The organism is Microbulbifer maximicatervae (SeqCode) (assembly GCF_052467305.1).
In genome coordinates this window covers 5,295,001-5,351,519 of record NZ_CP174306.1, presented here as the reverse complement: position 1 = coordinate 5,351,519, position 56,519 = coordinate 5,295,001, and the positions used below count along the sequence as shown (strand labels likewise).

The window sequence follows — 56,519 nt, the reverse complement described above, 5'->3', positions numbered from 1 at the left end:
CTCACTGGTAGCCAGGCTGATGTTGGTAACAGCACCGCCACTCGGCATATATTTGGTTTCCGGGTCATTCCCCAGATTACCGATCAGAATTACTTTATTAATACCCCTGGCCATGGCCCTCTCCTCTCGTCAACCCGGGCTCCACCCGGGGCAATAAACTATTTAAACAATCAATTAATCTATCAAGTGTTATGAAATACCGTCAGCGCTGCATTGCACCATCGGCAAATATTGTATTTTTATCCAGTAGGATACAATAGCGGCTCAGCGTTAGTAAGTGCTACCTTCACGCTCTCTCGCGCAACCCCCACCACAGCAACATCCATAGCAGCAGCACCGCCAAACCCAGAGCAGCAACTGCGGAAGCGCCCCCCAGACCGAACAGCAGGCCACCGAGGCTACCGCCGACAAAGGTGCCAAAGAACTGTAAAGTCGCATAGAGCCCCGTAGCTGCACCTCTCGCTTCCGCCGGAGCCTTCCTCGTTAGCTGCGCTGGCAACAGGGCTTCAAGCAGGTTGAAACCGGTGAAGAACACTGCCAGTAAGACTACCAGCACCCAGGTGCTTGCAGACAACAAGGCCGCACTGCCACCGATCAAAGCTAAACAAGCAAAATTAAGCGCGAAAGGCACCCGATCACTTTTCTCTGCCGCCCTCATCATTGGCAACATCACCAGGAAGGTGCCGAGCATTAGTGGCCCATACAGTTTCCAGTGTTCGCTCGCGGGCCAATCCAATCTATCGACTAGCACCAATGGCAAGGCGACGAACAATGCCGTGAGCAACAAGTGGGAGAAAAAGGCCCCAGAAACCAAGCGCCAAACAAGACCACTTTTAACTACCGAACGAAAACCACTGCCATAAACCGCGGGCCGCCGAGCCGCCTCCGGAGTCGGCACCAGGCGCCAAACCAATAATCCACCCAGCAGTGCTAATCCAGCAGTGACCCAGAAAATTGCCGGCAAGCCGCCCACACCGGCCAGCGCCGGCCCTAGGATCACCGCCAGCATAAATGCGACGCCAATAGACGCTCCGATAATCGCCATCGCAATACCGCGCTTTTCATCGCGGGTTAAGTCGGCGACCAGCGCCATCACAGCCGCGGCAATGGCACCACAACCCTGCAGTACCCGCCCCACAATAAGGCCGTAAACCGAATCCGTCAGTGCAGCGATGACACTGCCCAGAGCAAACAGTGCAAGGCCGGTATAAATAACCGGCTTGCGCCCCCAGCGATCGGACAGGAGCCCCAGAGGAATTTGGAGTATCGCCTGACTCAGGCCATAGGCACCCATTGCCAGCCCCAGCAGCATGGGCGTGCTATCGCGATAGCCCTCGCCGTACACAGTGAGAACCGGCAGGACCATAAACAGGCCCAGCATACGAAAGACATACAGGGAAGCCAGCCCACCCAGGGCGCGGCGCTCAATGGAATTCATGCAAATCCCGGAACAGCATCAAATAGGGCGCGCATTGTACAGTGAGCCGCCTCCCGGCTGTAGGGGAAACAGCACAACTTTTATCCACAACTAGTTACGACCGTACTCATCATCGAGGCGGACAATGTCATCCTCCCCGAGATAACTGCCGGATTGCACCTCGATCAGCTCCAAGGGAATCGTACCGGGATTCTCCAAACGGTGAACCACCCCCAGGGGGATATAAGTCGATTGGTTCTCGGTGATCAGGACCTCTTCTTCACCCCGGGTAACCTTCGCAGTTCCCTGCACCACAACCCAGTGTTCAGCGCGGTGGTGATGCATCTGCAGGGATAGCTGCTGACCCGGCTTCACCACAATACGCTTCACTTGAAAGCGTGGACCCGCATCAATCGAGTCGTAGTAGCCCCAGGGCCTATATACCTTGCGGTGCCTTTGGGCCTCACTGCGGCCAGTGCTCTTGAGGTTACTGACCAGTTTTTTGACTTCCTGGACCCGTTGCCGGTCAGCGATCAGAAGCGCATCGTCAGTATCGACAACCACCAGGTCGGATACACCGAGAAGGCTGACCAACCGGCTCTCACCACGCACCAGGCAGCGCTGGGAGTCTTCTAGCAACACATCACCCTGGAGCAAATTGTCATTGGCATCGCGTTTTGCCAACTCCCACAGCCCCTGCCAGGAGCCCACATCGCTCCAACCAGCATCCATCGGCACAACCGCAGCGGATTCAGTCGGCTCCATCACTGCATAATCTACAGACTCATCCGCGCAGGCTGCAAAAGCCTCTCTATCCACCCGGGTAAAATCCAGGTCCCTAGCAGCACTCTGATAGGCACTGCGGCAAGCTGCGAGAATATCTGCACGGTACCGCTCCAACTCCTCCAGATAGCGGGAGGCGCGGAACAGGAACATGCCACTGTTCCAGGAGTAATCCCCGGATGCCAGGTAAGATTCAGCGGTTTCAGTGTCCGGCTTTTCGACGAACTCCGCCACTTTCCAAGCAGTTTCCGCCAATTTATCCCCGCGCCGAATGTAGCCGTAGCCGGTCTCCGCCCGGGTCGGCACAATACCAAAGGTGACCAGATGCCCCTGCTCAGCCAGGGCTCGGGCCGACTCTACAGACTCCTGAAAATTTGCCTCGTCGGAAACGGCGTGGTCTGCCGGTAATACCAGCAGTAAAGGGTCAGCTCCTGACTCCAGTGCTGCCAGGGCAGCCAGGGCAATAGCCGGTGCAGTATTGCGCGCGCAGGGCTCCAGTAAAATGGACTGGGCTCCGTGGCCGATTTCCTGCAATTGCTCGGCGGCGGCAAAACGATGCTCTTCGTTGCATACCAGCATCGGCGCCTGTAATGGCTCAATGCCCTCCAGGCGCCTTACGGTTGCCTGTAACATCGTTTCACCACCGATAAGGGGTAGGAATTGTTTAGGGTAGGCCTCGCGAGAGAGTGGCCACAGGCGCGAGCCGGTGCCACCACAGAGAATCACAGGAATCATCGAATGCTATCTGCCTGAATGTCGGGTATTGCGAAAGACAATTTTCGCACATCAGGTGGCGAGTTTATACTTGACTGTTTTTCCGGCACCGCAGTTGTGATCGCCCCGCGCGGAGCAAGTCCGAGGCCCGGCCCAGTATTAGCAGCATATAGGTAGAGCGTGGACACGATTTATGTAAGGGGTGCTCGCACCCACAACCTGAAGAATATCGATCTGGACATTCCCCGCGATAAACTGATCGTTATCACCGGCCTGTCCGGTTCCGGCAAATCTTCCCTGGCCTTTGACACCCTCTACGCAGAGGGGCAGCGCCGCTACGTGGAATCACTCTCCACCTACGCCCGTCAATTCCTGTCGATGATGGAAAAGCCGGATGTGGATACCGTCGAGGGGCTATCACCGGCTATTTCAATCGAGCAGAAGTCCACCTCACACAACCCCCGCTCCACTGTGGGCACCATCACAGAGATCTATGACTACCTGCGGCTGCTATTTGCCCGGGTTGGAGAACCCCGCTGCCCCGAGCACGACGAACCCCTGCAAGCCCAGACGATCAGCCAGATGGTGGATCAGGTACTGGCTTTACCGGAAGGCAGCAAGATTATGTTGCTGGCGCCGGTAGTTCGCGATCGAAAGGGTGAGCACCAGCACGTATTTGAACAATTGCGCCGGGACGGATTTGTGCGGGCACGGATCGACGGAGTTATCTGTGACCTGGACGACACCCCCAAGCTGGATAAGCGCCGCAAGCACACCATTGAGGTGGTGGTAGACCGCTTTAAGGTGCGCGAGGACCTGCAACTGCGTTTGGCGGAGTCCTTCGAAACTGCCCTGAATCTCACCGACGGTATCGCCTCCATCAGTTTTATGGATGGAGACCAGGAAGATCGCCTCTTCTCTGCCCGCCACGCCTGCCCCGTCTGTGATTACTCACTGGATGAGCTGGAACCGCGCCTGTTCTCCTTCAACAACCCCGCGGGTGCCTGCCCCAGCTGTGACGGCCTGGGCGTCAAACAGTTCTTCGATGAAGACAAGGTAATTATCGATTCGGAAAGCAGTATTTCCGAGGGCGCCATTCGCGGTTGGGACAGACGCAATATTTACTATTACCACATGCTCGACTCCCTCGCCGAGCACTACGGTTTCGATCTGGATAAGCCCTGGAAAAAATTACGCAAAGCCCACCGCAAGGTTATCCTGCAGGGCAGTGGCGACGAAGAGATAGACTTCAGCTACGTCAATGATCGCGGCGATGTCACCGTGCGCCAGCACACCTTCGAGGGCATTATCCCCAACTTCCAACGCCGCTATCGGGATACCGAGTCCCAATCGGTACGGGAGGAGTTAGCCAAGTATCTGAGTACACAAAAATGCCCAGAGTGCCACGGTACCCGCCTGCGCCGCGAGGCCCGTCATGTCTTTGTGGATAACCGCACCCTGGCGCAAATTACTGAGCTGCCTGTAGGCGATGCGTTCGAGTATTTCGACCATGAGCTGGCTTTTAAAGGCGCCCAGAAAGAGATTGCCGATAAGATTCTCAAAGAGCTGCGCGATCGATTCCGCTTCCTCGTCGATGTCGGCCTGAATTACCTGACCCTAAACCGCAGTGCAGAAACCCTCTCCGGCGGCGAAGCACAGCGCATTCGCCTCGCCAGCCAGATCGGCGCCGGCCTCGTGGGCGTAATGTATATTCTCGACGAGCCCTCTATCGGCCTACACCAGCGGGACAACGAGCGCCTGCTCAACACCCTTACCCACCTGCGCGATATCGGCAACACGGTTATTGTGGTGGAGCACGATGAGGATGCCATTCGCAGTGCCGACTTTATCGTCGATATTGGCCCCGGTGCCGGAGTCCATGGTGGAGAAGTCGTGGCAGCGGGTACCGCCGATAAAATTGCCAAATGCAAGAAATCCCTAACCGGTCAGTACCTCTCCGGCAAAAAGAAAATTGCCGTACCGGAAGAGCGCTACGTACCCGACCCGGACTATTTGTTGCGTCTCGAAGGCGCCAGTGGAAATAATTTACAGGACGTCGATCTGGAAATCCCAGTAGGATTATTTACCTGTGTAACCGGTGTATCGGGCTCTGGTAAGTCCACCCTGATTAATACAACGCTCTATCCACTTGCCGCCACTGCACTTAACAAAGCAACAACCCTTAAGGCCTCCCCCTATAAAGAGGTGCACGGCCTGGAGCACTTCGACAAATGCGTGGATATTGATCAGAGTCCTATCGGGCGCACTCCTCGCTCAAACCCGGCAACTTATACCGGTATTTTTACCCCAATTCGCGACTTGTTTGCCGGCACCCAGGAAGCCCGCTCACGGGGCTATAAACCTGGACGCTTCAGCTTTAACGTCAAGGGTGGGCGCTGTGAAGCCTGCCAGGGCGACGGGGTGATTAAGGTAGAAATGCACTTTTTGCCGGATGTCTATGTACCCTGTGATACCTGTCACGGCAAGCGCTACAACCGCGAGACCCTGGAGGTACACTACAAGGGCAAGAATATCCACGAAGTATTGGAAATGACCGTGGAAGATGCACGGGAATTCTTTGACCCTGTGCCCGCAATCGCGAAGAAGTTGCAAACCCTAATGGATGTCGGCCTCTCATATATCAAGCTGGGCCAGGCTGCCACCACCCTCTCAGGCGGTGAAGCCCAACGGGTAAAACTCTCCCGCGAGCTATCCAAACGAGACACTGGGCAAACCCTGTACATCCTCGACGAACCGACTACCGGCCTGCACTTTGCCGATATCCAATTACTGCTGGATGTTCTGCATCGCCTGCGCGATCACGGCAATACCATCGTAGTGATCGAACACAATCTGGACGTGATCAAAACTGCAGACTGGATTGTAGACCTGGGCCCGGAGGGTGGCTCTGGTGGCGGACAAATTATTGCCACGGGGACACCTGAGGATGTTGCAGAAATGGACATTTCCCATACCGGGCGTTTTCTTAAAACCATGCTGAACTGATTGAACAAGAAAGGATGCCAACCTATAGATCGGCATCCTTTCTTACTCAGCTCACTTAAAAATAACCAGTAGATAGGTGCGACAAGATATGAAGTTATTCAATCGCGACCGCTTAAATTTAGTGATCGCGGTAAGTGCAATTATGATTTCTCTGGCATCCTTCTATGCCACCTACTTGCAAGCCAGAGCTGCCAATCAACAAGTCAAAATAATGACAATGCCGGTTATTCAGTTCAGCCATGAGAACTATGACGAGGAAAGTAATCGGAACCTAATTACCTTTAACTTCCACAATGCCGGGTCCGGACCTGCCATCCTAAAGTCCGTTAGCTTCAAATATAAAAATACAGATTACTCAAGTACCCATGCTTTTTTACAAGCCTGCTGTCAGAAAGAGTATGAAATGATGATGGGTAAATATAATAGGAACCTTAAAAATCATCACCCTCCCCTTGATGAGGGGTTTCAAATCTCATCAGAGATCAACGAAGTTATCATTCCCGCACAATCTGAGTATCCTTTCTATTCTTTAAGTCGTGGTGCTACGACTTCTGAACTGTGGGAAAAAGTTGATAAAGAGAGGTGGAACCTTTCTATTTCCGCCTGCTTCTGTTCTCCACTGGGAAATTGCTATGAATCAAATTCAAAGAAAATCTCTATGGAAGTAAATCAGTGCCCTGACAATTAACCACTTTAATAGGCAGATTCTTAGCGTTAAAACCCATTCAAAATATATTACAGGCAGGATGCCACAGTGAACATTGATATCAACTGCGATCTGGGTGAAGGTGCTGATTTACACAGCTGTGACAGGGACGCCCAAATCATGCCGTTTATTTCCCGTTGCAATATAGCTTGCGGCGGTCACGCTGGCACTCCCGAGATCATGGGTAGATCAATCGAAAACGCCCTAAAAAACGGCTTGAAAATCGGCGCGCACCCCAGCTACCCCGACAGGGAAAATTTTGGCCGCAAATCTCTAGTTATTCCTCAAAATAAATTGCTCGACTCTCTTTGCACACAAGTAAACCAACTAGAAAATATCGCGCGCAGCCTAGGAGCAACTTTAGACCATATTAAACTACACGGCGCTCTCTACAATGATACGGAGTCAAACAGAGAACTCGCTAAAAGTATTATTACCCTACTCGACAAAGAATATCCTTCACTGAAAATTATTGGGTTAGCCAACGCTGCCATGCAGTTCGCTGCTGCCAAAAAAAATAAAACATTTATTCGCGAAGGATTTATGGACAGGCAATACCTAAGCAAAAACCAACTAGCCCCACGCTCAATGGCGGGTGCTGTTATTGCTGAGACAGAACAGTGCTTAGAGCAGGCTATCTGCTTGGCAAAGGGCTTAGAATTTAACGATTATCATGGTGAAAAATTACAATTCTCTGTGGATACCATCTGCCTCCACGGCGATAATCCCCAAGCGCCCATTATCGCCAGACAACTTTACCAACATCTCAATGCAAACGGCGTGAGTATAGCTCGGTGACACACCCTGCCCCCCATATACCACTAGCTATTACCATTAACGGAGATTGTGCAGTAGATATCCGCTTTTCCGGCAAACCATGCAAAGCTCTTAGCCGGACAATTATCGGTTTGAGAGCGGCTCTATTAAATGAAGTGCATCCAGGTATCATTGATATCATTCCTGCATACCAGTGCTTAACTGTTATTTTCAATCCTTCCCTATGGGATCACAAAACCTTATACCAATTACTCACTAAAACTACCGAGGACTTTCTAAACAACCCTACCCCCTTCACCAGTAGAGCACGTATAGTGCGTATTCCCGTATGCTACGAAGAAGGCTTTTCTCCAGACCTTGAGGCATTATCAGAACATACCAAATTATCGTCACAGGAAATCATCAAACGACATACCGCACAACGTTACTTAGTGCATATGTTGGGCTTTACTCCAGGCTTCTTATACCTTGGCGGACTTGACCCAAAGCTATATTGCCCCAGAAAAGAAACTCCCCGAACCAGAATTCCCGCAGGCGCTGTCGGGATAGGTGGAGAACAAACAGGCATCTACCCACAAGCTACACCGGGGGGATGGCAAATTATTGGCCAGACACCCCTTAGTCTTTTTCAACCTGCGGAACCCTCCCCATTTATCGCTGCACCTTTAGATGAAATTGAGTTTTATGCAATAGATTCTCAGCAATTTCATATACTCTCGCAGAGTACTAAAAGTAGTTCACCCTAAAAAGGAGGGTCTATGGGTATTCACTTTCTTCGAGCAGGGCTACAGACAAGTATTCAGGACCTGGGTCGTCCAGGCATGATGCACTGTGGAATTCCATGGGGAGGTGCTGCCGACCCACTATCGATGAAAATAGCCAACCTGTTATTAGGAAACCCGTTAGGGCACCCAACCTTTGAGATCACCCTGCTCGGTCCTAGAATCGAATTCCTCTGCAATCTCACTATCGCTATAGCCGGAGGCCAATTCAGAGGTTCCTTAAATAACGAGTCAATTGATAATTTCCGCACCTATAGGGTTAAGCCTGGTGATATTTTGGATATGGCTCAAGCTATTTCCGGTGCAAGAACCTACCTTGCGATTTCTGCCAAGATAGACGCACCCAATATCTTAGGTAGCTCTGCAACTCACGTTATAAGTAAATTTGGCGCAAATAGTGGCAAACCGATCACATCTAACGAAGTCATCCACTTTAAAGAAGTCCACACCGCAAAAGAATCTGTACTAAATAAAAGGTTTCACCTTCACTACTCACATAATTCAAAGCTACGGCTAGTGGCTGGACCAGAGAGCAATTTATTTTCCAAGAAATTTATTGAACACTTTTACGGCTCAACCTATCTGGTTTCTACCCAAAGCAATCGTATGGGCATTCGTCTATCCACTAAAAACAATTCTACAGTTCATAAAATTACAAACGGAAAGACACAACTATCATCAGCAGGACTCTATCCCGGCAGCATTCAAGTACCACCCGATGCCAATCCTATTATTTCCTTTATTGAGGGACAGACTATTGGCGGGTACCCCCGAATAGGCCATATTATAAAATCGGAACTTCATCGCCTGGGTCAGCTAGCCCCAAAAAACAAAATCACATTTCAAGAAATAAGCATTGAAGAATCGCGTGAAATTTTCAAAAAGAAACAAGACCTAATTAAAAAACTCCAACAGAGTCTAAATCTTAATCACAGGGAGGCACTATCCCTTTAATACAAGCATAAACATTATCAGATACAGGACTATTTAATGCTCAAAAATAACAGCATAAAGTAGAGAATAAAAATTACGCCAAAATAGACAAAATAATTTTATTAAAAATTTAAATGGAATTTTTTTGGACAAAAAAAGAAAAAATATTACAGAAATTCTGTGACCGGCAAGTTTCCCCTCATATCTTTCTAGACCAAAACATCATTATTAACTAACCTCATTGGGTTTTACCCAAACAGCGATTTGGACTAGCGTGCAAGTTGATTATCTATAGGGAGCAAATAAATCTCCAAACAATTATTTCAGGATCAACAAAGCACATTCCAAAGAGAAAACACACAATACCTTAAGGGGATTAATAATGATAAAAATTCTCCGCGGTTTTATTTCAATACTCTTAGCGAGTTCTCTACTTATCACAGCGCATGCAAATGCAGAACCGGGTGATTACAACTTCTGGACTACCCTAAAGCATTTGTTTGATCCACCCAATGCCGATGCGCCAGTCACCTCGCAGCAAGCTGAGGGGATGTATCCACTAACTATGGATGATCCCAGTTTTAATGATGATTTTGATCCTGGCGACTACAACACCTGGCAAAAAATTGATGTACCTACCAGTACAGGTGCCATGTGTGGGAATGGATCACCCTATAAGTTCTTTGTTCACCGTGTTCCAGATACCAGTAACACCATTTTCTATTTCGAGGGTGGTGGGGCATGCTGGGACTATGAAAGCTGCTCAGGACAAGCTGGTATTCGCGGGGCTCGCAACCCCAATGGCATTCCCGATGATTACCTAAGCAATGTGCACTTGTTAGATTTTACAAATTTCGAGAATCTTACTACCGCTGGCGTATCCCCTTTGATTTATACACATCATCCCTACGACCAGTATAAAACTGGCGAGTGGAATATGGTTTACGTGCCATACTGCACTGGGGATATCTACGTAGGCGATAAAACTGAAATATACGAGGACACTACTGGCGAGAACCCCGACCTTATCTGGCACCACAATGGATTACGCAACGTTCAGGCAGTTACTTCCTGGGTGAAAAATAATTTGCAAAAACCGAAGCAGATGCTCGCTGCGGGTTGTAGTGCAGGCAGTATTGGTGCCCTGTTTAATTATTCAAAATTGCGCGAGGATATGAATGTCGATTATGGCTATCTCCTCGATGATTCAGGCCCTCTCTATCAGGCACCTTTAGACGGGAGTGACAGCACCCAATATCCCTCATTACCGCTACATAAAGAAGTGCTGCGCTCTTGGACTACCTATACCGCCGATAGCGATGAAAGCTCGGAAAATCCCATCACTATGTTAAAAGCCATAACACCGGGATTCGAAGCCAATCAGCTAGCCTCACTTTATGCTGCGCTTTCCAATAAATTCCCCTCAGATCGATTGGGTATTACGCACTTTCTTGCTGACGGGAATTTTTCATCGTACTCCTACGAGAGATTTTATGAGGATATTTATAATGATCCCGATGCAGACTCCCGTTTAAATAAATTGCGACAGCGCTGGCAGAAAGATACCCATGAAAATTTGATTCCACTGCTGGATCAAACTAGTAACTGGGGCTATTACTTCCCGATGTTCCGCAACTTGAACGAGAGCCACTGCACAACCATTATCGATTTAAACTATGGTGAGATTGCCGAGCACGGGCTTGAATTAAAAGATTTCCTCGACAACATCGTCAATCATAACGGTGGAGGAATGATTCGGGCATACGAAACCGATGAGGTTTCAGATTATGAGGACAATAGTAACTGGTTCTATGATCTGATCGGCTTGTTTATGTAATTAAAATGCCCCCAGCGCTGCCGGTAACTAGCTGGCAGCGCTGAATGATAGAAAGCCTAACTGCCATATACCGCCTCACGGGCGTCCTGAAGGCGTTTACGTAAGTATTCATGTCTACTCATACCATCGGGAAAGGACGTCATCTGCTGAACTTCCTCAACGATCGAGCGCTCAAGATCCTTATAGGTGGAAAAGCCCGGAACCTCGACATGAGGGTCGTAATCCCTGATCACCGTTTGGGCTTTATCCCGATAAATATTAAATAGCTCTTCAGCTCTTTGGGTGAACTCTGCCTGGTTAAGGCTATTTTTTTCCAGCCAAGCCAACTTCATTGAAAGCGCTTCATAGCCTGTAATACGCGATTCCCGCTCTATTTTTTCAATTGCATCCCAGGCCTCTTCACCAGAGAGATTGCCCAGGTCTGCAAAGTAGTCCTTGAGCGCCTGCTTAACATTCTCACGGTCCAGATAAGCCTGAACCCGAGGATGATTTAATAACTCTTCGACCTCCGCATGTTCCAGCTGGGACCAGGGTATGCTGTCAGAAATATTCTTTACTAATTCACTATCATCTTTTAGCGGCTCTATCATCTGGCGCACCTTGGCCACACTTGAGCGCACATCAATATCGTAGTGATCAACCCCTACAACGGCGAGCGTTACTGCTCCGGCAAGCAAAATCAGCTTTTTCATAATTAGTTACCGAGCAAATTAGAAATTATGTATTTGTCTGTCGGTAACTATCTAAGCAGAGAATTGGGAGAGCATGAAAGAAAATAACGCCCTCACCAATGAATAAAGTGCCAATATCTTACAGACTGATTAGCTAGCCAACCCAGTTAACAGCTTGCTCATCGTCTTTTTTTCCTACACAGGGCTCATCCTTGGTCTTCGGCGCCACATAGCCTACCTGTTGCTCCCGCGGAAGGTTTGCGGACTCCCAATTGGAAACCGCTTCTGCGCAGAGGCTGCGTTGCTCAGGGGATAGCGCAACACCATTAGGCCATTTTCCAAGTTCAATGGCCCGCTTTAAGCTGCCCACAATCTCGGGATTCAAACTCTTTAACAGTTGCTCAAAAGACATACAAAAATCTCCTTATGGCAAAAAAAAGGCCGGTCAAAGACCGGCCTTCCGTAGCGCTATGGCTAATAACGCTTAAGCTTCAGCAGCTTCGTCTTCTACTTGAGGACGGTCTACCAGCTCAACGTATGCCATCGGCGCCTTATCACCAGCGCGGAAACCACACTTCATGATACGGATGTAACCACCAGGACGGGCTTCGTAACGAGGACCCAGCTCGTCGAACAGCTTACGCACAGCATCCTTATCACGGATACGAGCGAAAGCCAGACGGCGGTTAGCAACACTGTCTTTCTTAGCCAGAGTGATCAGCGGCTCGGCAACGCGGCGCAGTTCTTTGGCTTTGGCCAGTGTGGTTTTGATCAGTTCGTGCTCCACCAGAGAGGCGCTCATGTTCTTGAACATGGCCTTGCGGTGAGCGCTCGTGCGGCTGAATTTACGGCCACTATAGCGATGACGCATGACTCAATTCCTTACGACCTAAGTTGCTGTCACAGCAGGTCGTTCTGGAGCGGTGTCGCGCTAAGCTGTAGCACCGCTCGGGTTCTTTCTACTAATCACGACACCGTCGCGACTACCAAATGCTTACAGGGGGCTTAACTTGCTGTCGCCTTTCAGGCTGGCCGGCGGCCAGTTTTCCAGGCGCATACCCAGGGACAAACCACGGGAAGCCAGTACGTCCTTGATTTCAGTCAGAGACTTCTTACCAAGATTCGGCGTCTTCAGCAGTTCTACTTCAGTGCGCTGAATCAGATCACCGATGTAGTAAATGTTCTCTGCCTTCAGACAGTTCGCCGAACGTACAGTCAACTCCAGGTCGTCTACCGGGCGCAGTAGTACCGGATCAACTTCAGGCTCTTCAGCCTTCGGCTGTGCATCCTTCTCGCCTTCCAGGTCCACAAATACTGCGAGCTGTTGCTGCAGAATAGTGGCGGCGCGACGAATAGCCTCTTCCGGGTCCAGGGTACCGTTGGTCTCCAGATCCAGAACCAGCTTATCCAGGTCAGTGCGCTGCTCTACACGCGCGCTTTCCACGCTGTAGGAAACACGACGCACTGGGCTGTATGAAGCATCCAGCTGCAGACGGCCAATTGCACGGCTTTCCTCTTCCTCGCCACGACGAGCATCGGCGGGCTGGTAGCCACGGCCGCGCGCTACAGTGAGACGCAGGTTGAGCTCGACATCACCAGTAATATTGGCGATCACGTGCTCAGGATTAACGATCTCGATGTCGTGATCTACCTGGATATCTCCAGCAGTCACCGCACCTGGGCCCTTTTTGCTCAGGCTCAATACCGCCTGATCCTTACCGTGCATAACAACGGCGATTTCTTTCAGGTTGAGCAGGATTTCAATTACATCTTCCTGCACACCTTCGATCGCGCTGTACTCGTGCTCGACACCTTCGATTTCCACCTCGGTGACGGCGCAGCCCGGCATGGAGGACAGCAGGATGCGACGCAGCGCATTGCCAAGAGTGTGGCCAAAGCCACGCTCCAGGGGCTCCAAAATCACTTTGGCGTGATTCGGATTGTACTCGGTGACGTCAATACGACGCGGTGTCAAAAACTCGTTGACAGCAGTCTGCATAGCCATACCTGTTTACAGTTGCATTCCTTAAAGTGGACTTATTGTTACTTGGAGTACAGTTCCACGATAAGGTTTTCGTTGATCTCTGCCGGCAGATCGACACGATCCGGAGTGCGCTTGAAAGTGCCTTCCAGTTTGCTCGCGTTTACGTCTACCCACTCGACATCGCCACGCTGGGCAGCGAGGGAAACGGAATTCTGGATACGCAGCTGCTTCTTGGCTTTCTCACGTACAGCGATAACGTCGCCTTCTTTAACCTGGAAAGAAGGGATGTTAACGGTAGTGCCGTTTACAAGAATCGCTTTGTGGGAAACCAGCTGACGCGCTTCAGAGCGAGTTGAGCCGAAGCCCATGCGGTAAACCACGTTGTCCAGACGCTGCTCGAGAAGTTGCAGCAGGTTTTCACCTGTAGCGCCCTTCAGACGTGCTGCTTCCTTATAGTAGTTACGGAACTGCTTTTCCAGTACGCCGTAGATACGACGAACTTTTTGCTTTTCACGCAGCTGAATACCGTAGTCGGACAGACGACCGCGACCAGCGCCGTGCTGACCGGGTTTGGATTCTGCGCGACACTTGGAGTCGTGCGGACGAACACCACTCTTCAGCTGCAGGTCAGTCCCTTCACGACGGGACAGTTTACATTTTGGTCCAATATAACGTGCCATTTCGTCAGCCCCCTCTTACACGCGACGCTTTTTAGGTGGACGACATCCGTTATGCGGGATAGGCGTCACGTCGGTGATGTTGGTGATCTTGTAGCCGCAGTTGTTCAGTGCACGAACGGCAGATTCGCGACCGGGGCCAGGGCCCTTAACTTCTACGTCGAGGTTTTTCAGGCCGTATTCCTGAGCTGCAGTACCTGCGCGCTCAGCGGCAACCTGGGCTGCAAACGGGGTGCTCTTACGCGAGCCACGGAAGCCAGATCCACCTGCGGTGGCCCAGCTGAGGGTATTACCCTGGCGATCAGTGATCGTCACGATCGTGTTGTTGAACGATGCGTGGATGTGGGCAATACCGTCGACAACGGTCTTTTTGACCTTTTTGCGAACAGTAGTTTTTGGCTTAGCCATACCAGTATCCTAAATCCTGTATCAAATCCCCTAGGCGATTAGCCGGACGGGGCATCTTGAACCGCGATTTCGCGCCTTAGTTAAGGCTTACTTGCGAATCGGCTTGCGCGGACCCTTACGGGTGCGAGCATTGGTCTTGGTGCGCTGACCACGCAGCGGCAAGCTGCGACGGTGACGCAGACCGCGATAACAACCCAGGTCCATCAAACGCTTGATGTTCATGGATATTTCACGGCGCAGGTCGCCTTCCACGGTCAGTTTTGCAACTTCACCACGGATGGTTTCGATCTGCTCTTCAGACAGTTCGCGGATTTTGGTGGATTCAGCGATACCAACCGCTGCCAAAATAGACTTAGCCGTAGTGCGACCAACCCCATAAATGTGGGTCAGGGAGATTACGGCGTGCTTGTGGTCTGGTACATTGACACCAGCAATACGTGCCATAGAGGCGTACTCCACGTATTGGAGTCACTGCTTTATATTAAGTATGTGACTCTACTTTGATTTCGGCGCTGACAGCGACTAAAAAACCGGCGGCGCCACCAAAAAGGCGCGCAAGAATAGCTTTTCAGACACTAATTTGCAATAGCCAACGTCCGCATCGGTCCCCCGAAGCGGATGAAGACGACAGTCAACGCCCCCAGTTGGAAGTTTGCTGTTGCTAACTTCCCACCCCAAAAAACTTCCCGGGGTGTTGCCATTCGATACGGGGCTGTATCGAGTAGCGAATTTTTCCAGCTTTTACAGAGGCGCCCTGAGGGCGCTCTCCGCAAGGGGCTGGCCCCTTCTTAGCCTTGACGCTGCTTGTGACGTGGCTCAGCGCTGCAGATTACCCGCAGAACACCCTTGCGACGCACGATTTTGCAGTTACGGCAGATCTTTTTTACAGAAGCGCGTACTTTCATGACCTTACCTCAATTCAATCAAACTGCGAGCAGGCGACGCCCTAGCGACGACCGTAGCTTTGCAGGTTAGATTTTTTCATCAAACCCTCGTACTGGTGCGACAGCAGATGCGATTGTACCTGTGCCATAAAGTCCATCACTACGACTACAACGATCAGCAGTGAGGTACCCCCCAGATAGAAGGGAACGTTAAACCCAACCACCAGGAACTGCGGCAGCAGGGATACCAGTGCGATGTATACAGCACCCACCAGAGTGAGGCGAGTCAGCACGCTATCGATATAGCGGGCCGTCTGCTCTCCAGGGCGAATACCTGGCACATAAGCACCGGACTTTTTCAGGTTATCCGCAACTTCATTCGGGTTGAACATCAACGCCGTGTAGAAGAAACAGAAGAAACCAATCAACAGTGCGAACAGAATAATGTTCAGCGGTTGCCCTGGTCCAAGCTGCAACGCCATCCACTGCAGGATCTCTGCACCGAGACCTTCCCCGCCCTGACCAAACCACTGTGCCAGTGTGGCCGGGAACAACAGGATACTGCTGGCAAAGATTACCGGAATTACACCGGCCATGTTTACCTTCAGCGGCAAGTGGCTCGCCTGTGCAGCTGGAGCTGCAGAGTAACGTCCCGCTTGGCGCCTGGCGTGGTTGATCGTAATGCGACGCTGGCCGCGTTCCATAACAACCACAAAGAACACTACAGCAAGAGCGATGACGCCAATCATCAACAGCATGAGTATGTGCAGCTCACCCTGTCTCGCCTGTTCAAATGCCTGGCCGATGGCACCGGGTAAACCGGCGACGATACCGGCAAAAATCAGCATGGAAATGCCGTTGCCAACACCGCGCTCAGTGATCTGCTCACCGAGCCACATCATAAATACAGCACCAGTCACCAGTGACGTTACCGCCACAAAGTAAAAACCAAACGCGGGCTCAGATGAGTAAGCCAGGTTCTGCCCTGCCAGGCCGAAAGTCATACCGATCCCCTGAATCAGGGCCAGTATTACCGTCAGATAGCGGGTGTACTGGTTGATCTTACGTCTTCCGGCCTCCCCTTCCTTCTTCAACGCTTCCAGAGAGGGAGTCACCGCGCTCATCAACTGCATGATGATGGACGCGGAGATGTAGGGCATGATGCCCAGCGCCAGAATACTCATCCTTTCCAGGGCGCCGCCTGAAAACATGTTAAACAGGCCAAGGATGGTTCCCTGGTTCTGGTTAAACAGGTTTGACAGCTTTTCCGGATCAATGCCGGGCACCGGAATATGTGTCCCCAGTCGATAAACAAGAATCGCTAGAAACAGAAAACGAAGGCGAGCCCAAAGCTCGCCCAATCCCTTGCTGTTGCCCAGGGGATTTCCACCGGATCCTGGTCGTGCCATTGGCGCCTCGATTAGTCTTCTATTTTACCGCCAGCAGCTTCAATCGCTGCCTTTGCACCTTTGGTAACTCCCAGACCCTTAACGGTAACAGCTTTGGTCAGCTCACCTGAGAGGAACACTTTGGCGCGTTTAATATGGCTGCCGATAATATCGGCATTCTTAAGCGCTGCCAAATCGATTACGTCATTTTCTACCTTCGCCAGCTCAGCCAGACGTACTTCTGCGGTAAAGCGAGAAACACGAGCGGTGAAACCGTACTTAGGAAGACGCTTCTGCAAAGGCATCTGACCGCCTTCGAAGCCCGGACGAACACTGCCGCCGGAACGCGCTTTCTGACCTTTGTGGCCGCGGCCACCGGTCTTACCAATTCCGCTACCAATACCGCGACCAACGCGCTTGGCGCTGTGCTTGTGGCCTGGTGCTGGAGACAAGTCGTTCAAACGCATGTTATTCCCCCTCAACCTTAACCAGGTAGTTTACTTTGTTGATCATACCGCGCACGGAGGGAGTATCCTCCACTTCCACTGTGTGGCCGATGCGGCGCAGGCCCAGACCCGCAACGCACGCCTGATGACTTTTCAGGCGTCCGTTGATGCTTTTGGTCTGGGTCACTTTTATGGTCTTCTTAGCCATGGTCTTAACCCACCAATAACCTTAAATCCGAGCTGTAATTAGCCCAGAATCTCTTCGACAGATTTACCGCGCTTGGCAGCTACATCTTCCGGGCTCTGCATTTGCTCCAGAGCTTTGAAAGTTGCACGTACTACGTTCACCGGGTTGGTGGAGCCGTAACACTTAGCCAATACGTTGTGTACACCAGCCATTTCCAGAACGGAGCGCATAGCACCGCCGGCAATTACACCGGTACCCTGGGAAGCGGGCTGCATGTAAATCTTGGAACCGCCGTGGCGACCATTGGTAGCGTACTGGATGGTGTCACCATTCAGGTCTACCTGGATCATGTTGCGGCGTGCAGATTCCATCGCCTTTTGAATCGCGACAGGCACTTCACGTGCCTTGCCACGACCAAAGCCAACACGGCCATTGCCATCACCAACTACGGTCAGTGCGGTAAAGGCGAAGATACGACCACCTTTAACAGTCTTGGCAACGCGGTTGACCTGGACCAGCTTCTCCTGCAGGCCTTCGTCGTTGCTTTTGTCTTTCTCTCTAGCCATAACTCAACCCTTAGAATTTCAGACCGGCTTCGCGGGCAGCGTCAGCCAGAGCCTTAACACGGCCATGGTATCTGAAGCCGCTACGATCGAAGGCAACTTGTTCAACGCCAGCGGCTTTCGCGCGCTCAGCGATCAGTTTGCCAACTGCGGCAGCAGCGTCAGCGTTGCCTGTTTTACCAGAGCGCAGGTCCTTGTCCAGGGTAGAGGCGGAAGCCAATACCGCGCTGCCTTCGGCAGACAGGATCTGTGCGTAAATGTGGCGCGGGGTGCGGTTCACGGTGAGGCGAACGGCGCCCAGCTCACGGATCTTGGCGCGGGCACGACGTGCACGACGCAAGCGAGATGCTTTCTTAACGTTCATATCTATGCCCTACTTACTTCTTCTTGGCCTCTTTGCGATACACGCGCTCGTCGGCATAACGGACACCCTTACCTTTGTAGGGCTCCGGCGGACGGAACGAGCGGATCTCAGCGGCCACTTGGCCCAGCAGCTGTTTATTGCTGCTCTTCAGTACGATTTCAGTCTGGGATGGAGTTTCCGCAGTCACACCTTCCGGCAACTGATAATCGATCGGATGGGAGAAGCCCAGGGTCAGGTTAACCGCTTTACCGGCTGCTTTCGCACGATAACCAACACCCAGCAACTGCAGCTTCTTCTCGAAGCCCTTGCTTACGCCTATCACCATGTTATTGACCAAAGCACGGGTGGTACCCGCCAAGGCTCTGGCCTGCTTGGAGTTATTGCGCGCGGCAAAAGTCAGCTGGCTTTCAGCCTCGCTCACTTCTACATCACCGTGAATAACCATATCCAGGTTACCGCTACCGCCTTTAACAGCGATATTTTGACCTTTCAGGTCTACGGTTACACCTGCGGGGATAACTACCGGACTATTTGCTACTCGAGACATTGCAACCCCCGCTTAGAATACGGTGCAAAGCACTTCGCCACCGATACCAGCCTGACGTGCAGCGCGGTCAGTCATCACACCATTAGAGGTGGAAACGATCGCGACACCCAGGCCACCACGTACGGTAGGCAGAGCTTTTTTACCAGTGTAAGCGCGCAGGCCCGGACGGGAAACGCGATTGAGCTCGGCAATAACCGGCTTGCCCTGGAAGTATTTCAGAGCAATGGTCAGTTCCGGCTTAGCGCCTTCGCTTACGTTTAAATCAGTAACGTAACCTTCGTCTTTCAGGACTTTGGCCACTGCTACTTTCAGTTTGGATGATGGCAGGGTGACTTCCGCCTTTCCGCGCGCCAGGGCATTGCGGATGCGAGTCAGCATATCTGCCAACGGATCTTGCATACTCATCTTATGAGACTCCTCAAATCTGCCTTAAACCAGCTGGTAATTACCAGCTGGACTTCACGAGGCCAGGAACATCACCACGCATCGCAGCTTCACGAAGCTTGTTACGGCACAGGCCGAACTTGCGGTATACAGCGTGGGGGCGACCAGTAATACGACAGCGGCGTTGCTGACGTACCGGGCTTGCATCGCGCGGCATTTTCTGCAGCTTGAGTTGAGCCTCCCACTGCTCCTCTTCGGAAGCAGTGGAACTGGCGATGATCGCCTTCAGCTCTTGACGCTTCTCGGCGTACTTAGCTGCGGTTCGAGCGCGCTTGTTTTCGCGCGCAATCATGGATTTCTTCGCCATGGAATCCTCTTAACCCTTGAAAGGGAAGTTGAACGCTTTCAGCAGCGCACGACCTTGATCGTCGTTTGCAGCTGTAGTGGTAATACAAATATCCAGACCGCGGAGCTTGTCTACTTTGTCGTAGTCAATTTCCGGGAAGATGATTTGCTCGGTCACGCCCATAGAGAAGTTACCGCGGCCGTCGAACTGCTTCGGGCTAATGCCACGGAAGTCGCGGATACGCGGAATCGCGATGTCAACCAAACGCTCCAGGAACTCATACATGCGCTCACCGCGCAGAGTTACCTTGCAGCCGATCGGCCAACCGTCACGAATCTTAAAGCCCGCAATAGACTTGCGCGCTTTAGTAACGATGGGCTTTTGACCAGTAATTGCTGTCATATCGTTGACAGCGTGCTCCAGCACCTTCTTATCACCAATCGCTTCACCAACACCCATGTTGATGGTGATCTTGGTGATGCGCGGCACTGCCATCACATTCTCGAGACCAAGCTCTTCTTTTAGCTTGGCCACGAGGTCCTTAGTGTAGAGCTCTTTAAGCTTTGCCATGATCTACCAACCTGCTTTTGCGTCAAGAGCCTTAGATGGCTTCGCCGCTGGATTTGAAGACGCGAATCTTAGTGCCGTCTTCCAGTACTTTAAAGCCCACCCGGTCAGCCTTCTGGGTGTTAGGGTTGAAGATGGCTACGTTGGAAGCTTGGATAGCAGCTTCTTTCTCAACGATGCCACCTGCAATACCCATCTGTGGGTTTGGCTTTTGGTGCTTTTTGATCATCTGTATGCCGGAGACAATCAGACGACCGTCGTTCAGTACTTTACGTACTGAACCACGCTTGCCCTTGTCACGACCGGCGATAACGATCACTTCGTCGTCACGCTTGATCTTGCGCATAACTCTTCTCCGCTCGAGGCCTAGATAACTTCGGGAGCGAGGGAGATGATCTTCATGAACTTCTCACCGCGCAATTCGCGAGTTACCGGACCAAAAATACGGGTGCCAACCGGCGCCAGTTGCTGGTTCAGCAGCACCGCTGCGTTATCGTCAAATTTAATCAGGGAACCGTCCGCGCGACGCACACCTTTTTTGGTGCGAACCACAACGGCGTTCATTACCTGACCTTTCTTCACTTTACCGCGGGGGATGGCTTCCTTAACGGTTACCTTGATAATGTCGCCCACGCCGGCATAACGACGATGGGAGCCGCCCAGCACCTTGATGCACATGACGCGGCGAGCCCCACTGTTGTCAGCTACTTCTAAGTAGGATTCCGCTTGAATCATTGTCTCTCTCCGAAACCTTTCAATTCGGCAGTCAATGCGCTAGGGGTTATACCTTCGCCGCACGCTCTACAATTTTCTGCAAAGCCCAAGATTTGCTCTTGGACAGAGGACGAGATTCTTCGATGGTTACAACATCACCGATGCTGCAATCATTGTTCTCATCATGTGCCTTGAGCTTTGTGGACTTGTTTACAATTTTGCCGTAGATCGGGTGCTTAACACGGCGCTCGATCAAAACGGTGATGGTTTTATCCATCTTGTCACTCACAACCTTGCCGGTCAGAGTACGCTTCAGTTTTGCTTCAGCCATGATTAATTACCTGCCTTCTCGGTCAACACAGTCTTTATGCGAGCAATGTCGCGACGAGTCTGCTTCAGCAGATGAGTCTGAGCCAGTTGACCGGTGGATTTTTGCATACGAAGCTTAAATTGAGCTTCGAGCTGGTTCAGCAGTTCCTGGTTCAGCTCTTCAACTGACTTTTCGCGTAGATCTGCAGTCTTCATTACATCACCGAACGCTTAACGAAAGTTGTTTTTACAGGCAGCTTGGCCGCAGCTAGTGCGAAAGCCTCACGAGCCAGCTCCTCGGACACACCCTCCATCTCATAGAGGACCTTGCCCGGCTGGATCTGAGCTACCCAGTATTCAACGCCACCTTTACCTTTACCCATTCGAACTTCGAGGGGCTTATTGGTAATTGGCTTGTCTGGAAACACACGAATCCAGATTTTACCGCCACGTTTAATGTGACGAGTCATTGCGCGACGAGCCGCTTCGATCTGGCGCGCAGTAATGCGACCACGACCGGTAGCCTTAAGGCCAAACTCGCCAAAGCTCACTTTAGAGCCGCGCTGAGCAAGACCGCGGTTGCGACCCTTCTGTACCTTGCGGAATTTTGTACGCTTTGGTTGCAGCATTTGCGTACCCCTTATTTAGCAGCTTTTTTGCGGCTCTTTACCGGCTTCTCATCGGGCACTTCGTCACCGATTACCTCACCTTTAAAGATCCACACCTTGATACCGATGATGCCGTAAGTAGTCTTCGCTTCAACATTGGCGTAGTCAATGTTGGCGCGCAGGGTGTGCAGGGGCACACGGCCTTCGCGATACCATTCGGTACGCGCGATTTCTGCACCGCCAAGACGGCCACTTACTTGAATCTTGATACCTTCGGCACCCTGACGCATAGCGTTCTGTACGGCACGCTTCATAGCGCGACGGAACATAACACGGCGTTCCAGCTGCTGGGCAACGTTCTGGCCAACCAGAGCCGCGTCCATATCAGGCTTGCGCACTTCTTCAATGTCGATGTGCACAGGTACGCCCATCTGCGCGCTTACTTCTTTGCGCAGACGTTCTACGTCTTCACCTTTTTTACCGATCACGATGCCCGGACGTGCAGTGTGAATCTTCACACGTGCAGTGTTTGCCGGACGTTCGATCTCGATACGGCTCACAGAAGCGTGGGCCAGTTTTTTGCGAATGTATTCGCGAACTTTCAGATCCGTGTACAGCTTGTCTGCGTACTCGTCGCTGCCGGCATACCAAACAGAGGTATGCTTTTTAACGATACCCAGACGAATGCCGGTAGGATGTACTTTTTGTCCCATGGTTTTCTCGCCTGCTCTCTTATTTCTCGGCCACTTTCACAGTGATGTGACAAGTACGCTTAAGAATGCGATCAGCACGACCTTTAGCACGCGGCTTAATGCGCTTCATGGTCATACCTTCGTCCACAAAAATTGTGGAAACCTTCAGCTCGTCAACGTCAGCACCTTCGTTGTGCTCAGCGTTGGCAATGGCCGACTCCAGTACTTTCTTAATGATCGCCGCACCCTTTTTAGTACTGAAAGCCAGTATATCCAGGGCCTCTTCAACGCCTTTGCCGCGAACCTGATCAGCTACCAGTCGCGCCTTTTGCGCCGATAGACGTGCGCCGCGTAATTTTGCTGCTACTTCCATCTTTATAACCTCGGCTTAGCGCTTCTTCGCTTTCTTGTCCGCAGCATGACCGCGGTAAGTGCGGGTAGCAGCGAACTCGCCCAGTTTATGGCCAACCATTTCTTCGTTAACCAAAACGGGCACGTGTTGACGACCGTTGTGCACGGCAATCGTCAGTCCAACCATTTCCGGCATAATCATGGAACGGCGGGACCAGGTTTTAATCGGCCGGCGATCGTTTGCTGCAATCGCTGCCTCCACCTTCTTGATCAAATGCAGATCAATAAAGGGACCTTTCTTTAATGAGCGTGGCACTGTCGATTCCTCTCTAGCTGCTCAGACATCGCGCGGCTTACTTGCCGCGACGACGTACTATCATCTTATCGGTGCGCTTGTTCTTGCGCGTTTTCTTACCCTTGGTCGGAACGCCCCACGGAGTAACCGGATGACGACCACCAGAGGTACGGCCTTCACCACCACCGTGCGGGTGATCTACCGGGTTCATCGCCACACCGCGAACGGTAGGACGAACACCACGCCAGCGTGCAGCACCGGCTTTACCCAGCTTGCGCAGGCTGTGCTCGGAGTTGCTCACTTCACCCAGGGTTGCGCGGCACTCAGCGAGAACCTTGCGCATTTCGCCGGAACGCAGACGAATGGTCGCATACTGACCTTCACGAGCTACCAGCTGCACAGAGGCACCAGCAGAACGGGCCAGCTGAGCGCCTTTGCCTGGCTTCAGCTCGATCGCGTGGATTACAGAACCTACCGGAACGTTGCGCAGAGGCAGAGTGTTACCCACAACAATCGGTGCGGCATCGCCGGACTGAATGGTGGCACCTGCTTTCAGGCCTTTCGGTGCGATAATGTAACGACGCTCACCGTCGGCGTAACACACCAGAGCGATGTGTGCGCTGCGGTTGGGATCGTACTCCAGACGCTCAACTTTAGCCGGAATACCGTCTTTGTTGCGCTTGAAGTCGATTACACGGTAGTGCTGCTTGTGGCCACCACCGATGTGACGGGTAGTGATACGACCATTGTTGTTACGGCCACCACTTTTGCTCTTGCTCTCCAACAGAGGAGCGTAAGGAGCACCCTTGTGCAGGTCGGTGTTAACAACCTTAACCAGGTGACGACGGCCGGCGGAGGTCGGTTTTGTTTTTACAATTGCCATTGTAACGGTCCCCTTTACTCAGCAGCTTCAAAATTGATGTCGCTGCCCTCAGCCAGGCGAACGTAGGCTTTTTTCCAATCGCTGCGCTGGCCCATGCCATTGCGAGTGCGCTTGGTTTTGCCCTTTACGTTCACGGTGCGAACCTGCTCAACGGAAACGTTAAACAGCTTCTCAACCGCAGCCTTGATCTCAGCTTTTTCGGCGTCGGTGGTAACCTTGAAAACTACCTGATTGGCGCTATCCGCCAGTCCAGCAGCTTTTTCGGAAATTACCGGGCCCAGCAGTACTTTGTAGAGTCGCTCTTGGTTCATCCCAGCACCTCTTCAATTTTCTTGAGCGCAGAAACGGTAACCACGACCTTATCAAAGCGAATCAGGCTTACTGGATCGATCGCCTGTACATCGCGGACGTCGATCTTGTGCAAGTTGCGTGCGGCCAGGTAGAGGTTTTCGCTAACCTCTTCAGTCACGATCAGCGCATCGGACAGGTCAAACTGAGCCAGTTTGCTTACCAGCTGCTTGGTCTTGGGTGCGTCCACATCAAAGGACTCAACCACTACCAGGCGCTCCTGACGAGCCAGCTCAGACAGAATGCAACGCAGTGCAGCGCGGTACATTTTTTTGTTCAGCTTAACGCTGTGATCGCGCGGATCAGCGGCGAAGGTTACGCCACCGGAACGCCACAGCGGGCTGCGGATAGTACCGGCACGTGCGCGGCCAGTACCTTTTTGGCGCCATGGCTTCTTACCACCACCAGAAACATCGGAACGATTTTTCTGCGCCTTGGTACCCTGGCGAGCGCCGGCCATGTAGGCCACAACTGCCTGGTGTACCAGATCTTGGTTGAACTCACGTCCGAAAGTCACTTCAGAGACAGCTACTGTGCCTTTAGCGCCTTCGGGAGTAGCGATATTCAGTTCCATATCTATTTCCCCTCAGACTTAGGCTTTAACTGCCGGACGAACGATAACGTTGCCACCGGGTGCACCGGGTACAGCGCCTTTAACCAACAGCAGGTTGCGTTCGGCATCGACACGAACCACTTCCAGGTTTTGCACGGTTACGCGCTCAGCACCCATATGTCCGGCCATCTTCTTGCCTTTCCATACGCGGCCAGGAGTCTGACATTGACCGATAGAACCGGGTGCGCGGTGAGACAGGGAGTTACCGTGGGTTGCGTCCTGGGTGCGGAAATTCCAACGCTTAACGCCGCCCTGGAAGCCTTTACCTTTGGAAGTGCCGGTTACGTCGATCATCTGGCCAGCTTCGAAGCTGGAAACAGTAATTTCAGAACCGATTTCGAAAGTCTCTTCGGAACCGTCAGTGCGCAGTTCGAAAAGATTTGTGCCAGCCTCTACATTGGCTTTGGCGAAGTGGCCCGCTGCGGGCTTGGAGACACGGGAAGCTTTGCGGCTGCCTACTGCTACTTGAACAGCGCTGTAACCGTCAGTTTCCTGAGTTTTCACTTGGGTGACGCGATTCGGAGCAACCTCAACAACGGTTACCGGAATGGATACGCCATCTTCAGTGAAGATGCGAGTCATGCCGCTCTTGCGGCCGACAATACCTATAGTCATCTTTTTTAACCTCTCAGTGCACGGGGCTTTAACCCACTGCGGCCGCCCAATTTCAGAGCGTTACACTACCCGGACCGTTTTCGTCCGGGATTCGGTAGTTAGTAAAAGTGTTAGCCGAGACTAATTTGGACCTCAACACCGGCCGCCAGATCGAGCTTCATCAGCGCGTCGACGGTTTTCTCGGTAGGCTCAACGATGTCCAGCAAACGCTTGTGAGTACGGATCTCATACTGATCGCGAGCGTCTTTATTAACGTGCGGGGAAATCAGTACGGTGTACTTCTCTTTGCGAGTCGGCAGCGGGATAGGACCGCGAACTTGTGCGCCAGTGCGCTTAGCCGTCTCTACGATCTCCTGAGTGGACGCGTCGATCAGCTTGTGATCGAAGGCCTTCAGGCGAATACGGATACGTTGACCCTGCATGGAATCAAACTCCAATTATTAACTAAAGAACGTCCTCTTACGCAGCCCCGAGGGCGGGCGAAAAGGAGCGCGAATTCTACGGGGAGCGCAGCAGGCTGTCAACTGTACAGGCTGATCAAATTTCAATCTGCTGAAACTACAATTGAGTACCCCAAGCGGAACGAGGTATCCACAATGACTATCGCCGCAACACTGAGTCAATATTTAAATGACCAATCGGTCGATTATCATCTGATTCAGCATCCACACACTCGCACCAGCCGGGAAAGTGCCCGCGCCGCCCATGTGCGCGAGGATCAGGTGGCAAAAGCGATTTTGCTTCAGGATATAGAGGGTTACGTAATGGCTGTGATCCCAGCCAGCAGCAGCCTCGACATGCGCTCTCTTCACAATGAGACAGGGCGAAACTCACTGCAAATGGTCTCGGAAACCGAGCTCGGCGCCATATTCCCAGACTGTGAACTGGGCGCCCTGCCCGCCCTAGGCCAGGCTTACGGAATTACCACCCTGCTAGACACCAGTCTTGGACACCGTGAAACCATTTACTTTGAGGCCGGTGACCACGAAGAGCTGGTCGAGATGAGCGGCCCTCAATTCACCAAGCTGTTTGCGGGCAGCAGAAGCTGTGATTTAAGCCGGGATTGGCCATAAGCTCGCTAGATTAAAAGCAAATATTAGCGGCCGCAGATATGCCGGAAAGGATTCAATATTGAGCCCCTAACAGAGAGGGGTGATGCTCGCAGCACCAAACAACACCAGCTGGTGCAAGTAGGCAATTATCGGGCACAAAAAAAGCCGCAGCGCGTCCGCTGCGGCTTTTTATTTAGATCAGGAGTAACTATTACTCGATGATCTTGGCAACAACGCCCGCACCTACGGTACGACCACCTTCGCGGATAGCGAAGCGCAGGCCGTCTTCCATGGCGATCGGAGCGATCAGGGTAACAACCATTTGAATGTTGTCGCCCGGCATTACCATTTCAGTACCTTCCGGCAGCTCTACCGCACCAGTTACGTCGGTAGTACGGAAGTAGAACTGAGGACGGTAGCCTTTGAAGAAGGGGGTGTGACGACCACCTTCGTCCTTGGACAGTACATACACTTCCGCTTCGAACTTGGTGTGCGGAGTGATGGAGCCCGGCTTAGCCAGTACCTGACCACGCTCTACTTCGTCACGCTTGGTGCCGCGCAGCAGTGCGCCGATGTTCTCACCAGCACGACCTTCGTCGAGCAGCTTGCGGAACATTTCAACACCAGTACAGGTAGTAGTGGTGGTTTCTTTGATACCAACGATTTCGATCTCGTCGCCAGTGTTGATCACACCGCGCTCTACACGACCAGTTACAACGGTACCACGGCCAGAGATAGAGAATACGTCTTCGATCGGCATCAGGAACGGCTGATCTACAGCGCGCTCTGGCTCAGGGATGTACTCGTCCAGAGTCTCTACCAGCTTCTTAACAGCGGTAGTACCCATTTCGTTGTCGTCTTCGCCGTTCAGGGCCATCAGAGCGGAACCAACGATGATCGGAGTGTCGTCACCTGGGAACTCGTACTGGTCCAGAAGTTCGCGAACTTCCATTTCCACCAGCTCGAGCAGCTCTTCGTCGTCTACCATGTCCGCTTTGTTCAGGAATACAACGATGTAAGGTACACCTACCTGACGGGAAAGCAGGATGTGCTCACGAGTCTGCGGCATGGGGCCGTCAGCTGCGGAACATACCAGGATAGCGCCGTCCATCTGAGCAGCACCGGTGATCATGTTCTTAACGTAGTCGGCGTGTCCCGGGCAATCTACGTGCGCGTAGTGGCGAGTCGGGGACTCGTACTCAACGTGAGAAGTAGCGATGGTGATACCGCGCTCACGCTCTTCCGGTGCATTGTCAATACCGTCGAAAGCAACAGCGTCACCGCCCCAAACTTCCGCACATACGCGGGTCAGAGCAGCGGTCAGGGTGGTTTTACCGTGGTCAACGTGACCGATGGTGCCCACGTTCACGTGGGGCTTGGAACGTTCAAACTTTTCTTTTGCCATCTTTAGATGTCCTCTAGCTAAAAGTTTGCCAAAGGGGCCCCAGCTGTTGGCCCGGCCCCCTTTAAGCAGAAGTTAATTAGGCCTTAGTCTTGGCGATGATCTCATCGGCAACATTTTTCGGCGCTTCGGCGTACTTCAGGAATTCCATGGTGTAGGTAGCACGGCCCTGAGTAGCAGAACGCAGGTCGGTTGCGTAACCGAACATTTCTGCCAGAGGTACTTCCGCATTGACAACCTTACCGGAGGGGTTGTCTTCCATACCCTGGATGAGACCACGGCGACGGTTGAGGTCACCAACCACATCACCCATGTTCTCTTCCGGAGTTACCACTTCCACCTTCATCATCGGCTCGAGCAGCACCGCACCGCCCTGACTGGACAGCTTCTTGGTCGCCATAGAACCGGCGATCTTAAACGCCATTTCATTGGAGTCCACATCGTGGAAGGAACCGTCGTACAGAGTCGCCTTCAGGCCCAGCAGCGGATAGCCAGCCAGAACACCGTTCTTCATCTGCTCTTCGATACCTTTCTGTACCGCAGGAATGTATTCCTTCGGTACCGCACCGCCCACGATTTCGTTAACGAATTCCAGACCTTCCTGAGACTCGTCTTCGGCAGGCTCAAACTTCACCCATACGTGACCGTACTGACCGCGACCACCGGACTGACGAACGAACTTACCTTCGATCTCAGAGGTGTTGCGGATAGTTTCACGGTAGGCAACCTGAGGCTTACCGATGTTCGCTTCAACGTTGAACTCACGCTTCATGCGGTCAACGATGATATCCAGGTGCAATTCACCCATACCGGAGATAATGGTCTGACCGGTTTCCTCGTCAGTCTTCACGCGGAAGGACGGATCTTCCTGGGCCAGCTTGCCGAGGGCAATACCCATTTTTTCCTGGTCCGGCTTGGACTTGGGCTCAACCGCAACAGAAATTACTGGCTCGGGGAACTCCATACGCTCCAGAACAATCTTGTTGGCTTCGGAGCACAGGGTGTCACCAGTGGTTACGTCTTTCAGACCAATCGCAGCAGCGATGTCACCAGCCAGTACTTCTTTAATTTCCTGACGATCGTTGGAGTGCATTTGCACCATACGACCGACACGCTCTTTCTTCATTTTTACGGAGTTGTATACCGCAGTACCGCTCTCCAGCTTACCGGAGTAAACACGGAAGAAAGTCAGGGTACCAACGAAGGGGTCGGTAGCAATTTTGAACGCCAGTGCAGCGAACGGCGCATTGTCGTCAGCTTCGCGGCTCTCAACAGTTTCGCCATCTTCCAGAGTACCTTCGATCGCCTTAACTTCAGTCGGCGCCGGCAGGTATTCGATAACTGCGTCCAGTACAGCCTGTACACCCTTGTTCTTGAACGCAGAACCGCCCAGAACCGGTACAATTTCGTTGGCCAGGGTACGCTGACGGATAGCTGCCTTGATTTCTTCTTCGGACAGCTCACCTTCTTCCAGGTATTTTTCCATCAACTCTTCGCTGGCTTCAGCGGCCGCTTCTACCAGGTACTCGCGCATTTCGTCGCACTCGTCCTGCAGCTCAGCGGGGATGTCAGCGTAGTCGAAAGTCATGCCCTGGTCGGCTTCATTCCACAGAATGGCCTTCATCTTCACCAGGTCAACAACACCCTTGAACTCGTCCTCAGAGCCGATGGTCATCTGCAGAGGGACAGCATTCGCGTTCAAGCGGTCTTTCAGCTGGCTCACAACGTTGCGGTAGTTCGCACCGGCGCGGTCCATTTTGTTTACGAATACCATGCGCGGTACTTCGTATTTGTTTGCCTGGCGCCATACGGTTTCAGTCTGAGGCTGAACACCAGAGGAGCCACACAGCACAACAACAGCACCGTCGAGTACGCGCAAGGAGCGCTCAACTTCAATAGTGAAGTCAACGTGTCCTGGGGTATCGATGATGTTTACGCGGTGCTGGTCGAACTGCTGCTGCATGCCAGACCAGAAACAGGTAGTTGCAGCAGAAGTAATGGTGATACCACGCTCCTGCTCCTGCTCCATCCAGTCCATGGTGGCAGCACCTTCGTGTACTTCACCAATTTTGTGGGATAGACCAGTGTAGAAAAGTACGCGCTCGGTAGTAGTGGTTTTACCGGCGTCTACGTGGGCACAGATACCGATGTTACGGTAACGTGCGATGGGCGTTTTACGTGCCACAGTTGTATCCTCGATATAACGGCAAAAGGCAGCCTGGAATTTTCCGTGCTGCCTTTCGGTATTAATTTCCGATGTTGGTATTCATCAGACTTAGAAGCGGTAGTGAGAGAATGCCTTGTTGGCTTCTGCCATGCGGTGTACATCTTCACGCTTCTTGACCGCGCCACCCTTGTTTTGGGCTGCATCGATCATTTCGTTGGCCAGACGCTGAGCCATAGATTTCTCACCGCGCTTACGGGAGAACTCCACCAACCAACGCATTGCCAGAGCCGTACGACGCGAGGGGCGCACTTCTACAGGCACCTGATACGTCGCACCACCAACACGGCGGGACTTTACTTCCACCATAGGCGCGATATTTTCCAAAGACTCCTCGAATACTTCGATCGGATCTTTGTTCAATTTTTCAGAAATAGTTTCAAGTGCACCGTATACGATACGCTCTGCAACTGACTTCTTGCCGCTGATCATGACGTGGTTCATGAACTTGGCCAGGGTGACGTTCCCGAACTTGGGGTCCGGTAGCACTTCGCGCTTGGCGACTACTCGTCTTCTCGGCATGGGTATTGCCTCTCTTCAGGGTTATTCTGAGACGCCGCCGTAAAACATTACAATCCGGCGAGCTCAGCCTTACTCCGGTTGGAAACCGAAACGCAAATCGTTAAAGGTGATTAACCTTTAGGACGCTTGGCGCCGTACTTAGAACGGCCCTGCTTGCGATCGTTTACGCCGGCACAGTCAAGTGCACCGCGTACAGTGTGGTAGCGCACACCCGGCAGGTCTTTTACACGACCGCCGCGAATCAGTACCACGCTGTGCTCTTGCAGGTTGTGGCCTTCACCACCGATGTACGAAGTTACTTCGTAACCGCTGGTCAGACGCACACGGCAAACCTTACGCAGTGCAGAGTTCGGCTTCTTCGGTGTAGTGGTGTACACACGAGTGCAAACTCCGCGACGCTGCGGGCTAGCCTGCAGAGCAGGAACGTCGCTTTTTTCAACTTTGCGTTTTCTCGGCTTACGAACCAACTGGTTGATCGTTGCCATTAAAAATCACTCCAAAAATAAAATGCCCCCACCTCTAACAGTGAGGGCCTATCGTCTGTGTGTATCGTCCGATCCTGGGATCAAACGGAACACCCCACATAAGCGGGGGCCGCATTCTATAAGCGACAACCCGCCTAGTCAATCGGCGACGGAAGTAAGTGCTTACATCACAGACAGTCGCCAATATCAGATCGGGCACCTGAGTGCCCCAACCTACCCCACTCCACCAACAGATAGAGTGGGATACGCCTTATTCGCCTGAGGACTTCAGTGCCTCAGTCAGAGCTGCTTCAACCTCAGCTGCGGAAGGTCCTTCACCGAAGGCCTCTTCCAACTGCAGGCTGCGCTTGCGCTTGCGCTCGCTGTGGTAAGCCAGACCGGTACCAGCCGGGATCAAGCGACCCACAACCACGTTCTCTTTCAAGCCGCGCAGGTTGTCTTCCTTACCAGTTACCGCCGCTTCGGTCAGAACGCGAGTGGTTTCCTGGAACGAAGCCGCTGACAGGAAGGACTCAGTTGCCAGGGACGCTTTGGTAATACCCAGCAGCAGGCGTTCGAACTGAGCGGGCTGCTTGTTCTCGGCACGCAGCTGTTCGTTCTCTTCGATCACGCGCTGGTATTCAACCTGGTCGCCCTTAATCAAGCTGGAATCACCCATCTCGGTGACTTCAACTTTACGCAGCATCTGACGCACGATGGTTTCGATGTGCTTATCGTTAATGCCTACACCCTGGAGGCGGTAAACCTCCTGGATCTCGTTGGTGATGTAGCGAGCCAGCTCTTCAACACCTTTCAGGCGCAGAATATCGTGCGGGTTGGACGGGCCATCGGAGATAACCTCACCCTTCTCTACGGTTTCACCTTCGAACACGGTCAGCTGGCGGTGCTTTGGAATCAGAACCTCGTAGTGGTCCTTACCATTGGCCAGCGGCTTGCCGTCGCGCGGAGTAATCTGCAGACGAACCTTGCCTTTGGTCTCCTTACCGAAGGAAACGGTACCGGAGATTTCCGCCAGAATGGACGGCTCTTTCGGCTTACGCGCTTCAAACAGGTCGGCAACGCGGGGCAGACCACCGGTGATATCCTTGGTACCGCCGGATTCCTGCGGAATACGTGCAATTACGTCACCCACGTTCACCTGCTTGCCTTCAGCCAGGCTGAGGATCGCGCGCGGCGGCAAGGCGTAGTGCGCAGGCGCATTACTGTTCGCCAGAGTCAGCTCTTCACCATTCTCATCCAGCAGGGTTACCGCTGGGCGCAGGTCTTTACCCGCAGCCGGGCGCTCGGCCGGATCGATAATCTCGATAGAGGACAGGCCGGTGATATCGTCGGTCTGCTTGCGGATGGAGAGTCCTTCTTCCATACCGGACAGTTTCACCCAACCGGCAACCTCGGTGATGATCGGGTGGGTATGCGGGTCCCACTTGGCCACGATCTGGCCACCGTCTACCTCGGCACCTTCGTAGACGCTGATCACAGCACCGTAAGGCAGCTTGTAGCGCTCGCGTTCGCGACCGGCGCTGTCGGCAATCGCCAGCTCACCGGAACGGGACACGGCTACCAGAGTGCCAACTTCGGTCTTAACCGTCTTAACATTGTGCAGACGTACGGTACCGCCCTGCTTCACCTGGATGCTGTCCGCAGCGGAGGCACGGCTTGCAGCACCACCGATGTGGAAGGTACGCATGGTCAGCTGGGTGCCCGGCTCACCGATGGACTGTGCGGCAACAACGCCCACAGACTCACCCGGGTTGGCGCGGTGGCCACGGGCCAGGTCGCGGCCGTAACACTGGGCACAGATACCGTGTGCAGTCTCACAGGTGATCGGAGAGCGAACCAGAACCTCATCGATGCCCATGGCTTCGATGCGCTCTACCCACTTCTCGTCGATCATAGTGCCGGCAGAAACGGCGATTTCGTCACTGCCTGGCTTCAGTACATCGCGGGCCACTACACGACCGAGGATACGGTCACCGAGAGATTCGATAACATCACCGCCCTCGATTACCGGCGCCATGGTCAGACCGTCGTCGGTGCCACAATCCAGCTCGGTAATTACCACGTCCTGGGCCACGTCAACCAGACGGCGGGTCAGGTAACCGGAGTTAGCGGTTTTCAGTGCGGTATCCGCCAGACCTTTACGAGCACCGTGGGTCGAGATGAAGTACTGCTGTACAGTCAGGCCTTCACGGAAGTTTGCCGTAATGGCGTTCTCGATAATGGAGCCATCCGGACGGGCCATCAGACCACGCATACCAGCGAGCTGACGGATCTGAGCTTCAGAACCACGAGCACCGGAGTCTGCGTACATATATACAGAGTTGAAGGAGTCCTGCTTGGTCTCGTTGCCCTCGCGGTCGATCACCTTCTCTTTCTTGATACCGGCCATCATCGCCTGGGTTACCTTGTCGTTGGTGCGGGACCAAACGTCGATAACCTTGTTGTACTTCTCACCCTGGGTTACCAGGCCGGAAGCAAACTGGCTTTCAATCTCTTTCACTTCCGCTTCAGCGGCATCGATCAGTTCAGCTTTTTCCGCCGGAATCTCAAAGTCGTTCACACCAATGGAGGAACCGGACTTGGTAGAGAAGTCGAAACCGGTGTACATCAGCTGGTCGGCAAAAATAACCGTCGCCTTCAGGCCTACCTTGCGGTAGCACTCGTTCAGGGCGCGGGAGATCGCCTTTTTCTTCATCGGCTGGTTAACGTGCGCAAACGGCAGGCCTTCCGGCACGATGTTCCACAGCAGCGCGCGGCCTACAGTGGTGTCCTGAATGGAGATAGTCTCGTGCTTCTCACCGTCTTCGCCGACGATATTTTCGCGGATACGCACCTTGATCTTCGCTTGCAGGCCAACCTGCTTGGCGTAGAAAGCGCGGCTCACTTCTTTGATATCGGAGAAGAACATGCCTTCGCCTTTATCGTTAACGCGCTCGCGGGTCATCCAGTACAGACCCAGTACCACGTCCTGGGACGGTACGATGATCGGCTCACCGTTGGCAGGCGACAGGATGTTGTTGGTGGACATCATCAGCGCGCGGGATTCCAGCTGCGCTTCGATCGTCAGCGGTACGTGTACCGCCATCTGGTCACCGTCGAAGTCGGCGTTATAGGCCGCACAAACCAGCGGGTGCAGCTGGATTGCCTTACCTTCAATCAGTACCGGTTCAAACGCCTGGATACCCAGACGGTGAAGGGTCGGTGCACGGTTAAGCAGTACCGGGTGCTCGCGGATCACTTCGTCGAGGATATCCCAAACAACAGCTTCCTCGCGCTCAACCATCTTCTTGGCAGCTTTGATCGTAGTGGCCAGGCCACGGGATTCCAGCTTGCCAAAGATAAACGGCTTAAACAGTTCCAGTGCCATCTTCTTGGGCAGACCACACTGGTGCAGACGCAGGGTCGGACCTACCACGATCACGGAACGACCGGAGTAGTCAACACGCTTACCCAGCAGGTTCTGACGGAAACGACCCTGCTTACCTTTAATCATGTCAGCCAGGGACTTCAGCGGGCGCTTGTTGGAGCCGGTGATGGCGCGACCACGACGGCCGTTATCCAGCAGTGCGTCAACAGATTCCTGCAGCATGCGCTTTTCGTTGCGCACGATAATGTCCGGCGCGTTCAGCTCAAGTAGACGCTTCAGACGGTTGTTACGGTTGATCACACGACGGTAGAGGTCGTTCAGATCGGAGGTCGCGAAACGACCGCCATCCAGCGGTACCAGCGGGCGCAGATCCGGCGGCAGAACCGGCAGAGCCTTCATCACCATCCACTCCGGGTTGTTGCCGGACTTGTAGAAGGCTTCCAGCAGCTTCAGGCGCTTGGACAGTTTCTTGATCTTGGTTTCGGAGTTGGTCGCCGGGATCTCTTCGCGCAGGCGCTGGATTTCTGCGGGCAGCTCGATGTCCGCCATCAGCTCCTGGATCGCCTCGGCACCCATTTTCGCTTCAAACTCGTCGGCGAACTCTTCCATCGCCTCAAAGTACTGCTCGTCATTCAGCAGCTGGCCGCGCTCCAGGGTAGTCATACCCGGCTCGGTAACAACGTAAGATTCGAAGTACAGCACGCGCTCGATATCGCGCAGGGTCATGTCCAGCAGCAGGCCGATACGGGACGGCAGGGACTTCAGGAACCAGATGTGTGCAACCGGGCTGGCCAGCTCGATGTGACCCATGCGCTCACGGCGAACCTTGGCCTTGGTCACTTCAACGCCACACTTCTCACAGATAATGCCGCGGTGCTTCATGCGCTTGTACTTACCGCACAGGCACTCGTAGTCTTTTACCGGGCCAAAGATCTTGGCACAGAACAAGCCTTCACGCTCAGGCTTAAAGGTACGGTAGTTGATGGTCTCCGGCTTTTTCACTTCGCCGTAGGACCAGGAGCGAATCATGTCCGGTGATGCCAGACCGATACGAATCGCATCAAACTCTTCCAGCTGCTCCTGGGACTTCACCAGATTTAATAAATCTTTCAAGGCCTTTCCTCCACTAGGGGGTAGTCAACCCGGCACTCGCACTAGCCGCCGGGCTAGCCAGCTGCCCCACTGCTTCGAGGGGCGCTGGCACTTGTCTCATTTCACCTGCCAACAGGCTTCGGTACGGGTTCGGATTTACTCGTGCTCAAGCTCAAAGTTCATACCGAGAGAGCGGATTTCCTTAACCAGTACGTTGAAGGATTCCGGCATGCCCGGCTCCATGCGGTGGTCGGAGTCCACGATGTTCTTGTACATCTTGGTACGGCCTTCCACGTCATCGGATTTAACCGTGAGCATTTCCTGCAGGGTGTATGCAGCGCCGTAAGCTTCCAGCGCCCACACTTCCATCTCCCCGAAACGCTGACCACCGAACTGGGCTTTACCACCCAGCGGCTGCTGGGTAACCAGGCTGTAGGAACCGGTAGAACGCGCGTGCATCTTGTCGTCTACCAAGTGGTTCAGCTTCAGCATGTACATGTAGCCCACAGTTACCGGACGCTCGAAAGCATCGCCGGTGCGGCCGTCGTGCAGGGTGATCTGACCGGAATCCGGGATATCGGCAAGACGCAGCAGCTGCTTGATCTCACTTTCATCGGCACCGTCAAATACCGGGGTCGCCATAGGTACACCGCGACGCAGGTTTTGCGCCATGGTCATGACTTCCTCATCGGAGAACTCGTCGAGTTCTTCCTTGCGTCCGCCAGTGGAGTTGTAGACCTCTTCCAGGAATCCGCGCACCTTGGCGATTTCCTGCTGCTCCTTGATCATCTTGTCGACTTTAACGCCGAGGCCTTTAGCGGCCATGCCCAAGTGCATTTCCAGAACCTGACCAACGTTCATCCGCGAGGGAACGCCCAGCGGGTTCAGGACGATATCTACCGGCTCACCGTTTTGGTCATAAGGCATGTCCTCAACGGGCTTGATTACGGAGATAACACCTTTGTTACCGTGACGACCGGCCATCTTGTCGCCCGGCTGGATGCGGCGTTTGATCGCCAGGTAAACCTTGACGATTTTCAGCACGCCCGGAGCCAGGTCATCGCCGGACTCCAGTTTCTTCTTCTTGTCTTCGAAGGCTTCGTCGAGCAGCTTGCGACGCTCTTTCAGCTGAGCTTCCGCTTTTTCCAGCTGATCGTTCAGGCTGTCGTCTTCCATACGCAGCTTGAACCAGTCTTCGCGCGGCAGAGCGGCGAGGACTTCAGCGGTCATCTCATCGCCCTTCTTAACACTCTTACCACCGGCGGCCTTTTGGCCCAGCAGAGCCTGTTGCAGACGCTCGAAGGTCGCACCTTCAACGATGCGGTATTCTTCGTTCAGATCCTTGCGAACCTCGTCCAGCTGTGACTTCTCGATATCGAGGGAGCGCTGGTCTTTCTGCAGGCCGTCGCGGGTAAATACCTGAACGTCGATCACCGTACCGCGGGTGCCACTGGGCGCGCGCAGGGAGGTGTCCTTAACGTCGGAAGCTTTCTCTCCGAAGATTGCGCGCAGCAGTTTTTCTTCCGGAGTCAGCTGGGCTTCGCCCTTCGGAGTGACCTTACCGACCAGGATATCGCCAGCGCCTACTTCTGCGCCGATGTATACGATGCCGGACTCGTCCAGCTTATTCAGGGCAGATTCGCCAACATTGGGGATATCCGCAGTAATTTCCTCACTGCCCAGCTTGGTATCGCGGGCAATACAGGTCAGCTCCTGAATGTGGATGGTGGTGAAGCGGTCTTCCTGTACAACGCGCTCACTGATGAGGATGGAGTCCTCAAAGTTGTAACCATTCCAGGGCATAAATGCGATGCGCATATTCTGGCCCAGAGCCAGCTCACCCAGGTCTACAGAGGGACCATCGGCGAGAATATCGCCACGGACTACACGATCGCCAGTATTAACGATCGGGCGCTGGTTGATACAGGTATTCTGGTTGGAGCGGATGTATTTGGTCAGGTTGTAGATATCCACACCTGCATCACCGGCTTCCACCTCAGCGTCGGCCACGCGAACAACCACACGGCTGGAATCAACGCGCTCAATAATGCCGCCGCGCTTAGCAACCACACACACGCCGGAGTCGCGCGCTACAGTGCGCTCCATACCGGTGCCCACCAGCGGCTTTTCAGCGCGCAGGGTCGGTACCGCCTGACGTTGCATGTTCGATCCCATCAATGCACGGTTGGCGTCATCGTGCTCGAGGAATGGAATCATCGCCGCAGCTACGGAAACCACCTGTTTGGCGGAAACATCCATATACTGGATTTCGCCCGGTGCTTTCAGGGTAAATTCGCCCTGGTGACGCACGCTGATCAGGTCATCAACAAAGTTGCCGTTGTCATCTACTTCCGCAGACGCCTGGGCAATAATGAAGTTGGCTTCATTGATCGCGGACAGGTACGCAATTTCATCAGTTACCTTGCCATCGACCACTTTGCGGTAGGCGCTCTCGAGGAAACCGTAATGGTTGGCGCGGGCGTAAGTGGCCAGGGAGTTAATCAGACCGATGTTCGGTCCTTCCGGCGTCTCAATCGGACATACGCGGCCGTAGTGAGTCGGGTGCACGTCGCGCACCTCAAAGCCAGCGCGCTCACGGGTCAAACCACCCGGGCCGAGGGCGGAAACACGACGCTTGTGAGTCACTTCCGACAGCGGGTTGTTCTGGTCCATAAACTGGGACAGCTGCGAGGAACCGAAGAATTCCTTCACGGCAGCGGCAACCGGCTTGGCATTGATCAGGTCCTGAGGCATCAGGCCTTCGGACTCCGCCATGGACAGGCGCTCTTTAACAGCGCGCTCTACACGTACCAGGCCAACGCGGAACTGGTTTTCAGCCATTTCGCCTACGGAACGCACGCGACGGTTACCCAGGTGATCGATATCGTCGACCATGCCCTGACCGTTGCGGATATCGATCAGAGTCTTCAGAACTTCGACGATATCTTCTTTGCTCAGAGTGCCGGGGCCAGTTTCGTCTTCGCGACCCAGGCGTCGGTTGAACTTCATGCGGCCAACAGCGGACAGGTCGTAACGCTCGTCGGTAAAGAACAAGTTCTCGAACAGCGCTTCTGCGGACTCCTTGGTGGGCGGTTCGCCCGGGCGCATCATACGGTAGATCTCTACCAGCGCTTCCAACACAGTGCGAGAAGGCTCTGCACGCAGGGTGTCGGAGATAAACGGACCGCGATCCAGGTCGTTGGTGTACAGGGTTTGGAAACTCTTAACGTTCAGTACACGCAGCTTGGCGATTACTTCATCAGTAATCTCGGTGTTACAGTCGATCGCGATCTCACCGGTGGACTCATCGATGATGTCGTTCGCCAGTACACGGCCAAACAGGTACTCGAGCGGTGCTTCCAGCTTTTCTACGCCGGCCTTTTCCAACTGACGGATATGACGCGGGGTAATACGGCGACCCTCTTCGACAATCACCTTGCCCTGGCCGTCTTTGATGTCAAAAGAAGCAACATCACCGCGCAGGCGAGACGGAATCAGCTCCAGGCTGACACGGTCTTCCAACAGCTCAAAGGTGCTGGTCTCGAAGAACATTTCCAGCATTTCCTGGGAGGTGTAACCCAGGGCACGCAGCAGAATAGTCGCTGGCAATTTACGGCGACGATCGATACGCACAAACACCAGGTCTTTCGGATCGAACTCGAAGTCCAGCCATGAGCCACGGTAGGGGATGACACGCGCGGCGTACAACAGCTTACCGGAAGAGTGAGTCTTGCCTTTGTCGTGATCGAAGAATACACCCGGGGAACGGTGCAGCTGGGATACGATAACGCGCTCGGTACCATTGATTACGAAGGTACCGTTGTCGGTCATGAGCGGAATCTCGCCCATGTAAACTTCCTGCTCTTTAATGTCCTTAATGGACTTATTCGCAGATTCTTTATCGTAAATAATCAGACGCACGCGCACGCGCAGCGGACATGCATAGGTAACGCCGCGCAGGGTACATTCCTTAACGTCAAAAGCGGGCTTACCCAGCGTATAACTTACGTACTCCAGGGCGGCATTGCCGGAATAGCTGACAATCGGAAATACAGATTTAAACGCCGCTTGCAGGCCAACGTCCATACGGTCGTCGGGGCGCTTGTCGGCCTGTGTAAAGTTGCGATAAGAATCGAGCTGTATCGCAAGCAGAAAGGGCACATCCATGACCTTAGGCAGTTTGCCAAAATCCTTGCGGATACGTTTTTTCTCAGTATATGAGTAAGCCATTCAAATTCCCCAGCTTGATCAGTGACAAGACTTCGTGGGACTCCAGTCCAGAGCCCCTCCGGGCGAGAAGCCTCTGGTCAATGCAACTTGCCTGCACTGGCCAGAAACCTCTCCGCTTGCTTTTGGGTAGCGCTACTGCGCTATGGTTAAATGAGGTTTGCCACGGTTTTTAAATCCCGCCGGCACCGGTAAAAACCTCAGTACCGCAAACGGCAAAAAGGCCGGCGGACAAAAGTCCACCAGCCTTACCGCTACCCGCCGCTTTACGCGACAGCTAGCGGGAGACGCAAGAACCGAATTACTTCAGTTCTACAACTGCGCCAGCTTCTTCCAGCTCTTTCTTAGCTGCTTCAGCTTCGTCTTTGCTTACGCCTTCTTTCAGCGGGCTCGGAGCGCCGTCTACCAGACCTTTAGCTTCTTTCAAGCCCAGGCCAGTGATGCCGCGAACAACTTTGATCACGTTCACTTTCTTGTCGCCTGGGGAAGTCAGGATTACGTCGAAAGAGTCTTTCTCTTCAGCGGCAGCTTCGCCACCAGCTGGGCCAGCTACAACTGCTGCAGCAGCAGTTACGCCGAATTTCTCTTCCATTGCTTCGATCAGCTCAACAACATCCTTAACGGACATTTCGGCAACAGCATTGATGATATCTTCTTTAGTCAGAGACATGATTCAGTACCTGAATTGGTTTGAGCAGTAGCTGCTCGTATTTCGTTTTGAAACTGCGATTCGCTCTAGCGAAAAAATTACGCAGCTTCCTGCTCTTTTTGGTCGCGAACGGCCGCAATAGTGCGAACCAGCTTGCCAGCAGATGCTTCTTTCAACACGCTCATCAGCTTGGCGATCGCCTCGTCGTAAGTCGGCAGGCTTGCCAACAATGCGACGTCGGTGATCGCGCCTTCGAAGGCAGCACCTTTCAGTTCCAGCTTGTCATTGCCTTTAGCGAACTGGCTCAGGATGCGCGCGCCGGCACCTGGGTGTTCGTTAGAGAATGCAATGATGCTAGGACCTACGAATTTGTCAGTCAGACATTCGTATTCGGTACCTGCCAGAGCGCGACGCGCCAGAGTGTTGCGGACGACTTTCAACCAAACGCCGTTCTCGCGAGCCTCTTTGCGCAGAGTGGTCATGTCATTCACGGTTACGCCGCGGGAATCCGCAACAACCGCAGACAGAGCACCTTCAGCAGCTTGCTGGACATCTGCGACAATCGCTTTCTTGTCTTCGAGTCCAATAGCCATAGTGTCACTCCTGGATTTGAAAAAAACCGGACTTAAACGTCCGATCCGTTCCGGTGCATAAAGCTCAAATCCAGTAAAAATACTGGTTTGGGCGACACCGTCTGCGTAGGCTCGAACCTCGCAATGGCCAACCTGGCCGAAGTTCGGATTAAGCCAGGCACGTTAAACCTCAACGCACCTGACACCTACGGTCTTTGACGGCCCACCTTGTGCCGAAGCATTCAGGTGGACCCCAAAGTTCGATTTACTGAGAGGTGATCACACCCCGCAGTGATATTTAGATGTTCAGGGAAGACTGATCGATAACCAGACCCGGGCCCATAGTGGTGCTCAGGGTGATCTTCTTCAGATATACACCTTTTGCAGAAGCCGGCTTGGCTTTCTTCAGGTCGGCAACCAGAGCTTCCAGGTTCTCTTTCAGAGAGTTCGCATCGAAAGCAACTTTACCGATACCACCGTGGATAATGCCGCCCTTGTCAGCGCGGAAACGCACCTGACCCGCTTTGGCATTCTTAACCGCAGTAGCAACGTCTGGAGTTACGGTGCCAGTCTTCGGGTTCGGCATCAGGCCGCGCGGGCCGAGGATTTGACCCAGCTGACCTACAACGCGCATCGCATCGGGAGAAGCGATAACTACGTCGAAGTCCATTTTGCCTGCTTTAACGTCGGCAGCCAGCTCGTCCATACCGATCAGGTCAGCGCCCGCTTCTTTAGCGGCATCAGCGTTTGCACCCTGGGTGAAAACAGCTACGCGAACTTCTTTACCGGTACCGTGCGGCAGAGTAGTTGCACCGCGAACAGCCTGGTCGGATTTACGTGGGTCGATGCCCAGGTTTACAGAAGCGTCTACAGTTTCTGCAAACTTAACGTTGGACAGCTCTTTCAGCAGGGCTACGGCTTCTTCGATACCGTAAGCCTTACCAGCTTCAACCTTCTCAGCGATTACGCGCTGACGCTTGCTCAATTTAGCCACTTAGAGACCCTCCACTTCGATACCGGCGCTGCGAGCGGAACCGGCGATAGTGCGCACGGCCGCGTCCAAGTCGGATGCAGTCAGGTCTGCTTTCTTCATTTCTACGATCTCTTCCAGCTGAGCGCGGGTTACTTTACCCACTTTCTCAGTGTTCGGACGACCGGAACCGCTCTTGATCTTGGCAGCCTTGCGCAGCAGTACAGCGGCGGGCGGCGACTTCATGATGAAGGTGAAGGATCGGTCGTTGTATACAGAGATTACAACTGGAACTGGCAGACCTGGCTCGAGGCTCTGGGTCTGGGCGTTGAACGCCTTACAGAATTCCATGATGTTCACACCGTGCTGACCCAGTGCGGGACCAACGGGCGGACTCGGGTTGGCCTGACCGGCCTTAACTTGCAGCTTGATATAAGCTTCTACTTTCTTAGCCATTACAGCTCTCCTCTAGTTGGGTATTAACGCCCGCCACTCAGCCATAAGGTTTAAGGGCAAGCTCCCCGAACCCCGAAATAAAAACTCATTTTTCGGGGACGCGAAAACCCCCTTCCACCTCGCGGCGAAAGGGGGCAAAAAATTTATACTGGAATCAGGTCTTTTCTACCTGACTGAACTCCAGTTCAACCGGGGTGGAGCGACCGAAGATCAACACCGCCACTCGCAAGCGGCTCTTCTCGTAGTTGACCTCTTCGACCACACCGTTGAAGTCATTAAACGGCCCGTCGATGACCCGAACCATTTCACCGGGTTCGAACAGTGTCTTGGGCTTGGGCTTATCGGCGGAATCGTCGATGCGATTCAGGATAGCCTGTGCTTCGCGGTCAGTAATCGGGGCCGGCTTATCCGCCTTGCCGCCGATAAAACCCAGCACTCGGGGAGTTTCTTTCACCAAGTGCCAAGTATCGTCGTTCAATTCCATTTCTACCAGGACATAGCCCGGGAAAAATTTGCGCTCACTCTTACGCTTCTGCCCTGCGCGCATCTCGACCACTTCTTCCGTGGGAACCAGGACTTCACCAAACAGGTGGTCCATTTCGTTCAGCTCAATGCGCTCTTTCAGGGAGCTGGCGACACGCTTCTCATAGCCCGAGTAAGCCTGGACCACATACCAATTCTTTGACATGTATCAACCTTTAGCCGATAAATTTGGAAGCCGCCCAACCCAGAGCCGAATCAAGCGCCCACAAGATAAGCGCCATAATCAACACGAAAACAACCACAATCGCTGTGGTCTGGGTTGCTTCTTGGCGGGTCGGCCAAACCACACGCCTGACTTCAGTTTGCGCTTCGCGCAACAGTTGCCACAACGCATTGCCTTTGGCGGTATTTACAGCCACAACCAGAGCTACCAGACAGATGGCAGTTACTGCCAACACTCGGTAAAACAAAGGGAATTCGGCGTAATATGAATTGCCTGCAACAGCACCGCCCACCAGCAGCACTATTAACAACCACTTCAGACCGTCAAGACGAAAGGTTTTCGCTTCTGTTTTAGCATTCATATAAGAAGCCCTTAGCGCACTATAGATAATCTTTTAGCGCTCATAAACACAAAAGCCCCACTGACAAGTAGGGTTTTGCGACACCCCTAAGCTTATCTAAGCGGAGTGATTAAAAATGGCAGGCCAGGAGGGACTCGAACCCCCAACACCCGGTTTTGGAGACCGGTGCTCTACCAATTGAACTACTGGCCTGTACAGTGTGAGCACTTTCGCGCTCAAAGATGAGAGAGCTACAGGAACTCTCCCACCTGGTGCACCACATAGAATATTGTGATGCAGAAATCAAAGATTACTCAATGATCTTAGCAACAACGCCCGCACCTACGGTACGACCACCTTCGCGGATAGCGAAGCGCAGGCCGTCTTCCATGGCGATCGGAGCGATCAGGGTAACAACCATTTGAATGTTGTCGCCCGGCATTACCATTTCAGTACCTTCCGGCAGCTCTACCGCACCAGTTACGTCGGTAGTACGGAAGTAGAACTGAGGACGGTAGCCTTTGAAGAAGGGGGTGTGACGACCACCTTCGTCCTTGGACAGTACATACACTTCCGCTTCGAACTTGGTGTGCGGAGTGATGGAGCCCGGCTTAGCCAGTACCTGACCACGCTCTACTTCGTCACGCTTGGTGCCGCGCAGCAGTGCGCCGATGTTCTCACCAGCACGACCTTCGTCGAGCAGCTTGCGGAACATTTCAACACCAGTACAGGTAGTAGTGGTGGTTTCTTTGATACCAACGATTTCGATCTCGTCGCCAGTGTTGATCACACCGCGCTCTACACGACCAGTTACAACGGTACCACGGCCAGAGATAGAGAATACGTCTTCGATCGGCATCAGGAACGGCTGATCTACAGCGCGCTCTGGCTCAGGGATGTACTCGTCCAGAGTCTCTACCAGCTTCTTAACAGCGGTAGTACCCATTTCGTTGTCGTCTTCGCCGTTCAGGGCCATCAGAGCGGAACCAACGATGATCGGAGTGTCGTCACCTGGGAACTCGTACTGGTCCAGAAGTTCGCGAACTTCCATTTCCACCAGCTCGAGCAGCTCTTCGTCGTCTACCATGTCCGCTTTGTTCAGGAATACAACGATGTAAGGTACACCTACCTGACGGGAAAGCAGGATGTGCTCACGAGTCTGCGGCATGGGGCCGTCAGCTGCGGAACATACCAGGATAGCGCCGTCCATCTGAGCAGCACCGGTGATCATGTTCTTAACGTAGTCGGCGTGTCCCGGGCAATCTACGTGCGCGTAGTGGCGAGTCGGGGACTCGTACTCAACGTGAGAAGTAGCGATGGTGATACCGCGCTCACGCTCTTCCGGTGCATTGTCGATACCGTCGAAAGCAACAGCGTCACCGCCCCAAACTTCCGCACATACGCGGGTCAGAGCAGCGGTCAGGGTGGTTTTACCGTGGTCAACGTGACCGATGGTGCCCACGTTCACGTGGGGCTTGGAACGTTCAAACTTTTCTTTTGCCATTGCAGCCTCCTATATATAGGCGAGCCGATAACGGCACCACCCACGTCCAGAACATGCACATCCGACCCGGAAAATCCGACCCCGGACACAAACAACCGCAAGAGCTTTCACTCTTGCGGTCATATAAAATGGAGCTCATGGGCGGATTTGAACCGCCGACCTCACCCTTACCAAGGGTGTGCTCTACCCCTGAGCTACATGAGCTAAAATCTTGCCGATAACGGCATCTTAAAATGTTGCACCCTGGAGAGCATTCCAACCAACCCCAAAACTTGGAGCGGGCAGCGGGGATCGAACCCGCATCATCAGCTTGGAAGGCTGAGGTTCTACCATTGAACTATGCCCGCTTTCGGGACCTCCATGCGAAACCCTTAGATTTCGCGCAACACCCTAAGGTGTAATATGGTGCAGGGGGGTGGATTCGAACCACCGAAGCTTTCGCGTCAGATTTACAGTCTGATCCCTTTGGCCACTCGGGAACCCCTGCTCAAAGCGGTGTGCATTGTCTACACATCTCGCTGCGCTGTCAACAATTTTTCTTTAAATTTCACATACTTAGCAGCGAAACCTAATTTTGACAGCAACGGGATGAAAATGGAGCTGGCGAGAGGAGTCGAACCCCCGACCGGCTGATTACAAGTCAGCTGCTCTACCAACTGAGCTACGCCAGCCCTATCCCGTTCATTGCCGAAGTTGTTAAGTCACCCTCGTCAATGGAGGCGGGATTCTATGGGAACTTATCTCGACACGCAACACCCTTTTTGCAGATAAATCATATTTTTTATGTCGCCTATTCCAACTTGTTGAAAAAAACAGCGATTCGAGACGCCACCTGATGATTTTCTGATAAATCTGCTTTTTTGTTAGCCAAGCACTTCAGAACAAAGATTTGGGCGCCGATCCAGGTCCGGGTATTCACTTTGCAATTGTCGCCAAAATTCTTCTGCAAGACTTTCTGTGCTGCCGGGGGGCATAACTATCCACCGCTCCATATAGGTTTGCGGCTCCTCCTTGAACTGCGCGGTAACCCCCCTCTCCTTCAAAACGCTGGTATGGGACTCAGCTCGGGCTCGCTCACTGAAAATCCCAAATGAAATGCCATTTTCCAATGCGCCTTTGGGAATGACATAGCTGTCGATCCCCTGAGACTGTAGTTCACGCAAGCGGTTGTAGGCCTCCCGCCTCGAACTCAGTGGCGGCAGATATACCCAGTAGCGCATCTGCCCCTGCATTTCTATATCACGCAGCTCGGCTTTAACCTGAAGGGACCGGATTCGCTGCAAGAGATCCTCGCCCTGGTACTCCTCCGTGAAAGGCCCCAACAGCGTACAAAGCTGCTCAACCTCAAAGGACTCCTTACTCAGTGCCCCGGCCTTCTCTGGAGCAGGCAGCTCTTCAGGGGATATTTCGCTAACGAGGGTAATTTTCTTTCCCTCCGACTCGTGAGGGATCGGGCTCTTGCCGCTACTTAACTGCGGAGACGGCGCTACCAACATATACCAGGCAAAAAGCACAGCGTTCAGGGCGACTAAAGAAAGGGCTATCCAGCGCATAACAGAGTAAATTTTTATGGATTACTAAGGGCCAACCCATCCATCACCAAATCGGGAACCAGGCGATGTTCGTGCTGGTAAACTGCGGAGAGCAACTGCGCATCTCCACCGGTTAACCACAATAAAGGGGGGGAACCGGAGTGGACCTGCAATTCTTCCATTGCTCGATCAACCGCACCCAACACCATCAGCAAGAGGCCACGGTTTATCGCCTCATTGGTATTGCGTCCCGCGCCCAATGTTTTTGTCAGGGCCAGTGCCTCACGACTCTTTGCTGCATGAGTATCGACACTGAGAACGCGATTCATCAATCCGAAACCGGGAACGATATATCCCCCAATGTGGCGCCCGCTATTGTCCAGCAAATCTAAGGTGACCGCACTGCCGCAATCCACAATTAATGATGCTCGGGGAGATTGCTGGTAGGCCGCCAACATTGCCAGCCACCGATCCACCCCCAGGGCGGAGTGGTCTTCATACCCGCAGATAACGCCGGCACATTGGGGCGCTACTGCCGAGAATTCAGCCTCCAGTGTGAACAGGTCTCGGGCCACCCGACTCAAGAATTCAGCAACAACGGGACCGGCAACATTCACTACCCGAAAACGGTAGGGGGTTAGGTCTGCCCAACCCTCAGGCAAAACCTGCTGGCGCAACTGCCCAGTTTCGATATCACCACGGGCTATCACCTCGCCTTCGACCAGGTAGCGCCACTTACCCCGTGTATTGCCGACATCCAGCTCTAGAATCACACCTGCCCCCGCAACGAGATTTCCCCCCCATGAAATGACTTTTGCCCTTTATCAGTGTCGAGTAACAAGGCTCCTTTTTCATCGACACCGGCCGCAACACCTTCCCAGCTCAAATTACCTGACCGCAACTGAACTGGCTGCCCGGCAAACTGGTCTAGGGTTGACCACGATTCCCGGTAAGCGGCGAAGCCCCCTTCCGGGTAAGTTTCCAGCATCGGTAACAGCTCGCTGAGTATCGCCGCAGTTAATTCACTGCGGCCAATACCAGGACGGACTTGCTGGAGATCTGCCCATGGTTGATCAATCTCCTCTGCTGTCTTTGCGTTGAGACCATTATTCAACCCAATGCCGATAACCACTGAACAGCGGTCGGTTAAATCCCCTTTTAGCTCAAGTAATACACCGGCCAATTTACGGCCCTGGCACCACACATCATTTGGCCACTTCAGGCGCACGCCCGGTACAGAAAAACGCTCGAGCGCTTTTGCCACAGCAACACCGACGGCAAGACTCAACCCCTCCAGGCTTTGTACACCGCCATTAAACTCCCAGCCCACTGAGAGGCTGATACTTGTGGCATAGGGGCTGACCCAATTGCGACCACGGCGACCCCGACCGGCACTTTGCCGCTCGGCGAGAATCGCTACAGCGTGTCCCTTACCTTCTTCAAAACGTTCCAGTAACAGGGAGTTCGTTGAACTCAACTCATCAAAAACCTGCAACTCGCGCAGTAGTGCTCGGGCTGAACCATCCAGCTGAGCGGTAACAGTCTGCTCAGATAGCAGGTCGAGACCTCCCGGCAAGCGATAACCTCGCCCCTTAGCAGACTCAAGCGTCAGGCCGTAGCTCTCGAGCTTTTGTAGTTGTTTCCAAACAGCGGCTCGGCTGACACCAAGCGCATTCCCGAGGGATTCTCCCGAGTGTATTTCCCCATCCGCCAGAAGCTCCAGCACCGGGCGAAGCTGTTCTAATGGTGTTTTTGCGGCGACGTCCTGCAATTTGTTCAACCTTTTACATAATGGCGGCCATAGCGATGCCCGAGGCTCGTCAGGACTTCATAACCGATAGTCCCGGCATACCCAGCAACCTCATCCACCGTAAGCTGGTCATTGAGAATCTCGATCGACTGAAGGGAGTCCCGCTCCTCTTCACTGAGACCCGAAATATCGAAAGTGGTAGAGTCCATTGATATACGCCCGACAATTGGTAGAGGGCGGCCGTGCCCCCATCCGCGCCCCCGCCCCCCTTGGGCTCGTATAATGCCATCGGCATATCCACCCCGAGCTACCGCAAGCCAACTATCTCCGGGAACTTCCTGGGTCGCACCATACCCCACAGACCGGGACTGACTGACATAGCGCTTTTGGACAATTGGCAAGCCCAAAGTCACCGTTGGACGCATCGGGTTTTCAGCCTCAGGGACAGGGTTAAGGCCGTATAGTGCGGAGCCCGGTCGGGCAATATCAAAGTGATACTCCTCACCCAAAAAGATGCCGGATGAGTTCGCAAGGCTGAGCTGAATATCCGGGCACAGTTCCCGCATGCGATCGCCCGCGGTCTTAAACTCGTTCAACTGAAGCTTATTATGCGGATGCTGGGGCTGATCTGCACAGGCAAGATGACTGAAGAACATCCGAACATCGGCGGACTCCAAGAGAGGGCGGTCCTTGAGCAGCAATTCGAACTCATCCGGGGTCAATCCCAGCCGAGTCATGCCGGTATCAATTTTTACGGCGCAAGAGGCCTCCAACTGAGCTTTCTCGCAGATTTCAACCCAGCTCTTCAATTGATCCAGAGTAAACAATGTGGGGATCAAACCCGCGCGAGCGCACTCTAGTTCAGCACCAGGCCTGACACCGGTAAAAATGACTATATTCACATCGTTGCCGAGGTCACTGCGCAAGCGCTCCCCCTCGACTTGGGTGGCCACAAAGAAATCGCGGCATCCCTGAGCGTATAGCGCCGGTGCAACATGAGCCATTCCCAAGCCGTAAGCATCCGCTTTAACCACAGCACCGCACCGGGTGCCGGCTTTCAAGCGATTAGCCAGATCCTGATAGTTATCTGCTATAGACCTCAGGTTGATACTTAATAACCCTTCACGAAAGTCACTCATACCAGTACAACTCTCTAAATCAGTAAGCTAGGTAGCTCCGAGCAGACTCTCTCGCTGCAGAGCTCGGGCACCGCCTAATATACACCCAACAACCAACAAAAGGCTGACCAGTGAGCCAGCGATCATTAGTGATATGGAGACCGTATCCCCAACCAGTAGAGCCTTAAACCACTGCTGTTGCGCGACCAGCGGGACCAACTGCCAGGCAGGCTCCTCTAGCTCTATGGATGACATATCCAATATTAACAACATAGTGACAGGTAAAATCTGCAATATACTCAATTGAGTTTGGGCATCTTTAAATGACTGGGAACGCAACGCTAACAATATTTGCAGTACGGCAACCAATAGAGCCAGTGGGAGCAGGGCTAGCGCCATAGCAACCATGCCACTCAGCGTAGTTGCATGTTGTATCCCCATTTCAGCCAAGGGCAAAAATGGAAAAACAGCCATTAGCGAAACTAACGCGAGAATTGAAGATAACCAACTGATACTGGCTACAGCGAGAACCTTGGCCAGGACCACCTGCCAGGCGGCCAGAGGTTGTTGCAGTAATACCTCAAAACTCATTCTCTCCCGCTCACCGGCAGAGGCATCAATGGACGAGGACAGGCAACCTATAAACAGCGTCATTATCAAGAGTGTCGGTATTGAACCAACAATCCAGGCACTGCGGGTAGACGGGGTACTGACATCCCTGACCTGGACTTGCCAGGGTGCTATTGTTTTTAGTGGGACTCCCCTAGCGACCATTCTTTGTTGAACAATGAGCTGTTGTAGCTCACCCAGCTTTTGTTGAACATGACTCGCGCCTTGCCCGCTGAAACGATCGGAGCTATCAACATACAAATAAACCTTGGGGCTGCGGAAATTGCGATAATCGGTAGAAAAACCTTCATCAATTTTCACAACTGCATCGTAACCTTCATCAAGTAAAGCTATCGGGTCCCCTTCTGACAGGCTATCCAGTTCCACCCGCCCTTTACTCAGCTGCTGCTCTAATACTGGTAAATCCTGCCCGCCTAACAACGCTAGCTGAAATGTCCTCTCCCCTTGGGACTTAAACATAAACAGAGTCATCGATGCGATCATTCCGGGAAATGAAATGGCAAACAGCAAAGATAAATACAGTGCTCGCCGGTCACGCCAAACCTCTAAAGACTCCTTCTTCAGAAGAGCAGACATGGCGGGAGTAAATAATAGGTTTAAAAATTTCATGCCATCACCTCCCCTTTAACCCCGTAAGCCAGAGTGACGAAACTATCTTCCAGGTTTTTACAGCCTGTGCGTTCTACAAGCTCATCGGGGGTACCACTATCGACAATAGCACCGTTAGCCATCACCAATACTCTATCTGACAACTCAGTAACTTCAGCCATAATATGGCTGGAAAATAAAATGGCTACGCCCTCAGAGCGCAACCGCAGAAGTGTTTTCCGCAGCAGTCTCGCTGCAAGGACATCAAGCCCGCGAGTCGGTTCATCGAGTATCAAGTGCGTAGGCCGGTGAACTAGTGCCCGCGCCAGCGACACTTTCATTCTCTCCCCCTGGGAAAAGCCTTTTGTCCGACGTTGCCACAAATCTTCTAATTCCAGCTCTTCTCGAACAGAATTCAATGCGCGCTTAAGCTCTGCCCCAAATAATCCCTGCGCACTGGCAAAAAATGATAAGTACTCCGCTACAGTAAGTCGTTCATACAAGCCTTCACGATCGCCGACAACGCCCAATTGCCGCTTTATTTCTAATGGCTTTTCGGCCACATTAAGCCCACTAACAATTACTGTACCTTCATCCGGTTTTACCAACCCCGTTATAATTCTGAGGCATGTAGTTTTACCGGCTCCATTAGCCCCCAGCAAAGCGGTTATTTGGCCATCAGGTATATTGAAATTCAGGTCTTTGAGTACTTTCTTTCCAGAGAATTGCTTGTGAATAGATTTAACAGCAATCATTTGTTATCCCCTTGGCTCGATAGCAACTCACTGGATACCGCTTTATCAATTTCAGGTCCAAAAGCACCCGCCATAAAAGGTGGTCTTTGAATATCCGCAATACAATCACTATCTAAAGAAGCAAGTGGAGATTTTAGAAAATCATCTATTAGCTTTGGTATACAACCGCGCATACTATTGATATGTCCACCACCTGGAACCACTACCTGTTTTAATTCTGAAAGATACCCCAAGCTTTGTTCCGCATAATAATGTGGGGTAATAGGGTCAGCCTCCCCAGAAATAATTAACACAGGATGATTTCTTTCTTCCGGGACTTCGTAAGTGATAGGAGATACGGGCCACACCTTGCAACCCTCAGCAAAAATCTCAAAAAAAGCATCACCTAAAAAGCTATCGTGAATATCTGCAGCCAGCTCTTCCTCTGTAGTGCGATTTAATTCTTCAGCGCAAGCAACTGATAAGGTGAGCCCCATAGACATACTTCCATCATCAGATAAAAGTCCAACCAACCCCGATAGCGGTAAATAATTACCCTCCTCAGCCTGGCTAATAGCGTATGGTAACTGCGCTGCCGTTTCAGGTGTGTAGAGCGCGGTCCTTATCAGGTTTTGTATGAAGCTACGGGGAACACTTGTTTCCATTGTGCGACCAGAGTGGGGGTCCGGGAAGTTCGATGCTCTTCCATCCCAGTCCCTAAGCAAGCTATCCAGGTCAGATCTCCAATCGCCAAATTCGGAGCACACCGGATCCTGACTGCAGTCTTTCTCCAATTTTAGCAGCGCCTTTTCAGCAGCTTGCGCAGTAAGAAAAACTTTTGAATCAATCGGGGCTACGGCATCCAGGATCAGGACACTTAAACTTTCGGGATACCATTGCTGGTAAAGAAGCGCGGTGCGAGTTCCCCAAGAACCTCCCCACAAAGCAATTTTTTTATGTCTCAACTGAAGGCGCACTTCCTCCAGATCATCAACCGCTTGACGGCTATGCAGTGTTTTAGCAAAGGAGGAGTTTTCAAGGTAGCAAGTTGAGAATTGATCGGTGACCGCCTCCAGATCCATATGGACTTCTCCGTCGATCCCACAATCAAATGCAGCCGAGTAACCCGAGCCGCGCCTATCGACAAGAACGATCGCCCTACTCTGATTGACTTTATATAAGGCATTTAGAATTGGGGTCAGATAACTGGCTGCCTGGCCGGGGCCACCGGCCAGTAAATAAAGTGGCTCCAGTCCAATGTCATTAACTGCTGGGGCTATCATTACCGCTAGATCTACTGCAGCTTCTCCTTCACCAACCGGTATCTTTGTACAGTGCAGAGCATGGCTCCAGCCGTCCAGGTAGCAGGACTCGAAGTTATTCTCTTCTCTCTCTTCTGCAACTGCTGGAGATAGCCCTATAAACAAGCTAATCGCGAAGATCGCAAACCTCTGTATCCAAACCACTGCCAACCCCCTATCCAACGAATTTATCCCAACCAGTGTATCGAACTGCTCCTAAGCTGTCGTCATCCAACAAAAGGCAGATAATTGCATTTGCATTAGCGCCCACCCCTGCACAGTGGTATGGTTTCTTATTTACTTGCCCATGATTGCACCCATGAGCTTTTCAGACCGAGAAAAACACCTAATCCGAGCCGCCTTTGCCTGGGGCCAAATCACACAACAGGAAGGCTACACACTTTCTGATCTTGAAATTGAGAAATCGGTTCTCTTCCGACGATTACTTGGCGGTCGGCCGCCATTGGCATTCCCGCCACCATTGCGTCACGGATTTCCCTGGTATGACGTTATTGAAGGGCGTAGCGAACACTTAGTGAGTGCATCCGAAGCCTCACCTGAATGCAGCATCATTGCACCGGGCTGTAAGCTCGGGGATACCTGCATTCTTATTGACGGAGCCTTTTGGCGCGTAGTCGAAACTGTTCGCGAGCACGAAGAATATATCGTTGAGTGGGGCCAATACCCAATGCAGTGGCGCTTGAAAAAGCATTGGGAAGTAAACTATGAAATGACACAACAGCTTCATAGTTTTCGTAAAGATAACCCCAATGCCGAAGTGAGCTTTGACAACTATTTAAGCCAAAGGGAGTACCGGGAATTTCGCATAGACGATGATCAGACGGTATGGCTCTGTGAATGGCAATTAAGCCGCACCAGCCTCTCTGGTTGGGTTTGGGTTGGGACAATACTACCTGTTCCCGATTATCAGCTCGTTCCAGTGTTCGACGATGATCACGGCCCGGTTATTCTCGGCGAGGATGGTAATTCCAATGGGCAGGCCTGGCTGCGTATTGAAGATGCCACAGATGAATACCGCTTCGTTAAACTACTGGGAACCTACGACTACCAGTCGCTAATTACTGCGAGCACCACTGAGCTGAAGACCTTTTTACAAGACCTACAGCAAGAAGAGTCAGCAGACATTGAAGTATTGGATTGGCACCAGAACAATGCCGCACGACGCTTTGCTCTCCCTGCCGAGCTGGTTCCACTAGAAGACCTCAGTTTGAATGATATGAACTTTGACCTCGTTCCAGATAACGCCTTTGCTTACTAGCCCACCCAAGCCCCACCTGGTGGGGCTTTTTTTATCCCCAAATTTTTCTTCTCTCGAATACTGGCGTACCAATCAGTCGCAGTAATCCACAGATTTATCGCTCATAACACTGTTAATAACTGATGTCCGTTTTATGGCGTCTTTGTTACCAACAGAAACCATGGATAGAGCTGTGTATAACTCCGGGATATCCCCGGCCAGCCCCGTGATTGCTTGGCCCTATTGAAGGCGGGTAAAAAAGCAGCACTTTTTGCGCAGATTTCCACAGCCAGCGGTTACTAACAGAAAGTCTGGATAGAGTTGTGCATAACTTTAATAAACGAGCTGCAGGCCCCGTGGTTACAGGGGATTACTGCAGAGACTAAAAAATCACCGATATTTTTACCGGCTAAATTTAATTTTTGGCGGGAGTGGTATGGGTACTTTTCTGAGTTTTACGCGAGTTATTTTTGTTGGATTATTTTTTGAGTGAGTGTAAAGGCATTTGGAGAGAAGATCGGTAAAGACCTATTTTTATAGGCTTTTTAGGAGAGCGTCTGTTTAAGGTGCTCAGGTAGTTTTAGGTTTTTCTTTTTTTAATTACTGACTGATTTTTTAAATAGAAAGTTGAGCATTAAAATTTTTCAGAGCTATTTTTATTTTTTCTATTTAATTTCTACTAAGTATTTTCTGCTTTCTCATTCCTATTTTTTGTTTTTATTTTTGTTTTTTTAAATATTTTTTCAGCTATAAAAAAAAGGGCCACCCTATTGGGTGGCCCTTTTCGGATTAGAAGCCTGACGATGACCTACTCTCACATGGGGAAGCCCCACACTACCATCGGCGATGTTGCGTTTCACTTCTGAGTTCGGCAAGGGATCAGGTGGTTCCACAACTCTATTGTCGTCAGGCAAACTGGCTTGGGTTGGCGTTGGTCTTATAAGCAAAGTGCTTGGCCTGCCGTGTTATCGCTGTTTGCCTCGGTCATGTTGGTGACCGGCGATAACCCCAAATAAGTCGGTAAAACAATCTGTAGTAATACACCGCAAGCGATCGTATGTCTCTAACTCACAATCCGCTAGCTTAGCTAGTCGTTAGTAACCATCTCTGTTGTATGGTCAAGCCGCACGGGCAATTAGTACTGGTTAGCTCAACGCCTCACAACGCTTCCACACCCAGCCTATCAACGTGGTAGTCTTCCACGGCCCTTCAGGAGGCTCAAGGCCTCAGGGAGATCTTATCTTGAAGGAGGCTTCCCGCTTAGATGCTTTCAGCGGTTATCCCGTCCGAACATAGCTACCCGGCAATGCCACTGGCGTGACAACCGGAACACCAGAGGTTCGTTCACTCCGGTCCTCTCGTACTAGGAGCAACTCTTCTCAAATCTCCAACGCCCACGGCAGATAGGGACCGAACTGTCTCACGACGTTCTAAACCCAGCTCGCGTACCACTTTAAATGGCGAACAGCCATACCCTTGGGACCGGCTTCAGCCCCAGGATGTGATGAGCCGACATCGAGGTGCCAAACACCGCCGTCGATGTGAACTCTTGGGCGGTATCAGCCTGTTATCCCCGGAGTACCTTTTATCCGTTGAGCGATGGCCCTTCCATACAGAACCACCGGATCACTATGACCTACTTTCGTACCTGCTCGACATGTCTGTCTCGCAGTCAAGCGCACTTATACCATTATGCTCATTGCATGATTTCCGACCATGCTGAGTGCACCTTCGTACTCCTCCGTTACTCTTTGGGAGGAGACCGCCCCAGTCAAACTACCCACCATACACTGTCCTCGATCCGGATAACGGACCAGAGTTAGAACCTCAAACATACCAGGGTGGTATTTCAAGGACGGCTCCACAACAACTAGCGTCGCTGCTTCAAAGCCTCCCACCTATCCTACACAAATAGGCTCAAAGTTCAGTGCAAAGCTGTAGTAAAGGTTCACGGGGTCTTTCCGTCTAGCCGCGGGTACACTGCATCTTAACAGCGATTTCAATTTCACTGAGTCTCTGGTGGAGACAGCGTGGCCATCGTTACGCCATTCGTGCAGGTCGGAACTTACCCGACAAGGAATTTCGCTACCTTAGGACCGTTATAGTTACGGCCGCCGTTTACCGGGGCTTCGATCAAGAGCTTCGCCGAAGCTAACCCCATCAATTAACCTTCCGGCACCGGGCAGGCGTCACACCCTATACGTCCTCTTACGAGTTTGCAGAGTGCTATGTTTTTAATAA

The 56,519-nt window shown here is 52.6% G+C and carries 61 protein-coding genes, 5 tRNA genes and 2 rRNA genes (2 of these 68 only partly in view); 8 read left to right on the top strand and 60 right to left on the bottom strand.

Going from position 1 to position 56,519, the window contains the following annotated elements; genetic code table 11:
- The 3 genes from ssb to ACJJI4_RS23400 form a co-directional block, all read right to left on the bottom strand.
- Positions 1–114, bottom strand: partial view of a single-stranded DNA-binding protein gene (gene ssb / locus ACJJI4_RS23410; protein ID WP_282934376.1) — the start only. Its footprint begins 510 nt before the window's first position; only the first 114 of its 624 coding nucleotides appear in the window; the start codon lies at positions 112–114; its stop codon lies off the left edge, out of view.
- A gap of 172 nt (positions 115–286) precedes the next feature.
- The gene (locus ACJJI4_RS23405) at positions 287–1,438 is read right to left on the bottom strand and encodes an MFS transporter (RefSeq protein ID WP_413664292.1); all 1,152 of its coding nucleotides are present in this window, start codon (positions 1,436–1,438) and stop codon (positions 287–289) included.
- 90 nt (positions 1,439–1,528) lie between these two features.
- The gene (locus ACJJI4_RS23400) at positions 1,529–2,935 is read right to left on the bottom strand and encodes a mannose-1-phosphate guanylyltransferase/mannose-6-phosphate isomerase (protein WP_444926601.1); all 1,407 of its coding nucleotides are present in this window, start codon (positions 2,933–2,935) and stop codon (positions 1,529–1,531) included.
- A 159-nt stretch (positions 2,936–3,094) separates the two neighbouring features.
- Here ACJJI4_RS23400 and uvrA point away from each other — a divergent pair, with 159 nt between their 5' ends.
- The 6 genes from uvrA to ACJJI4_RS23370 all read left to right on the top strand — a co-directional run bounded on the left by uvrA (position 3,095) and on the right by ACJJI4_RS23370 (position 10,955).
- Positions 3,095–5,920, top strand: a complete 2,826-nt coding sequence (gene uvrA / locus ACJJI4_RS23395; RefSeq protein ID WP_444926600.1) for an excinuclease ABC subunit UvrA — start codon at positions 3,095–3,097, stop codon at positions 5,918–5,920.
- 88 nt (positions 5,921–6,008) lie between these two features.
- A complete protein-coding gene (locus ACJJI4_RS23390) occupies positions 6,009–6,608 on the top strand; it encodes a hypothetical protein (protein ID WP_444926599.1) in 600 nt (199 codons plus the stop codon).
- 66 nt (positions 6,609–6,674) lie between these two features.
- On the top strand, positions 6,675–7,424 hold the full coding sequence (gene pxpA / locus ACJJI4_RS23385; protein ID WP_444926598.1) for a 5-oxoprolinase subunit PxpA: 750 nt from the start codon (positions 6,675–6,677) through the stop codon (positions 7,422–7,424).
- Positions 7,421–8,149: a 5-oxoprolinase subunit PxpB gene (gene pxpB, locus ACJJI4_RS23380; protein ID WP_444926597.1), complete on the top strand. Its 729-nt coding sequence runs from the start codon at positions 7,421–7,423 to the stop codon at positions 8,147–8,149. Before pxpA ends, pxpB begins: the two co-directional genes overlap by 4 nt.
- 12 nt (positions 8,150–8,161) lie before the next feature.
- A complete protein-coding gene (locus ACJJI4_RS23375; protein ID WP_444926596.1) occupies positions 8,162–9,139 on the top strand; it encodes a 5-oxoprolinase subunit C family protein in 978 nt (325 codons plus the stop codon).
- A 361-nt stretch (positions 9,140–9,500) separates the two neighbouring features.
- Positions 9,501–10,955, top strand: coding sequence for a pectin acetylesterase-family hydrolase (locus tag ACJJI4_RS23370; protein ID WP_413664286.1), 1,455 nt, complete (start codon positions 9,501–9,503; stop codon positions 10,953–10,955).
- 56 nt (positions 10,956–11,011) lie between these two features.
- Here ACJJI4_RS23370 and ACJJI4_RS23365 read toward each other — a convergent pair whose 3' ends face one another.
- The 30 genes from ACJJI4_RS23365 to rpsJ all read right to left on the bottom strand — a co-directional run bounded on the left by ACJJI4_RS23365 (position 11,012) and on the right by rpsJ (position 26,221).
- On the bottom strand, positions 11,012–11,647 hold the full coding sequence (locus ACJJI4_RS23365; RefSeq protein WP_282934385.1) for a hypothetical protein: 636 nt from the start codon (positions 11,645–11,647) through the stop codon (positions 11,012–11,014).
- A 133-nt stretch (positions 11,648–11,780) separates the two neighbouring features.
- A complete protein-coding gene (locus ACJJI4_RS23360) occupies positions 11,781–12,038 on the bottom strand; it encodes a YeaC family protein (protein WP_413664284.1) in 258 nt (85 codons plus the stop codon).
- Between the two features lie 72 nt (positions 12,039–12,110).
- Positions 12,111–12,497, bottom strand: coding sequence for a 50S ribosomal protein L17 (gene rplQ, locus ACJJI4_RS23355; protein WP_108731671.1), 387 nt, complete (start codon positions 12,495–12,497; stop codon positions 12,111–12,113).
- 123 nt (positions 12,498–12,620) lie between these two features.
- Positions 12,621–13,625: a DNA-directed RNA polymerase subunit alpha gene (locus ACJJI4_RS23350; protein ID WP_282934387.1), complete on the bottom strand. Its 1,005-nt coding sequence runs from the start codon at positions 13,623–13,625 to the stop codon at positions 12,621–12,623.
- Positions 13,626–13,669: 44 nt separating this feature from the next.
- A complete protein-coding gene (gene rpsD / locus ACJJI4_RS23345) occupies positions 13,670–14,290 on the bottom strand; it encodes a 30S ribosomal protein S4 (protein WP_108731669.1) in 621 nt (206 codons plus the stop codon).
- Positions 14,291–14,305: 15 nt separating this feature from the next.
- On the bottom strand, positions 14,306–14,695 hold the full coding sequence (rpsK, locus tag ACJJI4_RS23340) for a 30S ribosomal protein S11 (protein ID WP_020411406.1): 390 nt from the start codon (positions 14,693–14,695) through the stop codon (positions 14,306–14,308).
- Between the two features lie 87 nt (positions 14,696–14,782).
- Positions 14,783–15,139 carry a 30S ribosomal protein S13 gene (gene rpsM / locus ACJJI4_RS23335; protein WP_282934388.1) on the bottom strand — a complete coding sequence of 119 codons (357 nt, stop codon included), beginning with the start codon at positions 15,137–15,139 and terminating at the stop codon, positions 14,783–14,785.
- A 344-nt stretch (positions 15,140–15,483) separates the two neighbouring features.
- On the bottom strand, positions 15,484–15,600 hold the full coding sequence (gene rpmJ / locus ACJJI4_RS23330; RefSeq protein ID WP_010133825.1) for a 50S ribosomal protein L36: 117 nt from the start codon (positions 15,598–15,600) through the stop codon (positions 15,484–15,486).
- 41 nt (positions 15,601–15,641) lie between these two features.
- Positions 15,642–16,988, bottom strand: coding sequence for a preprotein translocase subunit SecY (gene secY / locus ACJJI4_RS23325; RefSeq protein WP_282934389.1), 1,347 nt, complete (start codon positions 16,986–16,988; stop codon positions 15,642–15,644).
- 11 nt (positions 16,989–16,999) lie between these two features.
- Positions 17,000–17,434 carry a 50S ribosomal protein L15 gene (gene rplO / locus ACJJI4_RS23320; protein WP_282934390.1) on the bottom strand — a complete coding sequence of 145 codons (435 nt, stop codon included), beginning with the start codon at positions 17,432–17,434 and terminating at the stop codon, positions 17,000–17,002.
- 1 nt (position 17,435) lies between these two features.
- Positions 17,436–17,621, bottom strand: a complete 186-nt coding sequence (rpmD, locus tag ACJJI4_RS23315) for a 50S ribosomal protein L30 (RefSeq protein WP_020411402.1) — start codon at positions 17,619–17,621, stop codon at positions 17,436–17,438.
- A 38-nt stretch (positions 17,622–17,659) separates the two neighbouring features.
- On the bottom strand, positions 17,660–18,166 hold the full coding sequence (rpsE, locus tag ACJJI4_RS23310) for a 30S ribosomal protein S5 (RefSeq protein WP_282934391.1): 507 nt from the start codon (positions 18,164–18,166) through the stop codon (positions 17,660–17,662).
- Between the two features lie 10 nt (positions 18,167–18,176).
- Positions 18,177–18,527, bottom strand: a complete 351-nt coding sequence (gene rplR, locus ACJJI4_RS23305) for a 50S ribosomal protein L18 (protein ID WP_282934392.1) — start codon at positions 18,525–18,527, stop codon at positions 18,177–18,179.
- 13 nt (positions 18,528–18,540) lie between these two features.
- The gene (rplF, locus tag ACJJI4_RS23300; RefSeq protein ID WP_282934393.1) at positions 18,541–19,074 is read right to left on the bottom strand and encodes a 50S ribosomal protein L6; all 534 of its coding nucleotides are present in this window, start codon (positions 19,072–19,074) and stop codon (positions 18,541–18,543) included.
- A gap of 12 nt (positions 19,075–19,086) precedes the next feature.
- Positions 19,087–19,479 carry a 30S ribosomal protein S8 gene (rpsH, locus tag ACJJI4_RS23295; RefSeq protein ID WP_282934394.1) on the bottom strand — a complete coding sequence of 131 codons (393 nt, stop codon included), beginning with the start codon at positions 19,477–19,479 and terminating at the stop codon, positions 19,087–19,089.
- A 40-nt stretch (positions 19,480–19,519) separates the two neighbouring features.
- The gene (gene rpsN, locus ACJJI4_RS23290) at positions 19,520–19,825 is read right to left on the bottom strand and encodes a 30S ribosomal protein S14 (protein WP_020411397.1); all 306 of its coding nucleotides are present in this window, start codon (positions 19,823–19,825) and stop codon (positions 19,520–19,522) included.
- A 9-nt stretch (positions 19,826–19,834) separates the two neighbouring features.
- On the bottom strand, positions 19,835–20,374 hold the full coding sequence (rplE, locus tag ACJJI4_RS23285) for a 50S ribosomal protein L5 (protein ID WP_020411396.1): 540 nt from the start codon (positions 20,372–20,374) through the stop codon (positions 19,835–19,837).
- Between the two features lie 31 nt (positions 20,375–20,405).
- Positions 20,406–20,717, bottom strand: coding sequence for a 50S ribosomal protein L24 (rplX, locus tag ACJJI4_RS23280; RefSeq protein WP_108731661.1), 312 nt, complete (start codon positions 20,715–20,717; stop codon positions 20,406–20,408).
- A gap of 20 nt (positions 20,718–20,737) precedes the next feature.
- Complete coding sequence (rplN, locus tag ACJJI4_RS23275) at positions 20,738–21,106, bottom strand: 50S ribosomal protein L14 (protein ID WP_067151032.1); 369 nt, start codon at positions 21,104–21,106, stop codon at positions 20,738–20,740.
- A gap of 46 nt (positions 21,107–21,152) precedes the next feature.
- Positions 21,153–21,416, bottom strand: a complete 264-nt coding sequence (rpsQ, locus tag ACJJI4_RS23270; protein ID WP_108731660.1) for a 30S ribosomal protein S17 — start codon at positions 21,414–21,416, stop codon at positions 21,153–21,155.
- A 2-nt stretch (positions 21,417–21,418) separates the two neighbouring features.
- Positions 21,419–21,610, bottom strand: coding sequence for a 50S ribosomal protein L29 (rpmC, locus tag ACJJI4_RS23265; RefSeq protein ID WP_020411392.1), 192 nt, complete (start codon positions 21,608–21,610; stop codon positions 21,419–21,421).
- A complete protein-coding gene (gene rplP / locus ACJJI4_RS23260) occupies positions 21,610–22,023 on the bottom strand; it encodes a 50S ribosomal protein L16 (protein WP_282934395.1) in 414 nt (137 codons plus the stop codon). Before rplP ends, rpmC begins: the two co-directional genes overlap by 1 nt.
- An 11-nt stretch (positions 22,024–22,034) precedes the next feature.
- Positions 22,035–22,715 carry a 30S ribosomal protein S3 gene (gene rpsC / locus ACJJI4_RS23255; RefSeq protein ID WP_282934396.1) on the bottom strand — a complete coding sequence of 227 codons (681 nt, stop codon included), beginning with the start codon at positions 22,713–22,715 and terminating at the stop codon, positions 22,035–22,037.
- 19 nt (positions 22,716–22,734) lie between these two features.
- Positions 22,735–23,067: a 50S ribosomal protein L22 gene (gene rplV / locus ACJJI4_RS23250; protein WP_282934397.1), complete on the bottom strand. Its 333-nt coding sequence runs from the start codon at positions 23,065–23,067 to the stop codon at positions 22,735–22,737.
- A gap of 15 nt (positions 23,068–23,082) precedes the next feature.
- Positions 23,083–23,361, bottom strand: a complete 279-nt coding sequence (gene rpsS, locus ACJJI4_RS23245) for a 30S ribosomal protein S19 (protein WP_069946924.1) — start codon at positions 23,359–23,361, stop codon at positions 23,083–23,085.
- Positions 23,362–23,398: 37 nt separating this feature from the next.
- Positions 23,399–24,223: a 50S ribosomal protein L2 gene (rplB, locus tag ACJJI4_RS23240; RefSeq protein ID WP_108731657.1), complete on the bottom strand. Its 825-nt coding sequence runs from the start codon at positions 24,221–24,223 to the stop codon at positions 23,399–23,401.
- Between the two features lie 14 nt (positions 24,224–24,237).
- Complete coding sequence (gene rplW / locus ACJJI4_RS23235; protein ID WP_282934398.1) at positions 24,238–24,534, bottom strand: 50S ribosomal protein L23; 297 nt, start codon at positions 24,532–24,534, stop codon at positions 24,238–24,240.
- Entirely contained in the window at positions 24,531–25,145 is a 615-nt protein-coding gene (gene rplD, locus ACJJI4_RS23230; RefSeq protein WP_020411385.1) for a 50S ribosomal protein L4, read from the bottom strand. Before rplD ends, rplW begins: the two co-directional genes overlap by 4 nt.
- A gap of 18 nt (positions 25,146–25,163) precedes the next feature.
- The gene (rplC, locus tag ACJJI4_RS23225; protein WP_108731654.1) at positions 25,164–25,799 is read right to left on the bottom strand and encodes a 50S ribosomal protein L3; all 636 of its coding nucleotides are present in this window, start codon (positions 25,797–25,799) and stop codon (positions 25,164–25,166) included.
- A 110-nt stretch (positions 25,800–25,909) separates the two neighbouring features.
- On the bottom strand, positions 25,910–26,221 hold the full coding sequence (gene rpsJ / locus ACJJI4_RS23220; RefSeq protein ID WP_010133849.1) for a 30S ribosomal protein S10: 312 nt from the start codon (positions 26,219–26,221) through the stop codon (positions 25,910–25,912).
- Between the two features lie 174 nt (positions 26,222–26,395).
- Here rpsJ and ACJJI4_RS23215 point away from each other — a divergent pair, with 174 nt between their 5' ends.
- Complete coding sequence (locus tag ACJJI4_RS23215) at positions 26,396–26,872, top strand: aminoacyl-tRNA deacylase (RefSeq protein ID WP_282934399.1); 477 nt, start codon at positions 26,396–26,398, stop codon at positions 26,870–26,872.
- A gap of 190 nt (positions 26,873–27,062) precedes the next feature.
- Here the strand turns inward: ACJJI4_RS23215 and tuf (ACJJI4_RS23210) are convergent, their stop codons facing one another.
- The 25 genes from tuf (ACJJI4_RS23210) to ACJJI4_RS23090 form a co-directional block, all read right to left on the bottom strand.
- Positions 27,063–28,256 (bottom strand): elongation factor Tu, encoded by a 1,194-nt coding sequence (gene tuf, locus ACJJI4_RS23210; protein WP_108731642.1) that lies wholly within the window; start codon positions 28,254–28,256, stop codon positions 27,063–27,065.
- Positions 28,257–28,332: 76 nt separating this feature from the next.
- Positions 28,333–30,438 (bottom strand): elongation factor G, encoded by a 2,106-nt coding sequence (fusA, locus tag ACJJI4_RS23205; protein ID WP_282934400.1) that lies wholly within the window; start codon positions 30,436–30,438, stop codon positions 28,333–28,335.
- A gap of 90 nt (positions 30,439–30,528) precedes the next feature.
- On the bottom strand, positions 30,529–30,999 hold the full coding sequence (gene rpsG, locus ACJJI4_RS23200) for a 30S ribosomal protein S7 (RefSeq protein WP_152451131.1): 471 nt from the start codon (positions 30,997–30,999) through the stop codon (positions 30,529–30,531).
- A gap of 110 nt (positions 31,000–31,109) precedes the next feature.
- A complete protein-coding gene (gene rpsL, locus ACJJI4_RS23195; RefSeq protein ID WP_108731651.1) occupies positions 31,110–31,484 on the bottom strand; it encodes a 30S ribosomal protein S12 in 375 nt (124 codons plus the stop codon).
- A gap of 250 nt (positions 31,485–31,734) precedes the next feature.
- Positions 31,735–35,964, bottom strand: coding sequence for a DNA-directed RNA polymerase subunit beta' (gene rpoC / locus ACJJI4_RS23190; protein ID WP_282934401.1), 4,230 nt, complete (start codon positions 35,962–35,964; stop codon positions 31,735–31,737).
- A 135-nt stretch (positions 35,965–36,099) separates the two neighbouring features.
- Positions 36,100–40,173 (bottom strand): DNA-directed RNA polymerase subunit beta, encoded by a 4,074-nt coding sequence (gene rpoB / locus ACJJI4_RS23185; protein ID WP_282934402.1) that lies wholly within the window; start codon positions 40,171–40,173, stop codon positions 36,100–36,102.
- 298 nt (positions 40,174–40,471) lie between these two features.
- Entirely contained in the window at positions 40,472–40,840 is a 369-nt protein-coding gene (gene rplL / locus ACJJI4_RS23180) for a 50S ribosomal protein L7/L12 (protein ID WP_282934403.1), read from the bottom strand.
- 77 nt (positions 40,841–40,917) lie between these two features.
- A complete protein-coding gene (rplJ, locus tag ACJJI4_RS23175; protein ID WP_282934404.1) occupies positions 40,918–41,412 on the bottom strand; it encodes a 50S ribosomal protein L10 in 495 nt (164 codons plus the stop codon).
- A 277-nt stretch (positions 41,413–41,689) separates the two neighbouring features.
- Positions 41,690–42,385, bottom strand: coding sequence for a 50S ribosomal protein L1 (gene rplA, locus ACJJI4_RS23170; protein WP_108731646.1), 696 nt, complete (start codon positions 42,383–42,385; stop codon positions 41,690–41,692).
- The gene (rplK, locus tag ACJJI4_RS23165; protein ID WP_108731645.1) at positions 42,386–42,817 is read right to left on the bottom strand and encodes a 50S ribosomal protein L11; all 432 of its coding nucleotides are present in this window, start codon (positions 42,815–42,817) and stop codon (positions 42,386–42,388) included.
- Between the two features lie 154 nt (positions 42,818–42,971).
- Positions 42,972–43,505, bottom strand: coding sequence for a transcription termination/antitermination protein NusG (nusG, locus tag ACJJI4_RS23160; protein ID WP_108731644.1), 534 nt, complete (start codon positions 43,503–43,505; stop codon positions 42,972–42,974).
- A 10-nt stretch (positions 43,506–43,515) separates the two neighbouring features.
- On the bottom strand, positions 43,516–43,884 hold the full coding sequence (gene secE, locus ACJJI4_RS23155; protein WP_108731643.1) for a preprotein translocase subunit SecE: 369 nt from the start codon (positions 43,882–43,884) through the stop codon (positions 43,516–43,518).
- 116 nt (positions 43,885–44,000) lie between these two features.
- Positions 44,001–44,076, bottom strand: a tRNA-Trp gene (locus tag ACJJI4_RS23150).
- A 97-nt stretch (positions 44,077–44,173) separates the two neighbouring features.
- Complete coding sequence (gene tuf, locus ACJJI4_RS23145) at positions 44,174–45,367, bottom strand: elongation factor Tu (protein ID WP_108731642.1); 1,194 nt, start codon at positions 45,365–45,367, stop codon at positions 44,174–44,176.
- A gap of 129 nt (positions 45,368–45,496) precedes the next feature.
- Positions 45,497–45,571: transfer RNA gene (locus ACJJI4_RS23140), tRNA-Thr, on the bottom strand.
- Positions 45,572–45,640: 69 nt separating this feature from the next.
- Positions 45,641–45,714, bottom strand: a tRNA-Gly gene (locus ACJJI4_RS23135).
- Positions 45,715–45,770: 56 nt separating this feature from the next.
- Positions 45,771–45,854, bottom strand: a tRNA-Tyr gene (locus ACJJI4_RS23130).
- 108 nt (positions 45,855–45,962) lie between these two features.
- Positions 45,963–46,038: transfer RNA gene (locus ACJJI4_RS23125), tRNA-Thr, on the bottom strand.
- A gap of 192 nt (positions 46,039–46,230) precedes the next feature.
- Positions 46,231–46,920 (bottom strand): SPOR domain-containing protein, encoded by a 690-nt coding sequence (locus tag ACJJI4_RS23120; protein ID WP_444926595.1) that lies wholly within the window; start codon positions 46,918–46,920, stop codon positions 46,231–46,233.
- Positions 46,921–46,934: 14 nt separating this feature from the next.
- Positions 46,935–47,672 (bottom strand): type III pantothenate kinase, encoded by a 738-nt coding sequence (locus tag ACJJI4_RS23115; RefSeq protein WP_444926594.1) that lies wholly within the window; start codon positions 47,670–47,672, stop codon positions 46,935–46,937.
- Positions 47,669–48,670: a bifunctional biotin--[acetyl-CoA-carboxylase] ligase/biotin operon repressor BirA gene (gene birA / locus ACJJI4_RS23110; protein WP_444926593.1), complete on the bottom strand. Its 1,002-nt coding sequence runs from the start codon at positions 48,668–48,670 to the stop codon at positions 47,669–47,671. The genes ACJJI4_RS23115 and birA overlap by 4 nt, the downstream gene beginning before the upstream one ends.
- 5 nt (positions 48,671–48,675) lie before the next feature.
- A complete protein-coding gene (gene alr / locus ACJJI4_RS23105) occupies positions 48,676–49,788 on the bottom strand; it encodes an alanine racemase (RefSeq protein WP_444926592.1) in 1,113 nt (370 codons plus the stop codon).
- 27 nt (positions 49,789–49,815) lie between these two features.
- Complete coding sequence (locus ACJJI4_RS23100; RefSeq protein WP_282934410.1) at positions 49,816–51,006, bottom strand: ABC transporter permease; 1,191 nt, start codon at positions 51,004–51,006, stop codon at positions 49,816–49,818.
- Positions 51,003–51,740, bottom strand: coding sequence for an ABC transporter ATP-binding protein (locus ACJJI4_RS23095; protein ID WP_282934411.1), 738 nt, complete (start codon positions 51,738–51,740; stop codon positions 51,003–51,005). Before ACJJI4_RS23095 ends, ACJJI4_RS23100 begins: the two co-directional genes overlap by 4 nt.
- The gene (locus ACJJI4_RS23090) at positions 51,737–53,185 is read right to left on the bottom strand and encodes an alpha/beta fold hydrolase (protein WP_444926591.1); all 1,449 of its coding nucleotides are present in this window, start codon (positions 53,183–53,185) and stop codon (positions 51,737–51,739) included. The genes ACJJI4_RS23095 and ACJJI4_RS23090 overlap by 4 nt, the downstream gene beginning before the upstream one ends.
- A 154-nt stretch (positions 53,186–53,339) precedes the next feature.
- Between ACJJI4_RS23090 and ACJJI4_RS23085 the strand changes: the two genes are divergently transcribed.
- Positions 53,340–54,299 carry a hypothetical protein gene (locus tag ACJJI4_RS23085; RefSeq protein ID WP_444906491.1) on the top strand — a complete coding sequence of 320 codons (960 nt, stop codon included), beginning with the start codon at positions 53,340–53,342 and terminating at the stop codon, positions 54,297–54,299.
- A gap of 774 nt (positions 54,300–55,073) precedes the next feature.
- Here ACJJI4_RS23085 and rrf read toward each other — a convergent pair.
- Positions 55,074–55,189, bottom strand: a 5S ribosomal RNA gene (gene rrf / locus ACJJI4_RS23080).
- Between the two features lie 203 nt (positions 55,190–55,392).
- Positions 55,393–56,519 (bottom strand): 23S ribosomal RNA (locus ACJJI4_RS23075) (it continues 1,755 nt past the right edge of the window).

Coding starts and splice junctions, on each gene's coding strand:
- ACJJI4_RS23405 (WP_413664292.1), bottom strand. CDS start 1,438: ATGAATTCCATTGAGCGCCGCGCCCTGGGTGGGCTGGCTTCCCTGTAT.
- rplF (WP_282934393.1), bottom strand. CDS start 19,074: ATGTCTCGAGTAGCAAATAGTCCGGTAGTTATCCCCGCAGGTGTAACC.
- rpsQ (WP_108731660.1), bottom strand. CDS start 21,416: ATGGCTGAAGCAAAACTGAAGCGTACTCTGACCGGCAAGGTTGTGAGT.
- ACJJI4_RS23095 (WP_282934411.1), bottom strand. CDS start 51,740: ATGATTGCTGTTAAATCTATTCACAAGCAATTCTCTGGAAAGAAAGTA.
- ACJJI4_RS23400 (WP_444926601.1), bottom strand. CDS start 2,935: ATGATTCCTGTGATTCTCTGTGGTGGCACCGGCTCGCGCCTGTGGCCA.
- alr (WP_444926592.1), bottom strand. CDS start 49,788: ATGAGTGACTTTCGTGAAGGGTTATTAAGTATCAACCTGAGGTCTATA.
- ACJJI4_RS23100 (WP_282934410.1), bottom strand. CDS start 51,006: ATGAAATTTTTAAACCTATTATTTACTCCCGCCATGTCTGCTCTTCTG.
- rplJ (WP_282934404.1), bottom strand. CDS start 41,412: ATGGCTATTGGACTCGAAGACAAGAAAGCGATTGTCGCAGATGTCCAG.
- rpsM (WP_282934388.1), bottom strand. CDS start 15,139: ATGGCACGTATTGCTGGTGTCAATGTACCAGACCACAAGCACGCCGTA.
- secE (WP_108731643.1), bottom strand. CDS start 43,884: ATGAATGCTAAAACAGAAGCGAAAACCTTTCGTCTTGACGGTCTGAAG.
- ACJJI4_RS23390 (WP_444926599.1), top strand. CDS start 6,009: ATGAAGTTATTCAATCGCGACCGCTTAAATTTAGTGATCGCGGTAAGT.
- rpsK (WP_020411406.1), bottom strand. CDS start 14,695: ATGGCTAAGCCAAAAACTACTGTTCGCAAAAAGGTCAAAAAGACCGTT.
- ACJJI4_RS23120 (WP_444926595.1), bottom strand. CDS start 46,920: ATGCGCTGGATAGCCCTTTCTTTAGTCGCCCTGAACGCTGTGCTTTTT.
- rplO (WP_282934390.1), bottom strand. CDS start 17,434: ATGCGTTTGAACGACTTGTCTCCAGCACCAGGCCACAAGCACAGCGCC.
- rpsH (WP_282934394.1), bottom strand. CDS start 19,479: ATGAGTATGCAAGATCCGTTGGCAGATATGCTGACTCGCATCCGCAAT.
- rplP (WP_282934395.1), bottom strand. CDS start 22,023: ATGCTGCAACCAAAGCGTACAAAATTCCGCAAGGTACAGAAGGGTCGC.
- ACJJI4_RS23350 (WP_282934387.1), bottom strand. CDS start 13,625: ATGCAGACTGCTGTCAACGAGTTTTTGACACCGCGTCGTATTGACGTC.
- ACJJI4_RS23365 (WP_282934385.1), bottom strand. CDS start 11,647: ATGAAAAAGCTGATTTTGCTTGCCGGAGCAGTAACGCTCGCCGTTGTA.
- secY (WP_282934389.1), bottom strand. CDS start 16,988: ATGGCACGACCAGGATCCGGTGGAAATCCCCTGGGCAACAGCAAGGGA.
- rplN (WP_067151032.1), bottom strand. CDS start 21,106: ATGATTCAAGCGGAATCCTACTTAGAAGTAGCTGACAACAGTGGGGCT.
- ACJJI4_RS23215 (WP_282934399.1), top strand. CDS start 26,396: ATGACTATCGCCGCAACACTGAGTCAATATTTAAATGACCAATCGGTC.
- rplX (WP_108731661.1), bottom strand. CDS start 20,717: ATGCGCAAGATCAAGCGTGACGACGAAGTGATCGTTATCGCCGGTCGT.
- rpsE (WP_282934391.1), bottom strand. CDS start 18,166: ATGGCTAGAGAGAAAGACAAAAGCAACGACGAAGGCCTGCAGGAGAAG.
- tuf (WP_108731642.1), bottom strand. CDS start 45,367: ATGGCAAAAGAAAAGTTTGAACGTTCCAAGCCCCACGTGAACGTGGGC.
- rpoB (WP_282934402.1), bottom strand. CDS start 40,173: ATGGCTTACTCATATACTGAGAAAAAACGTATCCGCAAGGATTTTGGC.
- ACJJI4_RS23375 (WP_444926596.1), top strand. CDS start 8,162: ATGGGTATTCACTTTCTTCGAGCAGGGCTACAGACAAGTATTCAGGAC.
- rpsC (WP_282934396.1), bottom strand. CDS start 22,715: ATGGGACAAAAAGTACATCCTACCGGCATTCGTCTGGGTATCGTTAAA.
- rplE (WP_020411396.1), bottom strand. CDS start 20,374: ATGGCAAAGCTTAAAGAGCTCTACACTAAGGACCTCGTGGCCAAGCTA.
- rpmJ (WP_010133825.1), bottom strand. CDS start 15,600: ATGAAAGTACGCGCTTCTGTAAAAAAGATCTGCCGTAACTGCAAAATC.
- rpmC (WP_020411392.1), bottom strand. CDS start 21,610: ATGAAGACTGCAGATCTACGCGAAAAGTCAGTTGAAGAGCTGAACCAG.
- rpsD (WP_108731669.1), bottom strand. CDS start 14,290: ATGGCACGTTATATTGGACCAAAATGTAAACTGTCCCGTCGTGAAGGG.
- tuf (WP_108731642.1), bottom strand. CDS start 28,256: ATGGCAAAAGAAAAGTTTGAACGTTCCAAGCCCCACGTGAACGTGGGC.
- rplL (WP_282934403.1), bottom strand. CDS start 40,840: ATGTCTCTGACTAAAGAAGATATCATCAATGCTGTTGCCGAAATGTCC.
- rplV (WP_282934397.1), bottom strand. CDS start 23,067: ATGGAAGTAGCAGCAAAATTACGCGGCGCACGTCTATCGGCGCAAAAG.
- nusG (WP_108731644.1), bottom strand. CDS start 43,505: ATGTCAAAGAATTGGTATGTGGTCCAGGCTTACTCGGGCTATGAGAAG.
- rpsL (WP_108731651.1), bottom strand. CDS start 31,484: ATGGCAACGATCAACCAGTTGGTTCGTAAGCCGAGAAAACGCAAAGTT.
- rpsJ (WP_010133849.1), bottom strand. CDS start 26,221: ATGCAGGGTCAACGTATCCGTATTCGCCTGAAGGCCTTCGATCACAAG.
- rpsN (WP_020411397.1), bottom strand. CDS start 19,825: ATGGCGAAGAAATCCATGATTGCGCGCGAAAACAAGCGCGCTCGAACC.
- ACJJI4_RS23085 (WP_444906491.1), top strand. CDS start 53,340: ATGAGCTTTTCAGACCGAGAAAAACACCTAATCCGAGCCGCCTTTGCC.
- rpmD (WP_020411402.1), bottom strand. CDS start 17,621: ATGGCTAAGAAGACCATAAAAGTGACCCAGACCAAAAGCATCAACGGA.
- rpsG (WP_152451131.1), bottom strand. CDS start 30,999: ATGCCGAGAAGACGAGTAGTCGCCAAGCGCGAAGTGCTACCGGACCCC.
- rplD (WP_020411385.1), bottom strand. CDS start 25,145: ATGGAACTGAATATCGCTACTCCCGAAGGCGCTAAAGGCACAGTAGCT.
- rplQ (WP_108731671.1), bottom strand. CDS start 12,497: ATGCGTCATCGCTATAGTGGCCGTAAATTCAGCCGCACGAGCGCTCAC.
- rplB (WP_108731657.1), bottom strand. CDS start 24,223: ATGGCAATTGTAAAAACAAAACCGACCTCCGCCGGCCGTCGTCACCTG.
- rplC (WP_108731654.1), bottom strand. CDS start 25,799: ATGACTATAGGTATTGTCGGCCGCAAGAGCGGCATGACTCGCATCTTC.
- ACJJI4_RS23360 (WP_413664284.1), bottom strand. CDS start 12,038: ATGTCTTTTGAGCAACTGTTAAAGAGTTTGAATCCCGAGATTGTGGGC.
- rplR (WP_282934392.1), bottom strand. CDS start 18,527: ATGAACGTTAAGAAAGCATCTCGCTTGCGTCGTGCACGTCGTGCCCGC.
- rplW (WP_282934398.1), bottom strand. CDS start 24,534: ATGAACCAAGAGCGACTCTACAAAGTACTGCTGGGCCCGGTAATTTCC.
- rplK (WP_108731645.1), bottom strand. CDS start 42,817: ATGGCTAAGAAAGTAGAAGCTTATATCAAGCTGCAAGTTAAGGCCGGT.
- ACJJI4_RS23370 (WP_413664286.1), top strand. CDS start 9,501: ATGATAAAAATTCTCCGCGGTTTTATTTCAATACTCTTAGCGAGTTCT.